Here is a 52,842-nt window from a genome sequence, read left to right on the forward strand (position 1 = left end):
CCAGCGCTAGCATGGGAAACTGTTCGCGATGTCTTCGCACACCTGTTCGCGATGTCCCCAGTCCATACACCCCCTTGCGGGGGAGATCAGCAGCTCCGCCCTCGGCGCCGTTCCTCGAACGCTTCCATGAAGCCCAAGCCCCTTGCGGTGTAGACATCCGGCAGGGCAATGGTAGCGAAACGCCACGCAAGCCGAGCCAATCATGCCCACCCTCCACCTCGTCGAAGCCTCGATCGCCGATCTGCGCCGCGCGCTGGAGGAGGGCACCGTCACCAGCGTCGAACTGGTAGGGGCCTATCTCAGGCGCATTGCGTATTTCGACCGCCACGGCATCGCGCTCAACGCGGTCCCCATCCTCAACCCAAAGATGTTCGAGGAGGCGGAAGCTTCGGACCGCCGCCGTCGCGAGGGCAAAACGCTCGGGCGGCTCGACGGCATCCCCTACACCGCCAAGGACAGCTACAAGGCCAAGGGCCTGACGGTCGCCGCCGGCTCGCCGGCCTTCGAGTATCTCGTCGCCTCCGAGGACGCCTTCACCATCGCCCGGCTGCGCGCCGCCGGCGCGGTGCTGATCGGCCTCACCAACATGCCGCCGATGGCCAATGGCGGCATGCAGCGCGGCGTCTATGGCCGCGCCGAGAGCCCGTACAACAAGGACTTTCTCACCGCCGCCTTCGCTTCCGGCTCGTCCAACGGCTCGGGCACGGCGACGGCCGCCAGCTTCGCGGCTTTCGGGCTCGGCGAAGAAACCTGGTCGTCCGGCCGGGCGCCGGCTTCCAACAACGCGCTGGTCGCCTACACGCCCTCGCGCGGCGTGATCTCGGCGCGCGGCAACTGGCCTTTGGTGCCGACCATGGATGTGGTGGTGCCGCACACGCGGACCGTTCCCGACCTCTTGGAACTGCTCGACGTCATCGTCGCCGACGATGCCGAGACGCGCGGCGATTTCTGGCGCGTGCAGCCCTGGGTTCATATCCCGAAAACATCGGCGCTGCGGCAGGCGAGCTACGCCGCGCTCCCGCTGCAAGGTGCGCTCAAGGGCAAGCGCCTCGGCGTGCCGAAACTATATATCGGCAAGGATGAAGGCGCCGACCGCCCGATCGAGACGCGCGCCTCTGTGCTGGAGCTCTGGCGTCAGGCGGCGCGCGATCTCGAAGCGCTCGGCGCCGAAGTGGTCGAGGTCGATTTCCCCGTCGTCTCCAACTACGAGCGTGACCGGCCGGGCGCTCGCTCCATGGTCGACCGTGGCCTTGTGCCGCCGGAATTCGCCGAGCGCGAGATCTGGGACCTGTCCATCTGGTCCTGGGATGATTTCCTGCGCGCTAATGCCGATCCCGCGATCCCCGATCTTGCTTCGGTCGACGGCGCAAAGATCTTTCCGCAGCCGCCGGGCACCTTGCGCGACCGTTATGGCGAGGCCGATTTCGATCTGGCGCAATATGTCGAGCGGGCGAAGCGGGGCGTGGCGCCGCTCGCGGGCATTCCCACCATCGAGGCCGGACTGAAAGGCCTGGAGGCAACGCGCCGTATCGATTTCGAGGACTGGCTCGATGCCAACCGCCTCGACGCCGTGGTGCTGCCGGCGGTCGCCGACGTCGGTCCGGCCGATGCCGATGTCGACGAAGCCTCGGCCAAACTCGCCTGGCGCGACGGCACCTGGGTCGCCAACGGCAATCTGGTCTGGCGCCATCTCGGCATTCCGACGGTGACGGTGCCGATGGGAACGATGGCCGATATCGGCATGCCGGTCGGCCTCACCTTCGCCGGCAAGGCCTACGACGACGTGGCGTTGCTGACCATCGCCGGCGACTATGAGCGCGCCACCAGGCGCCGCACCGTTCCGCCGCGCACGCCGGCGCTGGCCGGCGATGTGCTCGAGGGCAGGGGCGTGGCGGCCGGCGATGCGCCGCTCACGCTGGCGCTGACCGCATGGACGACGCGCTCCGGCGACACCGACGAGATCGCGATCGTGCTGGACGTCGGCGCGGACGAGCCGGCCGCGATCAAGATTCACGTTAATGGCGAGCCTGTCGTCATGCGGGCGGAGGGCAACCGCCAGACCGGTCGGGTGGTCGTGCCGGCATCGACGCATCAGGGCTTCCACAGCGTCTGGCGCGGCGCCTATGGCTCGATCGTCACGGCCATCGCGCGCCTGCCCGACGGGCACTGTAAGGGAACCTTCACGATCACTGGCGGGATCGGGTGACAGGCCACCACCGATCTGGCAGAGTGACCTTAAGAGGCCGGGCTGGTCCGTTGTGTTTACTGCTCGGAGGGGGATTTGTACGCTGGCGGCTCAGTGCGATTGCATGCCGGAGTTCGGTTCAGGCTGATCCGCATCGTCGTGGCATTGGCGGGGCTTGCCCTGGTGCTCGACGGCTGCGCCAATCCCAAGGTCATCGAAAGCGCAGTGCCCCAGGCTGCCGCGCCGAAAGCCGCAACACCGAAGCCTGCCAAAGTGGCGGTCGCCTCGCCGGCCGCCTCACCAGCGGTGGCGCCCGTTGTCGCGTCCCGGTCGTCCTGCACCGACCGGTGGAAATCCCACGGGCATACCACCCAGCCGGAGGCGCAGGCGTTCGCAAAAAGCTGCCTCGCGGGGCAGGGCGCGGTGGCAAAAATGGTCGACCAGAAGACCGTGACGCGCAAGCTGGCCTACCTGATCGATGCCGAAAAGCCGCTGAGCGGTCTCGAACCTTCAGACATAGGGGTTTTCTGCCCCGGCTATCTGCGCCAGGGTCGCGGCGGCCGCGCCGTGTTCTGGCGTACGCTGCTTGCCGACCTGGTCAGCGCGGAATCCGTCAACAGCAGCTCTGCCGCCTATTGGGAAGAGGACCAGGACCAGTATTCGATCGGCCTGCTGCAATTGTCGCTGTCGGACGAGCAGAGATATCACTGCGGCTTCAAGTCGGAGGTCGACATCACCGATCCCGACCGTAACCTCGCCTGCGGCGTCAAGATCGTGACGATGCTGGTCGGCGCCGACGGCGCGCTCGGCGGCGGCGAGGGCACCGAGATGAAGGGCATCGGCGCCTACTGGCAGAATTTGCGCCGGCCTTCGGAAGTGCGCGGCAAGCTGATCGCCGCCACCCGCGCGATCCCGCAATGCGTGGCCGATCCGAGGAATGCTTAGGCGGATAGCAGGACGATTGGCGGCACAGACCGGCGCGGCGCGTTATCTCCCCCCTTGGGGGAGAGAAAGCATTTTCCTGCATTTGCGAGCGGGCTTGTCCCCGAGCAAGTGCTTGGAAAATGCCAGAGAGGGGATTTCGTAGGGCGCTGACGCTGCTGTTCGTAGAGCGCTAACTTTCCTCGCCGGCGCTTTTCCCCTCTCTTGCGATTTCTAACACTTAGCTTCGCTAGGATGTTGAAATCGCTTTCTCCCCCACCAGGGGGGAGATGGAGCGGCGCTACTCCAGCCAGTCCACCACTAGCGCCATGACACCGAACACCGCGCCTGCGGCGCACACCGCGTTCCAGCCGCCCCAGGCCCAGGCAATGCCGGCAAGCAGCGAGCCGATTGCGCCGCCGATGAAGAAGATGCCGACGAACAGCCCGTTGATGCGGCCGCGCGCCTTGGGCTGCAAAAGATTGACGGCACGGCGGCCCAGCGTCTGGTCGCCGACGACGCCGATGTCGAGCAGCACCGCGCTTGCCCCCATCAGCACCAAAGGCAGCCATGCGCCACCGGCCTCGATGGCCCCGGCAAAGGCGGCGAGCCCGAGCGCCGCGATCAACATGAAATGGCAGGCAATCGTCGCCGGCCGCGTCCAGCCGTGGTCGCCGGCGCGACCGAACAGCGGCGTCACCGCCGCGCCGCCGGCGCCGACCAGCGCGAACAGCGCGATGCCCTTCTGACTGAGATAGAAAGGTGGAGCGGCAAGCCGCAGCGCCACCGCCGTCCAGAACACGCTGAAGCCCGCCATCACAAGGGCGGCCGTCAGGGCGCGCCGCCGCAACACCGGCTCCTGGCGCAGGAGCTTGAGCAGCGAGGCGATGAGCCCCGCATAGGTCGCATTCGCCAGCGGCCGGCGCTTCGGCATGGTGAAGCCGAGCAGGATGGCAAGCAGCGCCAGCGTCGCGGCGACGATGCCATAGAAGGCGCGCCAGCCGAAGGCGTCGGCGACGAGACTGGCCAGCGGCCGTGACAAAAGGATGCCGATCATCAGACCGCTCATCACATCGCCGATGACGCGCCCGTCCTGTCCGGGCGGCGCCATCGAGGCCGCGACCGGCACCAGCACCTGTATGCAGGAGGACGCAGCGCCCAGCACGAACAGCACGAAGAGCAGCGAAGCCGCGGATGGCGCGACGGAAGCGACCGCCGCTGCCAGCACCGCCGCGAGGAGCATGCGCAGCACCAGAACGCGGTTCTCGACCAGATCGGCGAGCGGCACCAGGAAGAACAGCCCGGCGGCATAGCCAAGCAGCGCCGCCATCGAGACGAGCCCGACCTCGGATGCCGCCGCGCCCAGCGACGGACCGATCAACCCAACCAACGTCTGCGGCGCGAAGATGTTGGTGATGATGATGCCGACCGAACCGGCAAACAAGACCGTCTGCGCCCGGGTGATGGTTTGAGCGCCGGTCTCGGCAGGTGGCGGGACGAAAGCCGTCGCGACGAGTTCAGCGTTGTCGGATCCGGCCATGATGAGTCCTCGCGATATGCATATCTCATAAGGACTTTATTCCAAGTCGGCATAATGCTACAATTGAAACGATCTGATAATGATTATGCGAGTTGCGCATGAAGATCCATGACCTTGAAGCCTTCGTCGCCGTCGTCGAGACCGGCTCCATCGTCGGCGCTTCGACCAGGCTCAACCTCACCCAGCCCGGCGTGACGCGCCGGGTGCAGAACCTCGAGGAGCAACTGGCGACGCCTTTGCTCGACCGCCAGTCGAAGCCGCTCAAACCCACTGCATCGGGTCGCGAGGCCTATGAGCATGGCCGCCGCGTGCTGCGCTCGCTGGAGGATCTGAAGGCTGGTGTGTCGCCGGACGGCGAGGTGAGGGGCGAGTTCCGCCTCGGCATCATGCCATATCTGTCGACCAGCGCGCTGTCCGAGCCGCTCGACAGTCTTCGCGGGGCCTTCCCGCAACTGACGCTGAAGATCACTTCCAGCCTGTCGCCGCGCCTGATGGAGCAGGTGCTGCGCAGCGAGATCGACGCGATCGCGGTCTGCCTCGCCGAGGGCGTCGCGCCGCCGCCCGAACTCGTCGGCGACGATCTCGGCGTGCAGGCGGTGCTTCTTGTCGCCTCGCCTGGGCTCGGCGTGCCGAAGCCGGCCGAGCTCAACGATCTCGCGCGCTATCCCTGGGTGCTCAACGAAACCGGCTGCGGCTTCCGCGCCTTCATCCGCCATCGTTTCGAAGTGGCGCGGCTGCCCTTCCATGTCGGCGTCGAGGCGCAGGGCGCGGATCTGAGAATGTCGCTGGTGGCGCGCGGCCACGGCATCGGCGTCGTCACGCCGGGCGCGCTGTCGGGCAGCCAATGGCGCGACGCCGTCGAGGTGGTCGATTGCCCCGGATTCAAGCCCCAGGTGCGCTGCTGGCTGCTCCACCGCCCGCCGGCCGGCAGGCTGGCGCGACCCATCGCGGTCTTCCGCGACGCGCTGGCGGAAGCGCTGAAGGGCCCGATGCCGCTGATGTCGTAGAGCGCGCGGCGCTGGAACTGCGATCTCCCCCCTCGTGGGGGAGATGGCCGGCAGGCCAGAGGGGGCGCTGTCCCGCCCGCGCCTCAAATCAACCTACCGACTGCTCGGAACATTGTTGGCTCGGGCCAACTTGGGAGGCCGCGTTCCTTCGCGCCTCCTCTGCCCTGCCGGGCATCTCCCCCACGAGGGGGAAGATCACGCTCGTCCCCGTTCTTGACCCATCCCCCACCGACGCTATCTTCGCGCCATGCCAGATACCACCCCCTCCATCGCTGCGCCGCTCATCGTCATCGACCTGCAGACCGGCATGTTCGATGGTCGTTTCGATCCGCCGATCCATGACGCCGACGCCATCGCCGAGCGCACGCGCGCGCTGATCGCCTGGGCGCGGCGCACGGGCCGCAAGGTGGCCTTCATCCGCCATGACGGGCCGGAGGGCGACCCGCTGGCGCCGGGCGCTTCCGGCTGGCCGGTATGGCCGCTGCTCGGCCAGGCCGCCGACGAACCGACCTTCGGCAAAAGCGTCGGCAACGCGTTCTCCAACCCCGACCTCGCCGAATGGGTGGCAGGGCAGGGCGCGCGGGACGTCGTGCTCATCGGCGCCCAGACCGATTTCTGCGTCGCCGCTACCGTGAAGGGAGCCTTCGCCGAGGGGCTTGGGGTCACCGTGGTCTCCGACGCGCATTCGACGCTGGATTCACTGAAGGAGAAGGCGCCCGACATCATCGCCCGCCACAACGAGGCCTTCGCGGGGCAGGGCGTATGGATGGCGACCACGGCAGAGCTGGTTGGGGGGTGAGCGCATTCTTCCTTCTCCCCCTGTGGGAGAAGGTGGATCGGCGCGCAGCGCCGAGACGGATGAGGGGTGTTCCAGCGGAGTGAGACGCTGGTTTTCCCTAGAGCACCCCTCATCCGTCGCCTTCGGCGACACCTTTTCCCACAAGGGGAGAAGGGAAGAACCCCAACCCCAGGAGCCCATCTTGCCCACCCCCACTCTTCCCGCCGAAGGCGGCTGTCGCTGCGGCCGCGTGCGCCTGAAGATTTCGGCAAAGCCGCTGCTCACCATGGCCTGCCACTGCACCGGCTGCCAGTCGATGTCGTCGAGCGCCTATTCGCTGAGCGCGGCGATCCCCTCGGAAGGCTTCGAGGTGACCAAGGGCGAGCCGGTGGTGGGCGGCTTGCATGGCGCGTCGAAGCACTATTTCTGCGGCTACTGCATGACCTGGATGTTCACGCGACCGGAAGGGATCGACTGGTTCGTCAATCTGCGCCCCACCATGCTCGACGACCATGCCTGGTTCGCCCCCTTCATCGAGACCTGGACCAGTGAGAAGTTGCCCTGGGCGGCGCGTCGGCCGTCCACAGCTACGAAGCGCTGCCGTCCTTCGAGGAATATGAGCCGCTGGTCGCGGAATACGCCGGCACGCAAGGCTGACTGAGAGCTGGTCAAAAGCGAGGCCGGTCAAAAAAAAGCGACCTAGGGCAAGGTCGCCACTGCCATTTCCGTTCATGGTCGACGCGGCCGTTGGGGGCGCATTGTTGGGGATGTGCTTGGGCGTCCGCGTCGACCACGGCGGCCTCATACCGCAGACTGCACCATGGCACATTTGCCGCTCGCTGAAACTTCCGCGAAAACGGTATATGGGCGACTCTTTCCTTCTCCCCTTGTGGAAGCAAGTGGCCGAGCGAAGCTCGGACGGATGAGGGTGCTCCAGCTTGGCGGCCACGTTTACGATATCCTTGCAAGCGATAAGATCACCGGCGCCTCATTCCTTCCAACACCCCTCATCCGTCTCGGCGCTGCGCGCCGATCCACCTTCTCCCACAAGGGAGAGGGTAACGGCGAAACACTTTCTCCCTCGATCCGCATTGACCTCGTCCGCCCGACCGGCGACGACTGAGGCTTTCCTTTTCAATGGATTGCATCGTGGACCAGACTCATTTTCTCAATGCCAGGCTCGCCGATGGCATGGTCGCCGACCTCGCCGTCGCCGGCGGCCGTTTCAGCGCCATCGTGCCTGCAGCCAATGCGGCGGCGCCGCCGGCCGGCGCCATCGACCTTGAGGGCCAACTCGTGCTGCCGGCTTTCGTCGAGGGTCATATCCATCTCGACACCTCCTTCTATGGCGATGCCTGGCGCCCGCACATTCCCTGCACCAATGGGTTTGACGTGCGCGAGCGGGTCGCCTTCCAGATGCGCAACCTCGAGCAGGCCGCACCGATGGAAGAGCGCGCGAAAAACCAGCTCGAGCTCTGCGTCGGCAATGGCAGCCTTACCATGCGCAGCCATGTCATGGTCGACGCCGCGGTCGGGCTGAAGCATGTCGAGACGATCCTTGGCGTGCGGGAGAAATACCGCGACCTGATCGACATCCAGCTCGTCGCCTTCCCGCAGAGCGGCATCCTGTCCTCGCCAGGCACCGCGGAGCTGCTCGACGAGGCGCTCAAGCTCGGCTGCGACCTGATCGGCGGGCTCGACCCGGCAAGCTTCGATCGCGACGTGAAAGGCCATCTCGATGTCGTCTTCGGCCTTGCCGGAAAGCACGGCGCCGGCGTCGACATCCACCTGCATGACCGCGGCACGCTTGGCCTGTTCGAGATCGAGGAAATAGTCGCCCGGACCGCGGCACTGGGCATGCAGGGAAAAGTCGCCGTCAGCCACGCCTACGGGCTGGGCGACATCTCCGCCGATGCGCTGGCAGGGGCCGGCGAGCGGATCGCCGCCGCCGGCGTCGCGATCATGACCAACGCGCCCGGCGATCATCCTTTCCCGCCGGTGGCGGCGCTGCGCAAGGGGGGCGTCACGGTCTTCGCCGGCTCCGACAACATCCGCGATTCCTGGTGGCCCTATGGCGATGGCGACATGCTCAACCGCGCCAACATGATCGGCTACCGCTCCGGCTTCTACGAGGACTGGGAATTGGAAGCCGCCTGCGACGTGGTGAGCCATGCCGGCGCCAAGGCGCTCGGGCTCGAGGGCTACGGCATCGCCGTCGGCGCCAAGGCGGATTTCGTTGCGCTGAAGGCAGAGCATGTCCCGGAGGCGGTGGTGGCGGTGCCGAAGGAGCGCACCGTATATCGAGCGGGCAGGGAAGTGGCGCGAGGCGGGAAGGTGGCGGTGTAGGACGTCGCGTCCTGGACGGCGGGCCTTCGCTTGACAACGTCTATTCGGATGTCGCACGTTTCCGCGCAGGTTGGGGACTTGCCATGAAGAAAGAATACTCAAAGCCGACGCTCGTCCGCAAAGGGCGGCTTTCCGAGCAGACCGCAAGGCCAAGCAATTCGGATGCGCAGGCGCCGGAGTAAGCGCTCCTCACTCCAGGGAAGTGAGTCAACGTATCAGGCAATAGGCGCAAGCGGTTGACATTGCAGGCCATGCAGGCTCCCGCCCGGCGCGCAGGGTGCATGCCCGATCCCGTAAATTAATTTGCATGCATATGTTTCAAGCCGCTCCGGCTTCGTGAAGCATTTCACCGTTCGCGCGCAATCCAACGGTTACAGACGCATCGCAAAAGCGGCACCGGGAAGAGGCGGCATCGGTTTTCCGCCGCTGATCTATGGGGGTTTTCATGTTCAAAAGTCTTAACCGAATCCGCGCCGCCTTCGCGCAGGCCAGCAAGCGCCGCCGCACGACGCGTGAGCTGAACGAACTGCCGGTGGAGGTCCAAAAGGACATTGGCTGGCCCGAACAGTCGAACCACCTCGACGAGATACGGTTGCCGTTCTGATCGCGGCCGCCTGCGGGGCCTGGCAGACGGATAGGGGTGTTGCTATCCCAGCCACCACCATAAACCGCCGACCGCCAGCGCGACCAGGACCGCAACGCCGGCAAGCATCAGATAGGATCCCATGATCATCTCGTTGATGATCTTCTTGATGCTGGCGCGGTCGTTGAGATTGGGGAAGGGCTCGTTGGGCAGCGCGACCCCGAGGAAATCGCAGAGCGGCGCCCAGCCGTCGCTGACCTTGAACACCAAAAGCTTCTCCGGCGGCACCGCCGCCTTCACCTCGTCGATATACGAATTGTAGCGCGCCACCGCTTTGTCCCGGTCGTTCATCACGCCCTTCAGCGTTCGGCCCCAGATCAGCTTGCGTGACATCTCGCCGAACTTGCGGCCGAAAGGTGTGAGCCATTCCAGCACTTTGAATTGCCAGACATTCTCGGTGAAGTAGATCGTGTCGATTGTGCTGTCATACCAGGCTTCGCCTCCGCGCGGATGCAGCGTCAACAGCACTTTGGCGTCGGGATAAGCGGCCATCAGCTCACGCCACACGCAGCAGCCCGGATTGTCGACGGTTGCCCGGTAGTTGGAAAAGACCTGGTTCCAGTCGTGCTGGCTGCCCGGCGAGCTGTTCGCCACCTTGCGCCAGAAGTCGAGGTGGCCCTTGTTGGCCTTGTTGATGATGACTTCCTGCATGTGGTAGCTCGGAAAGCCCAGCCGGTTCAGCGCGGCGAAAGTCGACCACGTGCCGGTGCGGCCGAAACCGGCCCCGATGACTTCGAGTGTCATGCGCGTCCCCCTTGGTCCGGATTGATTTTCTCTCGGCTTCCGGCTCTTTGGTCGTGATCGTGCGCCCGGCCGGCCGATCGCGCAATGGCTTTCCATTAGCGTTCGCGCAAATTTGTGGGCCAAATGTCGCCTCGACGATGCGCCATGACCGTTTTGTGTATTCACGCGAAAGGCGCAGCCTGATAATAGGTCAACCAAGCTGACCTAATAAGCACTGCGGGAGGTGCGCCTTGACCCTGTTGAACCTTCTGGCCTCGCGCTCCTCGCGCATGAAGGCTTCCGAAATCCGCGAGCTGTTGAAGCTGCTCGACCAGCCCGACATCATCTCCTTCGCTGGCGGCATTCCCGACCCGTCGCTGTTTCCGGCCGAAGCCATCGCCGATGCTTACCAGGCCGTGCTGGGCGGCAAGGAGGCGGGCGCGGCCCTGCAATACCAGGTCAGCGAAGGGTTCCTGCCGCTGCGCAAATGGCTGGCCGCCTATATGGGCAAGCTCGGCGTTCAATGCGACGAGGGCAACATCTTCATCACCTCGGGCTCGCAGCAGGCGCTCGACTATCTCGGCAAGCTGTTCCTGTCGCCTGGCGACACGGCCTTGGTCACCTGGCCGACCTATCTCGGCGCGCTGCAGGCCTTCAACGCCTATGAGCCGCGTTACGACCGGCTGAACACCGCCGGCGGCAACATGACGCCGGAGGCTTATCGCGCCGCGGCCGCCGCCCCCTCTGCTTTTTCGAAAGGGGGCGGCAAGGTGAAGTTCGCCTATCTGGTGCCGGATTTCGCCAATCCGACCGGCAACACGCTGGATACCAGGCAGCGCGAGGCGGTGCTCGACCTCGCCGGCGAGCTCGACATCGCCGTCATCGAGGATGCCGCCTACCGCGCGCTGCGCTATGACGGCGAGGGCGAACCGCCGATCCTTGCGCTCGACTGCGCCCGCTCCGGCGGCATCGATCATGCGCGCACGCTCTTTTGCGGCTCGTTTTCGAAGATACTGTCGCCCGGCATGCGCGTCGGCTGGGTCTGCGCGCCGCGCCATGTGGTGGAAAAGCTGGTCCTGATGAAGCAGGCCTCCGACCTGCACAGCCCCTCGATCAACCAGATGGTCATGCACCGCGTCGCCGAGACCATCTTCGATGCCCAGGTGGACAAGCTGATCGGCGCCTACCGCAAGCGCCGCGACGCGCTGCTTTCCGCGTTGGAAGCCAACATGCCCGACGGCATCACCTGGAGCCGCCCGGACGGCGGCATGTTCGTCTGGCTGACGCTGCCGGAAGGCGCTGACGCCACCGAGCTCTTGGCGCGCTCGGTCAAGGAGGCGCGCGTCGCCTTCGTGCCGGGAAACGCCTTCCATGCCGACGGCACCGGCCGCAACACGCTGCGCATGTCGTTCACGCTTGCCGACGACCGCGCGGTGAACGAAGGCGTGCCGAGACTGGCGAAGCTGCTGCAGGGGTAAGCCGGCTATCACCTCATTCTCGCGCAAGCGTGATTGGTAGTGCGCAGCCGTGATTGTCCGCGCGGCCGATTCCTCGGCTAGTGTCGCGACCGATCCAACACCCCCGGATCGACCCGGCCGTGGGGTCCCACCTCCATGGTCCGAACGAAAGAGCCCCGACGGCCTCCACCGGCGGGGCTTTTTCATTGTCCCGGCAGGCGGCCGCGCTAGCTTGCCCTTTTTCGGACCGCTTTTCGGCTACGCTGCGTCATTCAGGGAGGATCAGATGACCTTGCGCCTCGGCTTCACCATGCTTGCCCTTGTCGCCTTCGCCGGTCAGGCGGCGGCCTTCGAGATCTCCAGCCCGTCGGTATCGAACGGCAAATGGAATGCGAAATATCTCGGCGACAAAGCCGGCTGCGGCGGGCAGAGCGTCTCGATCGCGCTTGCCTGGAAGGATCCGCCCGCCGGCACCAAGAGTTACGCGTTGACCATGTTCGACACCGATGCCAATGGCGGCAAGGGCTTCTGGCACTGGTTGGCCTGGAACATCCCGGCGAGCGCCAAGGGTCTGCGCGAGGGCGCCGGCGCGCAGGGCGGCAAGCGCATGCCCAAGGGATCGGAACTGGGCAAGGGCGGCGTCGGACGCGCCGGCTATTTCGGCCCATGTCCGCCGCCCGGCAGCGGCCAGCATCACTATGTCTTCACGCTCTATGCGCTGGGCGAAAAGACGCTGCGCATGCCGGCCAATCCGCTGCCGGACATGGTCTCGGTCGCCGCCAAGAGCTCCGCGCTGGGCGTGGCGACGGTGACGTATACCTTTGGGAGGTAGCGGGAGCTGGCGACAGCCAATCGCCCGCACTAGGAGGGAGATTATCCTTTACTCCGCCGCCTCCAGCTTATCCTGCGTCTTCGTCTCGAAGTCGCTGGCGTCATGGCGCTCGCGCAGCTGGAAGGCCGGATCGCCGGACATGCGGTTGACCATGCGGCCGCGGCTTACCGCCGGCCTGGCGTCGATCGCGTCGGCCCAGCGCTGCACGTTCTTGTATTCATGCACCGAGAGGAACTGCGCGGCGTCGTTGTAGCTGCGGCCTTTGGCCAGCCCGCCATACCAGGGCCACACCGCCATGTCGGCGATGGTGTAGTCCGGGCCGGCAAGATATTCGCTCTCGGCCAGCCGGCGGTCGAGCACGTCCATCTGCCGCTTGGTCTCCATTGCGAAGCGATCGATCGCATATTCGATCTTGTGCGGCGCATAGGCGTAGAAATGGCCGAAGCCGCCACCGAGATAGGGCGCCGAGCCCATCTGCCAGAACAGCCACGAGAAGGTTTCCGCGCGCGCCGCGCGCTCGGTCGGCAGGAATGCGCCGAATTTTTCGGCGAGATAGGTGAGGATCGAGCCGGATTCGAACACGCGCACCGGTTTGGGCTCGCTGCGGTCCATCAGCGCCGGGATCTTCGAGTTGGGGTTGACCCCGACGAAGCCGGAACCGAACTGGTCGCCGTCGCCGATCTTGATCAGCCAGGCGTCGTATTCCGCGCCCTTGTGGCCGAGCGCCAGAAGCTCCTCCAGCATGATCGTAACCTTCTGGCCGTTGGGCGTGGCCAGCGAATAGAGCTGCAGCGGGTGCTTGCCGACCGGCAGTTCCTTCTCATGCGTGGGGCCCGCGATCGGCCGGTTGATCGAGGCGAAGGCGCCTCCGTTAGGCTTGTTCCAGGTCCAGACTTTCGGCGGGGTGTATTCGTCCATGTTGGCGGCCCTGTGTTTCGTAAGCGGCGGGAAGTCCGCCACGGATGCCGCTAGACTTAGGTGCGGTTCCGCGCGCGTCAAAGAAAAAAGTTCAATCTTCGTTGAACTAGCGCTTGTGCCAAGCCGGCAAGGGGGAATCCGCCCTTGCGCCGCGCTCCTTCGGCCATACTTATAGGCTAAGACCTCGCAATCCAGGATGGATCGATGACCATCGAGAAAATTTCGCGCTCCGTCGTTGCCGTGCGCGCCACGGTGCCGGACGACGCTTTCACCGCCAATGCGCTGGGCACGCGCCGCGAAGGCAGCGGCGTGGTGATCCGCGACAATGGCCTTGTGCTCACCATCGGCTATCTCATCACCGAGGCCGAGGAAGTGTGGCTGACCGACCAGGACGGCCGCGTAGTCGCCGCGCACGCGCTTGCCTATGACCAGGAAACCGGCTTCGGCCTTGTTCAGGCGCTGTCGCCGCTCAACCTTCCGGCTGTGCAGTTCGGCAATGCCAGGAAGACCAATATCGGCGATGCCGTGACGCTCGCCGACGGCATCGGCCAGCAGGTCGACGCTCACATCGTTACCAAGCAGGAATTCGCCGGCTACTGGGAGTATCTGATCGATGAGGCGATCTTCATTGCGCCCGCGCATCCGTCCTGGGGCGGTGCCGCGCTGTTCGACCCCGACGGCAAGCTGCTCGGCGTCGGCTCGCTGCGCCTGCAGATGAGCCGTGCCGGCGAGGTGGCCGACATCAACATGGTCGTGCCCATCGATCTCCTGACCCCGATCCTCGACGATCTCATCAAGCGCGGCCAGGCGGCCAAGGCGCCGCGTCCGTGGCTCGGCGCCTTCTCGGCCGAGTCGAACGGCATGGTAGTGGTGATGAGCGTGGCCGAAGGCGGCCCGGCCGCCCAGGCGGGCCTGCGCCAGGGCGATATCATCTCCGACGTGCGCGACGGCGAAGTCGACGGTCTGGCCGATTTCTACAGAAAACTCTGGCAGAACCCGGCCGGCGCGGAAATTCCGCTGCGCGTCGTGCGCGACGGCCGCGAGACCTGGCTGCGCGTCAAATCCGCCGACCGCAATTCCTTCCTGAAGAAACCGCAACTGCAGTAGGCTTGAAGCGCCGATGCATCCCCGGCTGCTGAAGACATTCCTCGCGGTCGCGCGTACCCGCAACGTCACGCGCGCGGCGCGGGAGGTCAATCTCGCCCAGTCGAGCGTCAGCGACCAGATCCAGGCGCTGGAGACCGAGCTTGGCGCCAGCCTCTTCACGCGCTCGCGGCAGGGGCTCACCCTGACGCCGGCGGGCGAGGCGCTGAAACCCTATGCCGAGGACTTGCTGGCGCTTGCCGACGACGCCCGCGCCGCCATCGATACCACCAGCGCCGAGGCGGCCGGCAGCCTGTCGATCGGCGCGCTGGAGACGATCGCCGCGGCAAGGCTGGCGCCATGGCTTGCTGGTTTCCGAGCCGATCATTCCGATAACGACATCAAACTGAAGATAGCCGGAAGTGGCGAGTTGCTGCGCAGGCTCGGCGACGGCGAGATCGACGTCGCTTTCTGCTTCGAGCGATCCGATGCTGGTGAGCAGGACCCGCGCCTTGCCAGGCGCGTGGTTGCGGTCGAGCCGCTGGCGCTGATCGCACCTCCGGGCGACAACCGGGCGGATGTCGATCTGGCGGCGCTGGCCGAAAAGCATTTCGTCGCCACCGAGACTGGCTGCGTCTACCGCGCCATGGTCGACAAGGCGTTTGCCGAGGCAGGTCTCGGTAAGCCAAGGCTGGCCGCCGAAGCCGGCAGCATCGACGCCATAGCCAGCCTGGTGGCGGCCGGCGCCGGCTTTGGCCTGGTGCCGCGGCTGGCGGTCGCCGCTGCGATCGCTCGCGGCGAGGTCGCCGAGCTTGCCTGGCCCGGCCCGGTCCGCTCGGCCGACATCGTGATGGTCTGGCGCCGCCGCCGGGTCCAGCCGCCGGCGCTGAAGGCGTTGCTGGCCGCTCTAGGGGAGGGCTTCGTCCCGGTCACACCAGGCGGTGCCCGCCCTCGACGTGCAGCGTCTCTCCCGTCGTAAAGCCATTGCCGATCAGGAAGCGGATTGCGTCGGCGATGTCCTCGGGCCTTCCGACCCGCCCCGCGGGCAACCGCTCCGCCATGGCGGACAGCGTCTGCGCCTTCCTGTCACCGGCGACGAGCTCCCATATCGGCGTGTCGACCCAGCCGGGCGACACGGCGTTGACTCGGATCGGCGCGAGCTCCACGGCCAGCGCTCTCACCAGTCCTTCCAGCGCTGCGTTGACGGCCGCGACTACCGAGCCGCGCGGCGCTGGCCGATAGGCCGCGATGCCGGAGACGAAGGTGAGCGAGCCGGTCGGCGGCAGTTTCGGCGCGCCATGCTTGGCGAGCAGCAGCGGCCCGTAGAGTTTGCTTTCGACCACCCGCTGCGCGGCCGAAAGCTCGATCTCCGGCAACAGCCGGTACGCGCCTTCGATCGCGGCGGCGGTGCTGACGATATGGTCGAGCGGCCCGATACGCTGAAACAACGCTGCGACCTCATGCTCGCGGCTGATATCGACCACGGCAGTTTCGAGCGTGTCCCGGTGGCCGAGTTCTTTCTGCGCAGCGCCCAGCTTCGCTTGCCCGCGCCCGGCGATGACGACGCCGGCGCCTTCCTCGAGGCATCGCCTGGCGAGCGCCAGCCCCATGCCCGAGCTGCCGCCGACGATCAGGATTCTCTGCTTGTCCATGTCCATGCCTTTCCCTTGCATGGACGCTGATGTGGCAGACCGGTGCGCGAAGCTGAAACGGAAGAAACCGATAGTGGTATCGGAAGGTCCGATGACGAGGCAGGCGGTGGCCGACATTCGGCGCAAGCCTTGGCACAACCGGTCGCGGGACCTGGCTGCCCGTCAAATCCGCTGGGCGCATTCCTTCCCCGAAGAAGCACGGCCGCGCCAGCCTTGACTTGGGCGCCGCCCGATCCAGATGCTCAGTACGGGCTCCGAGTTCATGCTTTGCGCGCACTCCTGATCGTCGACGTATTCCAGGCTGACGAATGCCCGCCGAAAGGAGACATCTGTGAACAACAAGTCGCTTATCATGCTGGCCACGTCGCTGGTTTCCGGCCTCCTATTCTCGTTCGGCGCAACGCCCATGGCGGCGGCGCAAAGTGCCGCAACCAACATAGTGGTCGGCGCCGACACGACCTTCCCGCCATTCGAGACCGAGACGAATGGCGAGGTCACGGGCTTCGATATCGACATGATCAAGGCGATCGCCAAGGCCGAGGACATGACGGTCAGCCTGAAAACGCTGCCGTTCAACGGCATCATCCCAAGCCTGCAGGCCGGCTCGATCGATGCCGCGGTTGCCGGGATAACCATCAAGACCAGCCGCATGCAGAACGTCGATTTCAGCGACGCCTACTATAAATCCGGCCTGTCGGTGCTGGTGAAGAAGGACTCCGGCATCAAGGGCTTCGACGACCTCAAGGGCCACGTGGTCGCCACCAAGAAGGCAACCTCGTCCGTCGACTATCTGACCAGCCACGGCTTCGCGGCGGACTATGTGAAGCAGTTCCAGAGCATCGATGCCGCCTACCAGGCGCTCGAGACCGGCGGCGCGGACGCGGTCATCTTCGACAATCCCGTCAACGTCAACTTCAAGGCCGGCCACGACAACGTCGAGACCGTCGGCCCGCTGCTGACCGGCGAATATTACGGCATCGCCATCAGCAAGCAGAAGCCGGAGCTGGTCGAGAAGATCAATGCCGGCCTCGCCAAGATCAAGCAGAACGGCGAATACCAGAAGCTTTTCGAGAAATATTTTGGAGGCGACACCAGCGGCGTCGTCAATGAGGTGCAGAAACCGGCCTCCGTTGCGATTTCGGGCTGAGGACCGTTCGGATCGACCGAACGGCGGATTCCCTCAGCCTTCCCGGCCTGTCCGGCCGGAGAGTGCGCATGGCGCGCGAGCCATGCGTTCCTCCGCCGAGGCAGGCGGGAAATAGCATTCCAAGGCACGGTCCATGGGCTCCATCTGGCAAAACCTACCCGTCATCCTCGATGGCCTGCGGCTTACCATCCAGTATTCGATCGTCGCCATCCTCCTGATGGTGGTCATCGGCCTGTTCGCGGCGCTGATGCGCCTGTCGACAGTCGCGCCGCTGCGCTGGATCGCTACCGGCTATGTCGAGATTTTCCGATCCACCCCGCTGTTGGTGCAGCTCTTCTTCATCGTGCTCGGCCTGCCGGCGATCCTGCCCGTCAACCAGTGGTTCGGGCAGCTTACCTATCCGATCCTCGCCGCCGCCTTCACGCTCAGCCTGAACGAAGGCGCCTATGTCACCGAGATCATTCGCGCCGGCATACTCGGCGTCGACCGGGGCCAGAAGGAGGCGGCGCAGTCGATCGCCATGAACGGCTTTCAGACGATGCGCTATATCGTCCTGCCCCAGGCGTTCAAGCGGATGATCCCGCCGCTGGTCAACCAGGCGGCCCAGACGATCAAGGACACCTCGCTGCTGGCGCCGGTCGGCATCGCCGAACTGGTCTACAAGGGCGAGATCGTGATCGCCGAGACCTTCGCGTCCTTCGCCATCTGGGGGCTGATCGCCGCCCTCTACTTCGTCCTCATCTTCTCGCTGTCGAAGTTCTCGTCCTACCTGGAGAGGAGGCTTCAAGTTGATAAACGTTAAGGACCTTCACAAGTCCTTCGGCCACAACGAGATCCTCAAGGGGATAACCACCCATGTGGAGGAAAAGGAGGTCGTCGTCGTCATCGGCCCGTCGGGAAGCGGCAAAAGCACGTTCCTGCGCTGCCTGAACGGCTTGGAGGCGGCAACCAGCGGCGAGATCGAAATCGCCGGCATGATGCTGACCGACCCGAAGACGAACATCCACCAGCTGCGTCAGCATGTCGGCATGGTGTTTCAGCAGTTCAATCTGTTCAAGCACCTGACCATTCTGGAGAATGTCACAATCGGGCCGCGCAAGGTCAAGAAGATCCCGACCGAGGAGGCCAACAGGGTCGCGCGCGAATTGCTGGCCAAGGTCGGCCTCGTCGGCAAGGAAGCGAATTATCCGGACGAGCTGTCCGGCGGCCAGCAGCAGCGCGTGGCAATCGCGCGCTCGCTGGCGATGGGACCGAATGTCATGCTCTTCGACGAGCCGACCTCCGCGCTCGATCCCGAAATGGTGGGCGAGGTGCTTCAGGTCATGAAGACCCTCGCCGTTGAGGGTATGACGATGGTCGTCGTCACCCATGAGATGGGTTTTGCCCGGGAGGTCGGGCACCGTGTGATCTTCATGGATGACGGCATGATCGTGGAAGAGGGAGCGCCGAAGGCGCTTTTCTCGAATCCGCAAAGGGACCGCACGAAGAGCTTTCTGGCGAAGATTTTGTAGCGTCAGATTCGCCGGATTCCCCTCCATCGGCCTTAGCGCCAGTTCCTGCTGACGGAAACTGGCACTAGACGAGGCTACATGGGCCGCGGAATCGGCGAGACTGCCTTCCGACCAGCAATACGGCAGAGGTGATGATGGCCCCGATCAAGGTCGATCCGGACAAGGTGCGCGAATTTCCCGATGCGGAGAGCTTCTATGCCTGGCTTGCCGACAACCACGCTGGTGAAAGCGAGGTCTGGATCAAGGTCCACAAGATCGGGTCGGGGCTGGCATCGATCACGCCGAAGGAGGCGATCGACGTCGCGCTTTGCTTCGGCTGGATCGACGCGGTGCGCAAGTCGCTCGACGAGAAGAGTTTCCTGCAGCGCTACACGCCGCGTGGCAGGAAAAGCATCTGGAGCAAGATCAACATCGACAATGTCGCGCGCCTGATCGAGGAGGGCCGCATGACCAGCCACGGCTTGCGCGAGGTCGAGGCTGCAAAGGCCGACGGCCGCTGGGAGCGGGCCTATGGCGGGTCGAAGGAGATGACCATACCGCCCGACCTGCAGGCCGCGATCGATGCCGAGCCGAAGGCGAAAGCGACGGCAGAAACCCTCAACGCCCAGAACCGCTTCTCGCTCGCCTTCCGCGTCCACAACATGAAGACCGAAGCCGGGCGCAAGAAGAAGATCGCCGATCTCGTGGCAATGCTGGCGCGTGGCGAAATGATCTATCCGCAGAAGAAGAAACCGTAGACGCGAACAAAAACGCCGCCCGGAAGGGAGGGCGGCGTTTTCGGGAAGCGATGATCCTGGACCCTTTGCAAGCGGTCCGGGATCATCCGGTCATGAAGTTCGAAACGCGTCGGGCCTTATGCGGCCTTCTTCGCAACATGCTTCTTCACATGGTGCTTCTTCACGTGATGCTTCTTGGCATGATGCTTCGAGTGCTTCTTCACGTGATGATGCTTGCGGGCATGATGACGGTGATGCTTGCGATGATGCTTCTTGTGCTCGACCTTGGCGGCGGGCTTGGCCGTCTCGGTGGTCGCGGCCGGAGCAGTCGTCGTGGTGGTCGTGGTCGCGGTCGCGGCGGCGTTGGCTTCGGTGGTGCCCAGCGCCGGCACCGCGAAAGCGAGCGCGACGGCAAGGCCGAGTGCGGAAAGAATGGTCTTTTTCATAATCGGCATTCCTTGGTTAAGAACAATGTCCTGTGTCGCGCGCCGCAAATCATCGGCTGCTCCGGTGCCGCTTATGACAGGCGCTCTTTTCGCGAGTTTTTCCCGACTGTTGAATCTTGTTTCTGGACTGTGTCCGGCGCGTCCTCGCCCTCTTGCCTTGGGCAAAGTGACCGCATGGCGACCCGCGAGGGTGCGCTTGCGGATGCGATAGCACTTCCTCGACGCTGGCGAATATCGCCGGGGTTCAGAATTGACCGCCACTCATGAACTGCACCGCATAATGAATGCGAACTCCTCACTCTAATCAATCGGTGCGATCGATGCGATCTTGCCGTCGACACGAACAACCGAAGGAGCGGAAGCAATGACCGGCCACACAGATCATTCCGGCCAGGTGGCGCTGGTCACCGGCGGCAACCGGGGCATCGGCCTGGAAACGGCACTCCAGCTCGCGGAACTCGGCTTCACCGTGCTGATCGGCGTGCGCGATCTTGCCAAGGGCGAGGCGGCGGCGAAGCGACTTGGCGGCAAGGTCGAAGCCATCGCGCTGGATGTCGCCGCGCCCGGGGCGGCCGCGCGCGCCGCGGCCGAGGTCGAGCGCCGCTTCGGCCGGCTCGACATTTTGGTCAACAACGCCGCAATCCATTACGACCCTTCGGCGCGCGCGCTCAAGCCCGACTGGACGGTGATCCGCGAGGCCTTCGAGACCAATGTCTTCGGCGCCTGGCGCGTCGCTGCCGCCTTCGCGCCGCTGCTCGGTGCCTCCGGCCATGGCCGGCTGGTCAATGTCTCGTCGGAAGGCGGCTCGCTCGCTTCGATGGGCGCCGGCGCCCCGGCCTATTCGACCAGCAAGGCGACGCTCAACGCGCTGACCCGTATCATGGCCGCGGAGCTGCGCGGCGCGGGCGTGCTGGTCAACTCGATCTGCCCCGGCTGGGTCGCCACCGACATGGGCGGTCCCGGCGGCAGGCCGGTCGCGCAAGGGGCGGCCGGTATAGTCTGGGCCGCGACCTTGCCCGACGACGGCCCGACCGGCGGCTTCTTCCGCGACGGCAAGCGGCTGCCGTGGTGAGCGGGCGTCGATGAGATGGATATTTCCCAATTTGGGTAAGTCCCCCTTGTTCCCAGGTTGGGAAATATCTATATGGGTGCATGCAAATTGTCAGCAGGAAAGCGCTCGTCACCTTCTGGACGAAGCACCCGCAATCCAGAATGCCGCTGACGGCCTGGTTCAATGCATCGAGCAAGGCCGATTGGAAGGGACCGGCTGACATCAAGGAACAGTTCGGCGCAAACGTCGATTTCGTAGTTGATAACCGAGTGGTGTTCGACATTGCGGGCAATAAGTACCGGCTGATTGTGCATGTCAGCTACACGTTCAAGAGGGTGCTCATCAAATTCGTCGGCACCCACGCCGAGTACGACAAGATAGACGCGGAGCAGGTGTGATGGACAACATCCGACCCATTAAGACCGAAGCCGATTACGATTGGGCGATTGCGGAGATCACTCGCTATTTTGACAAGGAGCCGGTTCCCGGCACGCCTGACGCCGATCGTTTCGATGTTCTTGCTGAACTCATCGAAGCATATGAGGCAAAACACTACCCTATCGCGGAAACCGACCCAGTGGACGCGATCACTGCTCATATGGAGATGGCCAATCTCAGCAGGCACGCGCTGGTAAAGCTGCTCGGGTCGGCGTCGCGTGCATCTGAGATTCTAGCCCGCAAGCGAGCGCTGACGATGGACATGGCTTTCAAGCTCAATCGTGAATGGCATATCCCCGCGGAGGTCCTGATCGTCCCTTATCACTTGGCCGACCAGGGCTACAAAAAGGATAAAAAAGCCGCCGCGCGCGCTTGATGGTCCGGGGGGCGTCTCATAGGCGCGTGACCGCCTCTTGATCGTCTCTGGCAACGGGTCGCCCCATTCATCTGCCATGCTACGAAAATAGCATTCTCGGCCTGTGAAAGGTGATGCTAGGCTCGCGCCCGTGCACCCAAGGCACGCCGCGGCCCAATCCGCAAACAGGAGGGCCGCAAAACAGGAGGGCCCGCGAGAGGAGGAGCGGCAGGGCGGGATCGAGGCTCCAATCCAAAATCCGAAGGAACTGTTGAACCATCGCGAGGCCGCCGCGTTTCCCGTGGTTGGCCACAAGGGAGGAACCACCAGTGAAAGCATCCTATCTCGTCTCGGCCGCGCTCCTTGCGGCATCCGCAATGCCGGCGGCGGCCGGCGAAATTTCCGACGGCAAGGTCAAGATCGGCATCCTGAACGACCAGTCGGGTGTCTACGCCGATTTCGGCGGCAAGTGGTCGGTCGAGGCCGCCAAGATGGCGGTCGAGGATTTCGGCGGCAAGGTACAGGGCGCGCCGATCGAGATCGTCAGCGCCGACCATCAGAACAAGGCCGACATCGCCTCCAACATCGCGCGCCAGTGGTACGACACCGAGCAGGTCGACGCGATCATGGAGCTCACGACGTCTTCTGTTGCGCTCGCCGTCCAGGGCATCTCGAAAGAAAAGAAGAAGATCGACATCGTCACCGGCGCTGCTTCCACCGACCTCACCGGCAAGCAGTGCTCACCCTACGGCTTCCACTGGGCCTATGACACCCATTCGCAGGCTGTCGGCACCGGCGGCGAGCTGGTCAAGCAGGGCGGCGACAGCTGGTATTTCATCACCGTCGACTACGCCTTCGGCTATTCGCTGAAGGACCAGACCGCCAAGCTCGTCGAATCCAGCGGCGGCAAGGTGCTGGGCGAGGTTCGCTATCCGCTCGGCTCCACCGACTATTCCTCCTTCCTGCTCCAGGCGCAGTCCTCCGGCGCCAAGATCGTCGGGCTTGCCAATGCCGGCCTCGACACTTCCAATTCGATCAAGCAGGCGGCGGAATTCGGCATCGTCGCCGGCGGCCAGCGTCTGGCGGCACTTCTCTTCACGCTCGCCGAAGTGCATGGGCTCGGCCTCCAGGCGGCGCAGGGCGTGGTGCTGACCGAAGGCTTTTACTGGGACCGCGACGACAAGAGCCGCGAATTCGCCCAACGCTTCTTCAAGCGCACCAACCGCATGCCGAACATGATCCAGGCCGGCACCTACTCGGCGGTGACGCAGTATCTGAAGGCCATCGACAAGGCCGGCACGGACGAGACCGAGGCCGTGGCCAAGGAGCTGCATGAAATGCCCGTCAACGACGTCTTCACCGCCAATGGCAAGGTGCAGGCCGATGGCTCGATGGTGCACGACATGTATCTCTACCAGGTCAAGAAGCCGGAAGAGTCGAAGAAGGACTGGGACTACTACACCTACCTGGCGACCATTCCGGGCGACAAGGCCTTCATGAAGGCCGAAGACAGCGGCTGCCCGCTCGCTACCAAGTGACGCTCGACACCGCCACCGCTGTCCGGCCGGGCAGCACGGATCAGATGCCGCGGGTGGTGCTTGCCGCCCGCGGCCTCAGGCGCGACTTCGCCGGCTTCGTCGCGGTGAAGGATGTCGACCTCGACATCCATCACGCAAAAATCCATGCGCTGATCGGCCCGAACGGCGCCGGCAAGACCACGATCTTCAACCTGTTGACCAAATTCCTGCAGCCGACCAGCGGCAGGATCGAATTGCTCGGCACCGACATCACCCGCGCGCCGCCGGCAAGAGTGGCGCGTATGGGCCTCGTCCGCTCGTTCCAGATATCAGCGATCTTTCCGCATCTCACCGTGCTCGACAATGTGCGGGTCGCGCTGCAGCGCCCAAGCGGGCTGGGCTACCAGTTCTGGCGCTCGCTCTCCGCGCTCGACCAGCTCACGCCAAGGGCGCGCGAGCTGCTTGCCATCGTCGGGCTGGATGACGCGGCGCATCGCCTGGCCGGCGATCTCTCCTATGGCAGGAAGCGCGTGCTGGAGATCGCCACCACGCTGGCTCTCGATCCGAAAGTGCTTCTGCTCGACGAGCCGATGGCCGGCATGGGGCATGAGGATGTCGGCATGATCTCCGGCATCATCCGCTCGCTCGCAAAAGACCGTGCCGTGCTGATGGTCGAGCACAATCTCACCGTGGTCGCCGACCTCTGCGACTGGATCACCGTCATGCAGCGCGGCCAAGTGCTGGCGGCCGGCGACTATGCCACCGTCAGCCAGGACGAGCGCGTGCGCGTCGCTTATATGGGCACCGAGCATGGGGGGACCGAGCATGAGTGAGCCGCTGCTTGCCCTGCGCGACCTCCACGCCTGGTATGGCGAAGGCCATGCGCTGCACGGCGTCGACCTCGATGTATATCGCGGCGAGACGGTGACGCTGCTCGGCCGCAACGGCGTCGGCAAGACGACGACGCTGCGCGCCATCATGGGGCTGATCCGCAAGCGGACGGGAAGCGTCACCTTCAACGGCAAGGAGCTGATTGGCCTGCCGCTGCACCGCGTCGCCCATCGGGGCATCGGCTTCGTGCCGGAGGAGCGCGGCATCTTCGCCACGCTGACCGTCGACGAGAACCTTATCCTGCCGCCGGTCGTGGCCAAGGGCGGCATGAGCGTGGAAGAAATCTTCGAGCTCTTTCCCAATTTGAAAGAGCGCCGCAACAGCCAGGGCACGAAACTGTCGGGCGGCGAGCAGCAGATGCTGGCGATCGCGCGGATCTTAAGGACCGGCGTCGAGATGCTGCTGCTCGACGAGCCGACGGAGGGCCTAGCGCCGGTCATCGTCCAGCGCATCGGCGAGCTGCTGGCGACGCTGAAGAAGCGCGGCATGACCATCCTGCTGGTGGAACAGAACTTCCGCTTCGCCGCCCGCATCGCCGACCGCTTCTACCTGATGGACCACGGCAAGGTGGTGGAAGGTTTTGCCGTCGGCCAACTGACCGCGCATACCGACAAGCTGCACGAGGTGCTGGGGGTATGAGCGCGCCATGTTGACGGTCTTCGGCATCCCCATCCAGGCGCTTCTCGGCCAGCTCCTTGTCGGCCTGATCAACGGCTCCTTCTACGCCATGCTCAGCCTCGGCCTCGCTGTTATCTTCGGCCTGCTGCGCATCATCAATTTCGCCCATGGCGCGCTCTATATGCTGGGTGCCTTCATCGGCTATCTGCTGCTGATGCATTTGGGCATCGGCTACTGGCCGGCGCTGGTCCTTGTGCCGCTTATCGTCGGCCTGTTCGGCATGGCGGTCGAGCGCCTTGCTTTGTCGCGGCTCTACCGCCTCGACCCGCTTTACGGCCTGCTCTTCACCTTCGGCCTCGCCTTGGTGATCGAAGGCGTGTTCCGCTATTATTACGGCGTCTCGGGCAATCCCTATGCCGTGCCGACGCTGCTCGCCGGCGGAACCAATCTCGGCTTCATGTTCCTGCCCAACTACCGCGGCTGGGTGGTGGTGGCTTCGCTCATTGTCTGCATCGGCACCTGGCTGCTGATCGAAAAGACGAGGCTCGGCTCCTATCTGCGCGCGGCCACCGAGAACCCGCAACTGGTGCAGGCCTTCGGCGTCAACGTGCCGCTGCTGCTCACGCTCACCTACGGGCTGGGCGCGGCGCTTGCCGGGCTCGCCGGCATTCTCGCCGCTCCGGTCTACCAGGTCAGCCCGCTGATGGGTTCGGACCTGATCATCGTCGTCTTCGCCGTCGTCGTGGTCGGCGGCATGGGATCGATCCTCGGCGCCATCGTCACCGGCTACATGCTCGGCCTCGCGGAGGGCCTGACCAAGGTTTTCTATCCCGAGGCTTCGAACCTCGTCGTCTTCGTCATCATGGTGATCGTGCTGCTCTTGCGCCCGGCCGGCCTGTTCGGAAGGGATGCCTGAGATGAGCGAGGCAACCCTTCACCAGGAACGCGCCGCCGCCTCGCTCAGGCTGGAACGTGCGCTGATAGCGCTGGGCATCGTGGCGCTGATCGCCGCGCCCTTCTTCATCTATCCGATCTTCGTCATGAAGATGCTGTGCTTCGCGCTCTTCGCCTGCGCCTTCAACCTCCTGCTCGGCTACACCGGCCTGCTCTCCTTCGGCCATGCGGCCTTCTTCGGCGGCGCGGCCTATTTCTGCGCCTACGCCGTGAAGGCCTGGGGCTGGCCGCCGGAGGCAGCCATCCTGCTCGGCACCGCGGGTGCGGCGCTGATGGGCCTGGTCATGGGCTTCCTGGCCATCCGCCGGCAGGGCATCTATTTCTCGATGATCACCCTTGCGCTGGCGCAGATGTTCTATTTCTTCTGCGTCCAGGCGCCCTTCACCGAGGGCGAGGACGGCATCCAGGGCGTTGCGCGCGGAACGCTTTTTGGAATCGTCGATTTGAACGCGCCGATGACCATGTATTTCTTCGTGCTCGCCGTCTTCCTCATCGGCATCTTCGCCGTCTGGCGCATCGTCAACTCGCCCTTCGGCATGATCCTGCGCTCAATAAGGGAGAACGAGAACCGCGCCATTTCGCTGGGCTATTCCGTCGGCCGCTACAAGCTCGCCGCCTTCGTCATGTCGGCAGCCCTTGCCGGCTTCGCCGGCGCCACCAAGGCGATCGTCTTCCAGTTCGCGACCCTCACCGACGTCACCTGGCAGATGTCGGGCGAGGTGATCCTGATGACGCTGCTCGGCGGCATCGGCACCATGGTCGGCCCGGTGGCGGGCGCGGGCCTTGTCGTCGGCCTGGAGAATACGCTTGCGACCTCCGGCTTTCCCGTGACGATCGCCACGGGGCTCATCTTCATGGTCTGCGTGCTGATCTTCAGGCGCGGGATTGTAGGGGAGGTGTATGCGCGGTGGCTGGGGCGCAAGGGCTGAGCGAGCTGATTGGCGAAGACGGCGCCATAGCTAATCTCCCCCCTTGTGGGGAAGATGTCCGGCAGGACAGAGGGGGCGCTGTCCGCCGACGTTGCCAAGCTTGGATTCTTGTTTCCTACTTCGTGGAGTCCAGCGACCTTCATTCTCGGGAGCCGTGATCCTTCGCGCCCCCCTCTGGCCTGCCGGCCATCTCCCCCACGAGGGGGGAGATTGGCAGCTTCCGCGCCGCGCCTTCCTGTCACTCCACCGGCACCTCCAGCCCCATCTTCACCCGGTCCATCGCCACGAACGTCCGGAACCTTTTGACGTTGTTGTTTGCGAAGAACAGCCGCCGGGTCAGCGCTTCGTAGTCGGCCATCGTCGCCACGGTGACGACGAGGATGAAATCGGCCTCGCCGGTGACATAGTAGCATTGCTGCACCTCGGGCACTTCGGCAAAGCCGCGCTTGGCGGCGTCGATCAACTCGGCCCGCTCGCTCTCCACCTCGACCTCGACGAAGATCGTGATCGGGTGGCCGACCCTGGCCGGGTCGACCAGCGCGACATTGGCGCGGATGACGCCCGTTTCCTCCATGCGCTTGATGCGCCGCTGCACGGCCGGCGCCGAGAGGTTGACCTTCTCGCCGATGGCTCGCTGCGGCGTGGTGTTGTCCTTCTGCAGGATGGCGAGGATGGCGCGGTCGAAGGCGTCGAGTTCGGACGAAAAGGGCATGGCAGCGTTCCAGACGAAACAAACTTGCATTTCAAGCGCCAAAACAGAGCGCCTTTCTCGCTTCGTTTGCAATAAATTTCAGTGCATCGAAGACGCAGAAAGGCCGCCCCATGTTCCTGCTCAACCGCCACCCCGATCATCGCCGACCGCTGACCGAGGAAGACGCAGCTATGCTTGGGCTCGCCGGCGCCGGGGAGGCCGAGCGCTTCCTTGCCGCGCGCGACAACCATGCCGAGACGCCGCTGCACGCCTTGCCGGCGCTGGCGGGCGAACTCGGCATCGGCTCAGCTTACGTCAAGGACGAGGGCAAGCGCCTCGGCCTCGGCAGCTTCAAGGCGCTCGGCGGCGCCTATGCCGTCATGCATCTGGTGTTGGAGGAGGCCGGCAGGCGGCTCGGCCGCGCCGTCGATGTTGAGGAACTGCACAAACCGGAGGTGAGGGCGATCGCCGCGCAAATGACCTTCGCCTGCGCCACCGACGGCAATCATGGACGCTCGGTGGCGCAGGGCGCCGGGCTTGTCGGCGCGCGCTCCGTCATCTTCGTCCATTCGGGCGTCAGCAACGAACGCGTGGCGGCCATCGCCCGCCTCGGCGCCGAGATGGTGCGCGTTGCCGGCGACTACGACCAGTCGGTCAGGGAAGCCGCCCGCGTCGCCGCCGAGCGCGGCTGGACCGTCGTCTCCGACACGTCCTGGCCGGGCTATGAGCGCATTCCGGGACTGGTGATGCAGGGCTATACCGTGATCGTGCGCGAAGCGCTGAAACGCTTGCCTGAGCCGCCCACCCATGTCTTCCTGCAGGCTGGCGTCGGCGGCTTCGCCGCGGCGGTGGCCGGCCATCTCGCCATCATGCTTGGCGAGGATCGTCCAAAGGCAATCGTGGTCGAGCCGGCGCGGGCGGCATGCGTCTACGCCACCGCCAAGGCGGGGCGTCCAGTCGCGATCGCGCACAGCAAGCCCACGGTGATGGCGATGCTCGAATGCTATGAGCCGTCTTTGGTCGCCTGGCGCGTCCTGTCGCGGATCGGCGATGCTTTCATGACGGTCGAGGAAGAGGATGCGATCTCGGTGATGAACCGCCTGGCGCGCCCCAAGGCGAACGATCCGGCGATCGTCTCCGGCGAGAGTGGCGGGGCGGGGCTCGCCGGGCTGATCCGCGCTGCCGGCGACAGGAAGATACGGGCAGCACTCGGCCTCGACTCCAGCTCCCGCGTTCTGATCATCAATTCCGAGGGCGCGACAGATCCTGGCCGTTATGCCGAGCTGGTCGGCATGGCGCCGGACGAGGTCGCAAACGCAAGGCTGCCGGCATGAGCAATCTGACGATCAACACCGACCGGCTTCTGGGTCGCATCCAGGAACTCGGCGGCATCGGCCGCGACGCGCAGGGACGGCTGGTCCGCGTCGCCGCCTCCGACATGGACAAGCTCGGTCGCCACCGCCTCGTCGGCTGGCTGGAAGAGGCAGGGCTTGAGGTCGCCGTCGACCGCATCGGCAACATTTTCGGGATATGGAAGGATGGCGCCAACGAAAGCCAGGCGCCGCTCATGCTCGGCTCCCACATCGACACGGTGATCGACGCCGGCATCTATGACGGCTGCTATGGCGTGCTTGCCGGCCTCGAAGCGATCGAGAGCCTGAAGGAGGCCGGCTTCGCGCCGGCGCGCCCGCTTGTCGTTGCCGCTTTCACCAATGAGGAGGGCGTGCGCTTCTCGCCCGACATGATGGGCTCGCTGGTCTTTGCCGGCGGCCGCGACCTCGGGGAAGCGCTGGCCTCGGTCGGCACCGACGGCACGGTGCTGGGCAAGGAGCTTGAGCGCATCGGCTATGCCGGCAACCACGAGCCCGGCTTCCTCAGGCCGCATGCCTATGTCGAATTGCATGTCGAGCAGGGGCCGGTGCTCGAGCGCGAGGGCATCGCCATCGGCGCGGTCGAAAACCTGCAGGGCATTTCGTGGCAGCGCATCACCATCGACGGCGAGGCCAACCATGCCGGCACCACGCCCATGTCGATGCGCCGCGATGCCGGCGTCGCCGCCGCGCGGGTGATCGGCTTTCTCGCGGACCGGGCCAGCGCGTCGTCGACGCGCACGGTCGCGACCGTCGGCACCATCGCTTTCGAGCCCAACGCCATCAACGTCATCCCGTCGCGGGCGACCTTCACAATCGACCTGCGCGACCCGGCTGAAACGCACCTTCGCGAGGAGGAAACCGCGCTCGCCGCTTTCCTCGACCAGCTTGCCGCGAGCGCCGGTGTCACCATCCATGCCGAAAGCCTGGCGCGGTTCGAGCCGGTGACCTTCGATGCCCGTATCGTCTCGCTGATCGAGGACGGCGCCAACGCCGCCGGCCTTTCGTGCCGGCGCATGACCTCGGGCGCCGGACACGACGCGCAGATGATCGCGCGCATCGCGCCGTCGGCGATGATCTTCGTGCCGAGCCGGGGCGGCATCAGCCACAACCCCACCGAGTTCACCGCTCCCCACGAGCTGGTTGCCGGCGCCAACGTCCTGCTAGGCGTCGCCGCCAGGCTGGCTGCCGACTGATCGCGGGAGGAACCAGACTAGGCATGCCGCGGCGGCGAAATACCACCAAAAATAGTCATGTTGGCTGTATCGGGTCATCCTGAAGCGAACGTCCGGCGACATCCAATCGAAACAAACTTCAATCACTTAGCCAATTAAAGCGTCCAGAATCGCGCCCGAATCGCGCCCCGCCGACAGAGTTCAGTGCCTCGCAGGAAGACTAGCATGCTGCTTCTCAACCAACGCCCAGAACACAACCAGCCTTTGGTTGCCGCCGATGCCGAGTCGCTCGGGATCGCGGGAGGCGCGCGGGCCGAGCGTTACCTCAAGGCGCGCGACGATCATGCCGAAACGCCGCTGCACGCCTTGCCGGCGCTGGCCGATCACCTCGGCGTCGCGGCACTTCATGTCAAGGATGAAGGCCAGCGTCTCGGCCTTGGCAGCTTCAAGGCGTTGGGCGGCGCCTATGCCGTTATGCGGCTGGTGCTGGAGGAGGCCGGCAAGTGGCTCGGGCGCGATGTCGACATCAGCGAGATAAACGACGCCAGGGTGCGCGAGATTGCGTCGAGCATGATCTTCGTCTGCGCCACCGACGGCAACCATGGCCGCTCCGTGGCGCAGGGCGCCAGCCTCGTCGGCGCGCGCTCGGTGATCTTCGTCCATGCCGGCGTAAGCCGCGAGCGTGTCGCGGCCATCGCCCGCTTCGGCGCCGAGATCGTCGAGGTCGAAGGCGGTTATGACCATGCGGTGCGCGAAGTCGCCCGCGTCGGTGCCGAGCGCGGCTGGAAGATCGTCTCCAACACGTCCTGGCTGGGCTATGAGCGCGTCCCCGGACTGGTCATGCAGGGCTACACGGTGATCGTGCGCGAGACGTTGCGGCGCATGGCCGAGCCGCCCACGCATGTCTTCCTGCAGGCCGGCGTCGGCGGCTTCGCGGCCGCGGTCGCCGGCCATCTGGCTGTCATGCTTGGCTCCAGGCGGCCGAAGGCCGTGGTAGTCGAGCCGCGGCGCTCGGCTTGCGTCTACGCCTCGGTTGAGGCCGGACGTCCGGCAACGATCGCAAATCAGCAGCCGACCGTGATGACGATGCTCGAATGCGCCGAGCCGTCCTTGGTCGCCTGGCGCGTGCTGGCGCGCGTCGGCGACGCCTTCATGACGGTGGAAGAGGAGGACGCGGTCGCGGTGATGAAGCGGCTGGCGCTGCCGCTGGGCAACGATCCGGCCATCGTCTCCGGCGAGAGCGGCGGGGCAGGCCTCGCCGGGCTGGTCCGCGCCGCTGGCGACAGGCATAAGCGCACGGCGCTCGGCCTCGATACGCATTCGCGCGTGCTCGTCATCAACTCGGAGGGCGCGACCGACCATGGCCGCTTTGCCGAGCTGGTCGGGATGGCGCCGGAAGAGGTGTTCCTGCAGACTGCGTGAGAGCAATTCCAGGAAAAGTGCCGAGCGGTTGGGCTCGGCGACTTCGCCGTAGCCTTCCGTCCGGAATTGCGTCGAGAAAAGGAGCTTGAGGGCGACGATGGCTGAACTCGACCAACAGGCACTGCATAGCGAGATGACGGCGTGGCGGCGCGATCTCCACGCCCATCCCGAGTTCGGCTTCGAGGAAAAACGCACCGCCGTCTTTGTGGCGGATAAGCTCCGCGCGTTCGGGCTTGAGGTGGCCGAAGGCGTCGGCGGCACAGGCGTCGTCGGCACGCTGACCCGCGGCAGCGGCAACCGCGCCATCGCGCTGCGCGCCGACATGGATGCGCTGCGCATCGCCGAACAGGGCACGCAAGCCTGGCGCTCGCAAACACCCGGCACCATGCATGCCTGTGGCCATGACGGCCACACCTCGATGCTGCTCGGCGCGGCAAAGCTGCTTGCCGGCGAAGGCGGCTTCGACGGCACGGTGCGCTTCATCTTCCAGCCGGCCGAGGAATGGGGCAGGGGCGCGCTGGCCATGCTGGACGACGGCCTGCTTGAGCGCTTCCCTTTCGAGGAGATATTCGGGCTGCACAACATGCCTGGCCTGCCCATCGGCCATTTCGAGACCCGCAGCGGCCCGGTCATGTCGGCCGAGGACAATTTCGAGATCGTGCTCAAAGGCCTCGGCGGCCACGCGGCGCGGCCGCATGCGGGTCAGGAGGCGCTGGTCGCCGCCTGCGCGCTGGTCGTCAACCTGCAGACCATCGTCTCGCGCCGCCTGAGCCCCGCCGATATCGGCGTCGTCTCCGTGACGGAATTGATCACCGACGGCACCCGCAACGCGCTGCCGGGCATGGCGCGCATCCTCGGCGACTGCCGCAGTTTCCGGCCAGAGGTAAGCGCCGCGATCGAGAAAGAAATGCGCCGCATCGCCGAGGGCACGGCCCAGGCCTATAACGTCGCGGCTGACGTCGCTTACACCCGCGAGTTCGTGCCTTTGATCAACGACGCGGCGCTGGTGGGCGAGGCACTTGCGGCGGCCCGTACGGTGCTGGCCGACGATGCTGTCCGCGTCGCGGCCGAGCCCATGACCGCCTCGGAGGATTTCGCCCGCTTCCTGACCCACATGCCCGGGTGTTTCGTCTTCATGGGCAATGGCGGCACCGCGCCGCTGCACAACCCGGCCTATGATTTCAACGACGAGGGTCTGCTGCACGGCGCGCGTTTCCATGCGGCGCTGGTGAGGAGAAGGCTGGGCGGTTAGCAATCTCCCCCCTTGTGGGGGAGATGCCCGGCAGGGCAGAGGGGGGCGCTGTCCCGCCAGCGTTTCAGGCTGTCGCAGTCGAACAGCTTGCCAGCAGCCTTGATCGAAATTCGGGCAACGCCGCGATCCTTCGCGCCCCCCTCTGGCCTGCCGGCCATGTCCCCCAAAAGGGGGGAGATTGGCTGAACCGCCCCCGGTAACTCTTTCTTCTCTGCTTTCATGCAGTATTGCCGGGACAGGACGGCAAGAACAAAGAATGGCGGACGACAATAAACGCAACGGCAAGTTCTGGGCGCTGGCGCTTGACCGCGCTCATCTCGGCCTATGGGACTGGAATCTGTCGACGGGCGATTGCTACTATTCGCCGACCTGGTCGAAGATGCTGGGCTATGAAGCTGGCGAACTCGCCAACACGCCCGATCTCTGGCTGAAGCTCACCCATCCCGACGATCGCCAGCGCGCGCAGGACAGCGGCGACCGGCATATTGCGGGCATCGTCGATTCCATCGAGACCGAGCTGCGCCTGCGCCACAAGGACGGCCATTGGATCTGGGTGCTCGACCGCGGCGGCATTGTCGAGCGCGACGCCGACGGCAAGCCGCTCAGGCTGATGGGCGTGCAGACCGACATCACCCGGCAGAAAGAGGCCGAGGCGGCGCTGGAGCAGGTCAATGTCCGCTTCCGGCTGGCGCTTGCCGCCAGCGGCACCGGCATCTGGCACCACGATATCGGCACCAGGAAAAGCTATTGGGATGCGCGCACGCGCGAGATCTTCGGCCTGGTTGCCGATACCGATGAGGTGACGGCCGACCTCTGGCACACCTACCTTCATCCCGACGACAAGGAAGCCACCGAGCGAGCGCATCAGATCGCGCCCGGCTCGAACAGCGTCGTCGCCTCGCAATACCGGATCGTCCTGCGTGATGGCCAGGTTCGCCATGTCGAATCGCTGGTGCGCTTCATTGCCGGTGTCGGCTCGGCCGGCCAGATTCTGGGCACGGTTCGCGACATCACCGAGGAGAAGACGCGCGCCGAGGAGCTTGCCTTCGCCGCGCGTCACGACGCGCTGACCGGGCTGCTCAACCGTTCGGCCTTCGACCGGCTGCTTGCCGAGAACATCGCCATGGCCGGGCGCCTCCCGCTTGCCGTGTTCTATGTCGACCTCGACTACTTCAAGGCGCTCAACGACTATGCCGGCCATGCCGCCGGCGACCTGGCGCTGAAGAGCGTCGCGGCGGGCATCCTCGCCAGCCTGCCGGCGTCCGCGCATGCGGCGCGCCTCGGCGGCGACGAATTCGCGCTGCTGGTGCCGAACTGCAATGACGCCTGCGCCGAGCACCTTGCCCGCGCCGTGCTTGCCGCCGTGCGCGACGCCGATCTCGGCCCGGCCGTCACCTCGCGCAGGCTTGCCGCCAGCATCGGCATCGCCTTCGTGCGCGACCGGAACATGAGCGTGGCCGACGCGCTCGCCTGCGCCGACGATGCCTGCTACGCCGCCAAGGCCGGCGGCCGGGACCGCTTCGCGGTGTTTTCGCCGGAGACGACGTCGGGCGCCGGCGGCCTCAACGCCGCGCGGCTGGCGGCCGACCTGGTCGATGCGATGGAGGACGGACGGCTTAAGCTGTTCGGCCAGGAGATCCACCGGCTCGGCCAGCCATGGGAAGACAGCCGCCACGTCGAGGTGCTGGCCAGGCTCGAGGCCCGCACCGGCAAGATGATCCCGCCCGGCGATTTCGTGCCGGTCGCCGAACGCTTCGGCCTTGCCGCCCGGCTCGACCGCTGGATCATCCGCACCGCGCTGGCGCGCCACGGCGAGGCGATGCGCGCGGGCGCCATCGCGCTCGACTTCAATTTATCGGCGCAGACGCTTTCCGATCCGCAGCTCTGGGATTTCGTCGACGAGGCTATCGCCGACAGCGGCGCGCCGGCGTCGGCCATCGGCTTCGAGATCACCGAGACCGCCGCCGTCACCAATTTCGATGCCGCGGCGGAGTTCGTGCGCAAGGCCAGGCAACGCCGCTGCCGCGTCAGCCTCGACGATTTCGGCGCCGGCATGAGCTCGTTCGAATATCTCAGGCGCTTCCCCGTCGACGCCATCAAGATCGACGGTTCGTTCGTCGAGCACATTGCCGAAAGCCGCTTCGACCGTGAGATCGTTTCGGCGATCACCGGCATCGCGCGCTCGATGGGCGCCGCGGTGGTGGCCGAAAAGGTCGAGGAGAAAAACGCGCTGGAGATTCTCATGGGCATGGGCGTCGCCTATGGCCAGGGCTATTTCCTGCACCGGCCCGAACCGCTGGAAGCGATCGTGGCAAGGGCGACGGGCGGTGCGCTGGGGATACGGGCTGGTTGATACGGCCAAGCTCCCATGCGGAGGAAATGCCCCAAGCAGAGGCGGGTGCTGCCTTGCCGGCGCGGCCCGGGATTTGCGCCAAACAAAGCGATAGAGCGGGTTCACCATCTTCGTTAAATGATGAACGGTTGCTCTGTCGAATTCTTAGGACAATTTGACTACTTCCTGCGAACCGTTCCGCTCGGGACATGATGTCTTGGGTCGACCGTCCGGCGTCCGGTCCATGATGGACAGGCGCCTGCGAGACCGGCGATGTCTTCAACGCTCAACAGCACCGCGCTTGTCATCCCGCAACAGCAACGCCTGCCGCCGATCCCCAGACCCGCGGCGAGCATCGGCATTGTCTCCAGCCCCGCGGCGTCACCGCTGACAAAGGTCGGGTCCACGATCTCGGCATCCATGTTGAGCGTCGACAGCCTCAACATCACGGCCATCAAGGTGCGGCTGATGGAGCGCGCGGGCAAGGAGTTCGGCGTCGACCAGACGGACTACGAGTCCGTGTCCTCCTACGGGTCGGCGATCAAGGACGCCGTCGAAGCGTTGAAACGGCAATCTCCGTCGGCGATTGCCGAGATCGAGAGACAGCTTGGCCTGGACCAGCTTGGCGTGCCTCTCGATACGCTCGTCGATGCGATGGTCGATCCGCGAGGCCGCGACAACGACAGGCTGGATGCCGCGTTGAAGCAGCATGCTGGCGGGCAGGGAGAAGACGAGGCCGCGTCGATTCAGCCTGACGAGCTCGGGCTCTACGGCGGCTGAGGTCAGCTTTAGCCCATCAGCCACCGCAACGCTCCAGCCGAAGCCACCCCGACCACCACCGTCGGCAGCATCGACAGCCTCGTCGCGGCAAGCACGGTTATGGCCAGCGCGGCGAGGTCGGCCGGGTTCTTCGAGACGAAATCCGGCGCGATCACCGAGATCAGCACGCAGCCGGGCGCCGCCTCCATCACCGCCATGGCGCGCGGGCTGAGCGTGCGGTTCCTCAGCACCACATAGCCGCCGATGCGGGTCAGGTACGTCACGCCGGCCATCGCCAGGATGGCGAGCACGGTCATCGGATCGATCATCTCTCACCTGCCAGGAACCACGCGGCCACCAGGCCGGACAGCGCGCCGGCCGCCACATACCAGGCGCCGGGCACGACGAGATAGACGAGCGCTGCCACCACCAGGCTGACCAGCCAGGGCCGGGCCGCGGCAAAGCCCTTCCACATGCCGCGAAGCAGCACCAGGAAGACGGCCGGGAAGGCCATTGCAAAGCCGTATGTCTCGACGTCGCCAAGCACCGGCCCGAGTGCCGCGCCACAAGTCGTGAACGCCACCCAGGCGAGGTAGAAGGGCAAGCCGGCGCCCAGATAGAAAGGCAGGCTGAAGGCCGGCCGCAGGCCGGAGGCGGCGCGGCGCTGCGCATCGGCCAGGCCCACGGCCCAGCTCTCGTCGCACATCAGGAACAGCGCCGGAAACACCTGTCGCTTCGGCAAATGTCTGATGAACGGCGCAAGTGCCGCGCCCATCAGGAAATGCCGGCTGTTGACCAGGAAGGTGATGGCGGCGATCAGCAGGATATGCGGCGGCGAGGTCCAGAGCTGGATGGCCGCGAATTCCGAGCCGCCGGCGAAGTTGAGCCCGGTCATCAGCGGCACCTCGACGACGCCGAGGCCTTTCTGCGAGGCCTGCGCGCCAAGCACCAGCGCATAGGGGATGATGCCGAGCAGCACCGGCGTCGAGGCGGCGAGCCCACGCCGGAACTCGGCGCCGCGGCCATTGCCGGTTTGCTCCCCGGCGAGGGCGATCTCGGAAATGCTCATGACTTTGCCTTCGGCTGGCCTCGCGGTCGCCGTTCTCCCGGTCGGTTGTCGGTTATCGGTTCCCGGACCATAGCCGAAACGCCCGGAAATCGGGTTGCGAAGATACGCCGTTTCTGCAAATATTTGGCAGTAGATGGCGCGTTTTGATAGAAGGTTGGAATCTGACACCATGAAGCTGGATGAGATCGACAGGCGCATCCTGCGCGCCTTGCAGCGCGACGGGCGCATGGCCAACAACGATCTAGCCAGGGAGGTGGGCCTTTCGCCGTCGCCCTGCCTGCGCCGCGTCAAGCTCTTGGAGGAGGCCGGCGTCATCGATCGCTATGTCGCGGTTCTCAATCCGGCCAAGATCGGCCGCGGCCAGACCTTCTTCACCCGCATCTGGCTGAAGCAGCAGGACGAGGACACGATCGAGCATTTCGCCGCCGAGGTGGCGAAGTTCCCGGAGGTGATGGAGTGCTATCTGATGCTGGGCGACTGCGACGCCATGGTGCGGATCGTCGCCGCCGGCATCGACGACTACCGCCGCTTCCAGTCGGAGCATCTGAGCCGCATCAGGGGCGTGCAGAACGTCAAGACGGACGTGCCCAGCCAGACGATCAAGCAGACGTCCGAGATGCCGCTGTAGGACATTCGCCTTCTCCCCTTGTGGGGTGAGAAGTGGTCCGCGTTAGCGGACGAAAGCCAATTGCTTGGCTTTCGAGCTTCGAACGCCCTGAGCCTGCGAAGGGCCGGGCGGTGGCCGCGAAGCGGCCGGATGAGGGGTGCTCCAGGGAAAGCAGGCGTTTCACTCCGCTGGAACACCCCTCATCCGTCTCGGCGCTGCGCGCCGATCCACCTTCTCCCACAAGGGGAGAAGGGGAAACTGTCAATGATGCGCGCGCTCCGCGTTCCGTTTGCGCGTCGCAGCCGCTTTCTTGGCCGACGCCGAACGCGCGGCCGTGGTGCGCTCTCCGGACGCGTTTCCGCCCATCCTGCCGCCCTTGTGCGCCGCGGGATTGCCGGTGTGCTTGCCGCGGCCCGAGCCGCCTTCCTTCTTGCCGCCGGCGTCGTCCTTGTTGACGGTCGCCCAGGCCCGCCGCTCGGCTTCCTGTTCGGACACGCCGCGCTTCTCGTAGCCTTCGGCGATGTGGTCGGCCTTGCGTTCCTGCTTGCCGGTGTATTTCGATTTGTCGCCACGTGGCATTTGCTCGCTCCTTGTCGCGCTGAGTGTATTCGGCCTCAGGAACCCTTCTTCTTAGCGACGTCGCCGAGGTCGGACCGTTCCGGATCCTTGTTGTTCTCGCCGGCCGCGTCGCGGTTCCTGTCGGGATCGTCCTTCGGCCTCAGATAACCGCGTGGGCGGTTGCCCTTCGGGCCCTCCCAGCGCGGCCATTGCTCGGTTGTGCCGGCCCGTCCCGGACGTGGTTCGTTGCTCATGGTCTGCCTCGCTTTCGATTTGTAGGGAGGGTCAGCCCTCCGCCTTCATGGTCCGTGCGATCTCGAGCAGCTTGGCGCGGTCGTGTCCGTGCTCGTGGATCAATTCGCGCGCCTGCTTCGGCGACAGATCGGTGTTCTCCGCCAGGAAGCGCACGTCGGGATCGTCGCCGCCCTTGGTGGGCAGCTTGCTCGTCCGAGGCGCGTGGGCGGCGCCGGGGCGATGCGGGATGTTATCGTTAGCCTGGGGCATTGCAGGCCTCCTTCGGTTTCAGCTTGCCGACTGCCTGCGGCGTGCTTTCTTCTTGCGGCGCAGCACCTCGTCTGTGCCGACGGTCTCCTTCGAACCGCCGGTGATCGCGGTCGAGACCACGGCTGGCGGATCGCTTGCCGGAAAGGAGTCCTCGAGGCCGGACTGCAACTGCTCTTCCAGCGTGTCCGGGTTCTCCGAACGGCCTTCTGCTCGCCGACCATCGATCTCTTCCAGATCGTGCTTGGCGTCGGGATGCTCCCGCACGTTGCGCAGCGTCGACACGACGAGCTCGACCGCGAATTCCTTCATCGCCTCGCCATGCGCAGCGGCAACGTCCGTCTCCTCGATGAGGCGCACCAGCGTTTGTTCGAGCTTGTCCAATTCGCGCATGCCTTGGCAAAGCGCCAGTTTCTGCGCCAGCGAATGGATCAGCAACGGACCGAAGGTCGAATAGGCCTGCATGCGGGTCTCATCGACGCGTTCGGGATGAAGTGTACGCAAGGACATTGGTGCCTCCGTTGAACATCCTGCGGCGACGGCTTCGCTTGAGGCGGCCGAGCCCTTAGGGGAACTGGAGGACGAGGAAGAGGTTCCATCCCCGGCTGGAAGTCGCGGGACAGGAAAATGGCGTCCGCGTTTTTGCGGACGCCATTTTTGAACTCAGCGCTGACCGCCCTTGCGACCAGCCTCGGAGGCGCGTTGGCGGTCTTCGGCGAAGTTGCCGCTGCCGCCTCGATGCTGACCCATGTTGCGGTCCTCGGCCTGCTGCTGACCGCTGCCGCGATGCTGGTCTTCGCGGTTCTTGTGGCTCTGCTGGCCGGCCTTGACGTGCTGTTCGTGGGTTCCGCCTTGATTGGGCATGTCAAATTCTCCGTTGGTTCGGATTTTTCTTGAGGGTGAATTCAAGGATGCGTCCAACATCCCTGAGTAAGGGGAACAGGCGCCGGCAATCGATGTTCCGGCCGAAACATTTCGTGACTGGGTCGGACTGAAGTCCGATCCGGCCAGCGCATTGGGCTGGCTTGTGCAACCAAATCTCTTTTTGCGAATTGGTGAGCGGCCGACGAGAAAGCCCCCTCCATCGCCGGCTATCATGGTGCCCGCCGGTCAGCCCCGCGCAATTCCGGCGGGCACCGATATCGATAAACAAGAAGGCCGCGCAGTCGGCTTCGGAGCGAGACGACGTTTTGACCTATATCTCTGCAAAACCCGCCCGGCAGGATGCCGAAAGCCTGCCTGCCAACGACAACCAGCGTAGCACCCCTGCCGACCTTTCCTTCCTCGATGTCATCAACGACGAGGACGAGGTCGCCGACATTGCCAGGCGCGCGGAGCGTCTCGGCCATGCCACGCTCATTGCGATGGCGATCGGCCTGACGGCCCTGCCGCTGCTCTGCCTGATGCTGATGTGAGCCAAGCCGACCGGCCACTTGGCCGGCCGGCGCCATCTGCCGGAAAGGAGTGTCTCTATCTTCCGGAAAAGAAGGCGTCGAGCGTGGCCGCCGTTTCGATCGGCGACTCCTCCGGAAAGAAGTGACCGCCGGGCATCGCCCCGCCGCTGGCATCGTCGGCCCAGTTCCGCCATATGCCCAGCGGTCCGTCTTCGTCCCGATACCATTCGGCCAGCGCCCCATGCTCGCTCCACAGCGCCAGCACGGGGCAGGATATGCGCCGGCCGGCCTCCCGGTCCGCATGGTCGTGCACACGGTCGAGCGAAGCCGCCGCGCGATACTCTTCGCAGATGGCGTGGATATGCGCCGGATCGCGCAGTGCTTCCACATAAGCCCGCCGCACACCGGGCGGGAACGCATCGGCTGCGGATCCCCAGCCGGAAAGCGCATTGTCGACGATTGCTTCGGCTGCTGCCGCCAGTATCGTCTCCGGCAGCGGCTCGGGCTGCGCCAGCAGCGACCATGGCCAAAAGCTTAGCGCCAGCCTGGCATCTGCCCGGTCCCAGACCTCCGCGGTAGGGACGATGTCGAGCACCGCGAGCTTCTCGACGCGGTCGGGATGATCGAGCGCCAGCCGGTAGGCGACGCGCCCGCCGCGATCATGGCCGGCGACCAGGAAACGTTTGAAGCCGAGTTCTTCCATCAGCACGACCATGTCGGCAGCCATGGCGCGCTTGCCGTAGGGCGCGTGGTCGGCGGCCGATGGCGCGCAGGAGCTTTGCCCATAACCGCGCAGATCGGCACAGACGACGGTGAAATCCCGCGCCAAGCTGGGCGCCACGTCGCGCCACATCGCATGCGTCTCGGGAAAGCCGTGCAGCAGGAGCAGGCCGGGCCCGCTGCCGCCATGGCGGGCGAAGATACGCGCCTCGCCGGTGTCGATTTCCAATGTGTCAAAATCGGCGAACATGCTTGCCTCCGGCGAGATGCGACGCTGAGGACCAACGGTCTCAGTTCCGGGTCGAGTCCAGCGTCAGCGACGCCTCGAATATCTGCTCTTTCGCGGTACGCAGCTTCACGGTGATCTTCAACTGTTCGGTCCCGGGCGCCTCGTAGCGGGCAATGTCCTGCAGGATGCGCAACGCTTCAAGACGGGCGCGCTCGCGGTTGGCAAAAAGCTGCCCCTGGTCGTCAACCTGGCCATGCTTGGTGTTATAGAGGTCAAAATAAAAGCGTTCCATCGATGAAGCACTCCAGGCGTTTGGCAAGTTCAATCCCTGGCCGCGATCATGGTTCCAAGCGATTGATCCTGAGGGGAAATCCCCAGCGTGCCGGCGCTTGCCGCGCGGCCGCCTGCAACCGGCCCAGCCCTGCAGCGTTAGCTGTTGCGCATGGAGAACCGCGGATGCTGGAATCGCTCTACCTCAACCTCGGCCAGCATGACGCCCTGTCGGAAGAAGAAAAGGCGCTGCTCGCCGGCGCCATGTCGCTCGAAGGATACGTCGCCGCGGGCGAGGATATCGTCACGGAAGGTACGCGGCCGATCTACAGCACGCTGATCCTCGACGGGCTTGCCGCCCGCTACAAGGTGCTGGAGGATGGCGGACGCCAGTTCACCTCGCTGCAGGTCGCCGGCAATTTCGTCGACCTGCACGCCTTCCTGCTTAAGACGATGGATCATGGCATCGTCGCGCTGTCGCCTTGCCACGTGCTGGCCGCCGAGCACGGCAAGCTGAAGACGATCACCGAGCAGGCGCCGCACCTCACCCGGCTGTTGTGGCTCGACACGCTGGTCGATGGCGCCATTCACCGCGAATGGATCGTGGCCATGGGCCGGCGTTCCAAGACCTCCCACCTCGCGCATCTGATTTGCGAGCTGTTCGTCAGGCTGCGGGCGGTGAAAAAGACCCGCGAGATGAGCTTCCATCTGCCGCTGTCGCAAGCCGAGCTCGCCGACGTGCTCGGCCTCTCCGTCGTCCATATGAACCGGGTCATCGGCACGCTTCGCCGCATGAACGTGGTCAACTGGACGAACCATATGATCACGATCCTCGACTGGGAGCGGCTGGTTGCGATCGCCGAATTCGATCCAACCTATCTCAGCATGACGCGCGAGCCGAGATAGGCATCTAGCTGCGCGGGGTCTTGGAGCGCGACCACAGCTCGTCCAGCATGGTAAGCGCGGCACTCGGCCGAGCAGGCCGCAGCAGGCCTTGCTGCGCGGCGACCTTCTTGAAGGCGGCAAAGGCGATGGCCGGACGGCAGGTGCCGGCGATCGCGTCGTCCACCAGCCGGGCCGCTTCGAGATAGGCTGGCGCCTCCTTGTTCTTCCATGCGCCTCCGAGCGCCTTCTTGGCCTCGGCGACGGTGGTGACCACCATCGTGCCGCCGCTGACGAAGCGTATGGTGAGGGGCAGGAAACGGCTCATCGGTCTTCACAATCCGAGCCATGCGCGCCTGCGCCAGGCAAGACCGACAAACGGCGCGGCCGTGATCACGGCGGCGGCGAGGATAAAAAGCGGGCTGTTCGTACGCATGGATTGCATGTTTCGCCGTAAAAATTGCGGATGGCCGTAAACGATGACTCCGCCAGTCGGTTGCATCCGGCCGGCTGGTCCGAGGCTTCAAACCTGAGACTACATATTGCTCGCGGGCCGGGCCGGCGGCGCCGGGCGGTGCGGCGGACGTAGGCGCGGCCGGAGCGGCACCTCGGCCAGCGAAGCTCGGATCACCCTGACGGGGACTGGCGGCGCTGCGGCGCGCCTGCGCAGCATTGCGGCCGAGAGACTGCCGATGAGAGTTCGAAAGTCCATGGGACTTCTCCTGAAGAGTCCCCCCAACGACGAAGCGTTAGCACCACGGCCGGGCGGCCGCATTTAACTTTGATATATGCCCAAGCGTCCCGGCGCAGCGCGGCGAACCGGGGCCAACCTTTTCCCTTGGCATGCGTTGTCCTGTGAAAGGAGACCACGATGCCGACCAGCAGCCGAACGAAAACCGCCACGGCCAAGAAATCGGCCACCGGCAAGAAGACAGACACGGCGGAGACCGCGCGCAGACAGCGCGGCGTCCAGCGCAAGGTCGATGCAATGGACCGCAGCAAGCCGAAGCCGAAAGCCCCGGGCGCCATGCAGGCCGGCGCGCGCAGATACCCCACGCCGCCTTTCCCCAGGCAGCATTATCCCAAGCCCGGCGAGGAATGGGCGCTCGAGCCGGCGCCGCTTTACGACGCGCCGTTCTGGCAAGGGTCGGGCAAGCTCAAGGACAAGGTCGCGCTGGTCACCGGCGGCGATTCCGGCATCGGCCGCGCGGTGGCTGTGCTGTTCGCACGCGAGGGCGCCAATGTCGCCATCGTCTATCTCGGCGAGGACCGCGATGCCAAGGCGACGAAGCAAGCGATCGAGGCGGAGGGCAGGCGCTGCATCACCTTGCGCGGCGACGTCGCCAAACGCGCCTTCTGCCGCAAGGCGGTGGGTGAGACGGTCAAGGCCTTCGGCAAACTGGACGTGCTGGTCAACAACGCGGCCTTCCAGGTCCACTCGGCCGACTTCGCCGATCTCACCGAAGCGCATTTCGACACCACGCTGAAGACCAATCTCTACGGATATTTCCACATGGCGCAGGAAGCTGTGCCGCACATGAAACCGGGTTCGGCGATCGTCAACACCGGTTCGGTCACCGGCATCGAGGGTTCGAAGGAACTAATCGACTACTCGATGACCAAGGGGGGCATTCACGCCTTCACCCGCGCGCTTTCCGGCAACCTGATCTCAAAGGGCATCCGCGTCAACGCAGTGGCGCCCGGACCGGTCTGGACGCCGCTCAATCCCTCCGAGAAGGAAGCGGACGACGTCTCGCAGTTCGGCGCCAGGACGCCGATGAAGCGGCCCGCCCAGCCGGAGGAGATCGCGCCGGCCTATGTGTTCCTCGCCTCGCCGCAATGCTCCAGCTACATCACCGGCGAGATCCTGCCGATCATTGGGGGTTACTGACCATCAGGAGGATCCCATGAAGAAAGCACTTTTCATTGCAGCCCTGACGCTGATCCCGGTGATGCCTGCAGCGGCGCAGACCGCCGCCCAGCCGAAGGATCAACTGACGCAGGACTGCCAGGTCAAGCCCGACGCCAACGATCAGGCGCAAAAACAGAAGCAGCAAGCCGATACGGATGAGCTGTCGAAGCAACTCGGCAATTGCGGCGGCGTCCTCAAGCCGCCGCCGACCGGCGACCAGAACGCGACGACACCACCGCCGACCGGCAATGACATGCCCGTGATCAAGCCGGGCGAAGTGCCGCCTCAGACGGGTCAATGAGACCCGTCTTCAACAACAAGGGTTCAATGCTTGCGCTTCTCGCCTTCGGTCACCTTGACGGCCGGCAAGTTGTGGGCCTCACGTATCATCTGCAATGCCTCCTCACGCGTGAGGCCGCACTTGCGGGCAAAATAGGCCGCTTCGAGGATATCGGCGTCGGAAGCTGCCGAAACACTGGAAGCCGACCGTCTGTGCTTCTTCTTGGCCATCGGTTCACCGCGCCATGAATCACTTAGTCAGCTAAATATAAATCCATTGTTTCTGATTGCAAATACGCGGCCGTTTTTAGCGATCCGGCGTCGGCGGCCGCGCCCATCGAGGAACCATTGTGCAGGCATAGGATTGTGATTTGCGGGCCGCGTCAGCCGGACCTGGCGGCAAGAAGAACAGGGCTGGTTTTCCGGCTCCCGCCCTGGCCAACGAGAAGGCTGTTGAGGCGACGATGCCGGGCTGGGTTCGTGAAGGCTGGGAGCTCTTGCGGGAGAGTGTCGCCGGCTACATCGCCGACAATGCGCTGAGCCACGGAGCGGCGATCGCTTTCTACGCCACGACCTCGCTGGCGCCGATCCTCCTGATCATCGTGGCGATTGCCGGCTTAGTCATCGGCAATGACGCCGCGCAATTGGCGCTCTCGGCCGAGATATCGGGCGTGATGGGGCCGCAAAGCGCCGACCTTCTGAAGGCCACTGTCGAGAGCGCCGCGCAGCGCTGGTCGAGCACGCTGGCCACGCTCATCGGACTGGTCACGCTTTTCGTCACCGCGTCGGGCGTCTTCGGCGAGATGCAGCAGTCGCTCAACGAAATCTGGAAGGTGAAGTCCAATGGCGTGTCGCTGTCGCGCCTCGTGCGGGCGAGGGCGGCGAGCCTCGGTCTCGTCGCGGCGCTTGGCTTCCTTCTGCTGGTATCGCTGGCGGCAAGCACGGCGATCTCGGCGCTGGGCGAATTGATCAACCGGCGCCTGCCGTTCGGTGCCGTGATCGTCAGCGGCGTCAATACGATCGTCTCCTTCGTGCTGATCGCGCTGCTCTTCGCCGCGATCTACAAGGTCCTGCCGGACCGAACGCTCAAATGGCGCGATGTCGGCATCGGCGCGCTGGTCACCGCGCTTCTCTTCACCATCGGCAAGTCGCTGATCGGCTGGTATATCGGCACCAGCGCCATCGCCACCTCCTACGGTGCTGCCGGCGCGCTGATGGTCGTGCTGGTATGGGTCTATTACTCGGCGCAGATTTTCCTCTTCGGCGCCGAGATCACGCGCGCCTATTCGGTGCGCCGCGGCAGCCGGCGCGACCTCGCGCCGGTCATGGCGGCCGCGAACGACCGGGCCGCGCCGCGCCAACCGAAGAAGTAGCCAAACCCGAGACGACGATGCCGGCCAACGCTGGTGCAAGTGTCGGCGCGGCGGAGCCGCGGGCATCCGGTGGCGAGATCATCCTATGGATGGTTCTTGGCGGCATGATCACTCTGCTTGTCACGCGGGTCTTGCGCCGCGGAGGCTGATCCGGCCCCGTCGCCGGGCTCGGGGAGCCTACCGCCGTTCTTCCTGCCGTTTCTCGATTTCGTAGGACAGCCAGCGGCAGAACATGCCGATAACCGAGGTAGCGGCTCCGCCGAGCAGACAAGCAATCAGCAACGGACTTTTCGAGGCACTGTCCCAACTGACGATCGCCAGCAGCGCCACGCTCACCGTGGAAATCAGATATCCTGTACCCTTGAGAAGATGAAGCGACGATCTGGTCATGTTGGCCCGCCTTTCAATGAACAGACAACCCTGATCGAGGTTCCATTTAGCCGTCGAACAGGCCTGAAATCGTCCGGCTCTAGGGGCGGTTGGGTGTAGTCCGCCCGTTGGCCCGCCGCCGGTTCTCGATAGTGCGGCGGGCTTTGGACCTCGGTCCTCAGTCCAATCGAATTTGCTCGTAGCTGACTTTTTTTGGGTGTATCGTTTTTCAAGTCGTCCGTAGCTGGCGGGGAGCAAAGCGGATGTTTGGAACCGGGCATCATGTTTTCGCCTCAGACCGGGAGGCAGGCATGATGAGATACGGAATAGCCGAGCCCGCCGACCTGGCAATTCTGACGGATGCGCTCAATGCTTTCTGCGCGAAGCATCGCATTGCCGGCGAGGCCGAGCGCGAACAGGTTGCGCTCAAAATCATGTGCCTTTTCAGGCGGGGCATCATTGACCCTGACCAGCTATCGGCGGAACTTGAAAGAGGTTGGGCTGGCATCAACCGACGTGCCGGGTAGCCGGCCAAGCGAGCCATGCAACCTCACGCCGACGAGGCGGATTCTTGCATACAATGCGAGTGGGCCAGCATGGAAACCGGGAAGGGGCAGGCTGGCCCGGCCGCGCACACAACTCGCATGGGACTGAAGTCGCACGCGCCGCCGCTTTGGTCCAAGCAGTGAAACCTTGGCTCGCCGTTGGTGGTTGTGGAACGGTTTGACGGATATTTGAGCCCTTCATCGTTAGCTGTTTGAAAGCCCACCATTTCCTGCGGTTGGTGGGCGTTCATTCGAGGCCAACGATCCGGTTCCAAGGGGCGGGACCGGACGCTGGACGGCATATATAGGCGGCCGAATGGTTTGGCATAAAGCGACGGTCGCTGCTCGCGGTCCCGCTAGCTCTCGGCGCGTGCATGGAGGCGCTTTGCTGCAAGGTACATTAATGCCGACGCAGCACGGTTGCGGTCCCACCCGGCGGCTTCCGCCTGTGCCAGCAGGCCATCGAGAGAGTCAGCCAGCGCCTCCTGGCAATCGCTGTCGTAGCGGGCGGTGTTGACCTCGTGGACGGGTTTTCTAATGGCTGGTTCCGCCATCGAAGGTTCCTCATGAATTATCCAGACAGATAGGTTTGGTGCGAGGCGCCCCCGGCAGTGGCCGCGGGCGCCCCGATCGTCATCGGTGATCCGACGGCTGGGCTTGTCCGATGGCGGGCGGGATTGCTCCGTCCTCGACAAGGATATCCTTCTTGCGCGCGAATGCGGCGAAAACGCCTCGCGCGGTTTCCGCGTCGACGTCGCCGACCAAAGCCGCCTTGCAAGCACGGATAGCCGCTTTCTGCTCCGGGCTATTGCCGCACCAGTCCATCGCGAACTGATAGGCATCGACGACGGTGTTCAGCTGCCGGGGAAAGCCCAGGCCGACCCAAACGCGAAGGGGTTTTTCGAAGGGTTTGGAAAGCATCGCGAACTCCCCGCGACACTGTCAAGCAGTCAGTCCGCCGCCGCGGCCGCCTTTGCCGGTGATCCATGGCAAGGGGACACTCACGTCCTCGAGAATTTTGACCGACTTTGCGAAACCGCAAAAGGCATCTCTGGCGGCAGTCAGCGGATAGCCGCTGTCGAATGCCCGCTGGCAGGCACGAAGGGCCGTTTCAAATATGGTTCCGCGCCTGTTCCTGGGCCACGCGTAGAGAAATTCCAGGGCATCTTCCAGGCACGCGATTTCCTGGATGAGGCTGTTTTCGGTCTTCACGAAAATAGGGCTGTCGAACATCCGATCGTTCATAACGTCCTCCAATCGAACGAACAATTGAGTTTAGACGAAGGCTTAGGACCGACAGCGGCCAAGCCCAGCGGCGATATGGGTTTGTGGATTTTGACCGTCAAGAGCTTCCCGGGTCGCTACAAGAACCGGCGCGTCAATTCTGTTATCCGCAACGGCTTCATCGGTCCTGCAACTCGGCATGATCGTTGGGTGGCGTGGGTAACGGCGGTCGCCATTCGATTGAACGTGGGTCCAACAAGCAGAGCCCCGGCAATCTGCCGGGGCTCGCTGGAAGCTGGACCAAGGGAAGGCTGCGGCCGTGCGCGGATCGTTGCTATGCGGCTTCAGCCGCGACGTTGACCGCGGATTCGGCAAGCTGAGTGAGCGCAGCGTCCGTTTCCTTTTCTTCGTTCAGCGTCTTGTCGAGCAAGGTGACGGCTTCCGTCAGGCCGAGTTCCTGCGCCCAGGTCCTGAGCGTGCCGTAGCGCGAGATCTCGTAATGCTCGACGGCTTGGGCGGCAGCCAGCAGGCCGGCGTCGAGCGAGGGCGAGCCCTTGTACGCGTCCATGATCTCGGCACCTTCCTCGGTGATGCCCATAATGGCGGCGCAAGTCTTGCCCACCGGTTTCTTGTCGATCACCTCGAAGATTTCCTTGAGACGCGCGACATGTTCTTCGGTCTGGTCGCGATGTTTTTCGAACGCGGTCTTCAGTGCGTCATCCTGTGCCGCCTTGGCCATCTTCGGCAGCGTGGCGAGAATCTTCTTCTCGGCGAAATAGATGTCCTTCAGCGTGTCGTGGAAAAGTTCGTTCAGGCCCTTGTTCGAGGCTGCCTTCGTCGTCGCCATATCTGCATCTCCTGGTGAGGTTGGGATCATCACCAACACGGCCTGGCTGAACTTGTTCCCCTCTATAGAAACCACTGCGCCACGAGGCCCACCGACGAGGCTGCCATTGTCAACGTCGATAGCCAGCCAAGCGCCCGCAGCCAGCCTTGCAAAGGGAACTCCCCCATCACGTCCTTGCGGCCGGCCATCAGCATCATGACGATCATCACGGGAACGGCGCATATGCCGTTAATGATAGCGCTCCAGTAAAGCGCCTTGATCGGGTCGATCGGGGTAAGCATGATCCCGGTGCCAAGAGCGGTCGCGGCGGCGAGCGTCGCGTAGAACGCCACGGCTTCCTTCGGCTTGCGCTGCAGCCCGACCGGCCAGTGCAGCGCTTCGCCGACGGCGAAAGCCGCTGACCCAGCCAGCACCGGTACAGCCAGAAGCCCGGTGCCGATAATTCCCATCGAGAAAATAATGAAGGCGAATTTTCCGGCCGCCGGCTCCAGCGCCTTTGCCGCGTCGGTGGACGAAGCAATGTCTGTCACCCCTGCCTTGTGGAGGGTGGCGGCCGTGGTGAAGATAATCGCGATGGCGATCAGATTCGAAAAGGCCATTCCAACCAGCGTATCGGCGCGTATCCGCCGGAAGGCTCTGGGGGCCTGCCACGGCGCCCACCTCAGCGGCTCGGCGGTTGGCTTGATCTCTTCCTCTTCAACCTCCTGAGAGGCTTGCCAGAAGAACAGATAAGGCGAGATCGTCGTGCCGAGGATCGCTAGCAGCGTGGTGAAGAAGGCGCCGCTCCATTCGATGTGCGGAATGAACAGCCCTTTGGCCGCGTCCGCCCAAGGCACATTCGCGGCGAACATCGCGGCAACATAGGCGAACAGGCTCAAGGTGGTCCATTTGAGGACTTTCACATAGCGGGTGTAGTCGAGGAAGACGATCGCGCCGATACAGACGGCCGCGAAAGCGATCACATAGAGCGGGCTCGGCCCGCCAACGAGCAGCTTCAATGCATCTGCCATGGCGCTGAGATCGGCGCCGATATTGATGACGTTGGCGAGGAACAGCAGCATGACGACCGCGTAAAGCAGCGAGGCCGGATAGTGCCGGCTGAGGTTGCCGGAAATACCTTCGCCTGTGGTGCGCCCCGTACGGGCGGCGATCTCCTGGATCGCGGCCATCAGCGGGAAGGTGAACAGCATGACCCAGCCGATGTTGAAGCCGAGCTGGGCGCCGGCCTGGCTGTAAGTTCCGATACCGGACGGATCGTCGTCGGACGCGCCGGTAATGAAGCCTGGCCCGATCGTGCGGAGGAACCGCTGGAACGGGCCCTTTGCCAGCGTGTTGCTTTGTTCTCCCTCGACCTGGGAACCGACCTCGGTCATTGCCGGCCTTTCCAGGTTCGCTCAAGCAGGAAAGAAGCGGCCGTCTGGGCGACGGGCTGCGCAAGAGGCTGAGTGAGGCTGTTCTGCATAAAATGAGCACCGGCTAATGAAGGTGTGAGGTAACCGGCGGACATGACGTCGGTTCCACCGGGACCGCCACCTTGGCATCGCGGCCACACGGTCATCATCAATATTTGTTTGGCCAGCCCGCATTTGCGTCGGCGCCATCTAGCTTCTGCGGCCCACGACCCCTTGAACGCGAACCAGGCGAAGCAGCGTCGGCGGCTTGTCGGTCAGTTCGACGACCCGGATCCATTTCGCGGCGTTGCCGCGCAGCGTGGCCTCGACCCCGAGCGCCTTTCGGGCAGCCTCGACCGGCGCCATCGCCTCGACGGCGTGGCTTGCAAGGACGGTCTCGTCGTCCAATTCCTCGACGCGATAGGCCGTCATTGCGCCGGGTCCCCGCAGCCATGCGAGTTTGAGCGACAACGCGAGGCGTTGAAAGTACATTTGATATGAGGGGCAGCTAATTCGTCACGAATTGCAACGAGTAGGTCGCAACATCGCTGCAGGCACAGGCCCGGCCGCTCTTCAGTACAGCAAGTGTTTGGCGCTCGCCCAGTGCGGGCGGGCGTTCAGCAACTTTTCCCGACAGCGCTCAGTTATTGCCGGCGAGCTCCCTGGTCGCCTTGCAGAATTCATCGTGGGACTTCGCGATGGTCTCGTCTGCGCAGTCTTTCTTCATGGACGCGCGATCCTCTTCGGTAAGCGCCATCCAGGCTTTCTTGAACTCATCGCCCGACCTCATGGTTTTCATGCCGGCATCGGTGAAGAAGGGCGACATTTTCTGGGGATCGTCCAGCGCGGAGGTTCCGGTGCTCGCGCCGGCAAATGCCGAGCATGTCATGACCGAAATCGTGAACGCACTCATCAAGATCACTTTGGTTTTCATGGTACTCGTCTCCCTGCCTAATTTAGAAAATCTGCATCGAGATAGCGTTCTTGACGCGAAATAGTTCCAGCAAGGAGACGAAAAACAAGGAAGGCAATCGAGTATATTCCCATCGCCTGCTTGGCGCAGGCCCGGGCAGATTGTTCTCAGTTTTCACCGATGACGAAGAAGACGGTGAGGATTTGATCCGTAAGTTTCCGGCTAACGCGGCTCGCGCGTAATCGAGAGATAGGTCGGGTCAAAACAGGCGCGTCAGAGAGGCATGGGGTTGTTGGTCAAAGCGCGCTAACATTTGATAACTCGGCGCTTTTTCCCCGGCGAAATGCCGACGAACGCATCGCGGCCGGCGTCGCCGGATCGCCAGGGGCCTTCCCGTTCCCGATGTCATGCCTTTCTGGAAGCGACGCGAGGTGGCGCGCCAGGAGCGTCGCGAAGGCAAACCGAATCCGGATAATCCGATCCGTCGGCGCCGTCGAACCTTTTGCGCCGGCCAGGGGGATGCATGTCGGCTTCATTGGTTCCCGAACATCGCGTGGCGGCGGACTTCATCGCCGCGCCCTATCGTGCCGGGTGCGACGAGGCCGGGCTCGAGACGATCGAGAAAGCGGCCGACCGGGTGCTCGAGGAAACCGGCATCCGCTTCCTCGACGATCCGCAAACCCTCGACATGCTGAAGCAGGCGGGCGGCGTGGGGAGCGGCGATGTGGTGCGCCTGGATGGGGCTGAGCTGCGCCGCATCGTGCGCCGGCATGCGCCAGGAAGGTTCCTGCTGCGCGGCAGGAATCCGGCGCGGGACACGCCGGTCGGCGAAGGCGCGGCGCCTGTCCTCGCGCCGATCTATGGCGCGCCCAATGTCGTGCTCGACAATGGAACGAGAGTGGCCGGCAGCCGGCGGATCTATGGCGAGCTCGTCGCCGCCGCGCATACCGCGCCGGGGCTCACCAACACCGGGCAGATGATCTGCGTCATGGAGGACGTCTCCGAGGACCGGCGACCGCTGGAGATGCTGCTTGCGCATCTCACCCATTCCGACAAGCCGTTCATGGGCAGCATGGCTTCGCCGGCGGCCGCCGAGGCGGTGATCGACCTGACCGCAGTCGCGATCGGCCGGCCGGCGCTCCCCGGCGAATGCAATCTTGTCCACCTCATCAACGCCACGCCGCCGCTCACCTATTGGCCGAACCCGTTGAAGTGCCTGCGTGCGATCGCGCTGAAGGGCGAGGCGAGCATGGTCTCGTCCTATATGATGATGGGCGCGACGGCGCCCGTCACCGTGGCCGGCGCGCTGATCCAGGGCTACGCCGAGGTGCTGGCCGGGCTGGCGTTGGCGCAGCTCTGGCGCCCGGGCGCGCCGGTGGTGATGGGCATCCTCGCCTATCCGTTCGACATGCGCCGGATGCAGCCCAACTTCGGCGACCCGGCTTCGCAACTCGTCCAGTTCTACGCCGCGGAGCTGGGCAGGCGGCTCGGCGTGCCGGTGCGGGGCGACGGCGCCGTCACCTCGGCCAAGGTCGACGATGCGCAATCCGGCGCGGAAGGGGGCAGGGTGCTTTCGGCCGCGATGTCCTCGGGCGCCCATTTCATCCTGCACGCCGCCGGCTGGCTGGAGCAGGGCCGCACGGTGTCGCTCGAAAAATTCCGCCGCGACGCCGCGGCGCTGGCGGAACTCCGCCTTGGCCGGACGGCAGAACCGCCCGCGCCGCTTGAGCGAGGAATCGAGACGGAGCTACGCGACCGTATCGAGCGCCCCTGAACGGCCAAAGGAAAGCGCGAGGCAACGCCTTTCGTTTCGGGGGAAGGCTAACGGCTCGGGGGAAGGCTAACGGCAACGCCATCGCGAGGTTCCTGCCGAAAAGCCTTCTGCGTCGAGATCCCGCGCTGAGCCCAACGACATGGCCGAAGGAGGCTTCATCTGGCCGTCACAATGAACCGGCAAATTAGCAAGCGCTGAACCAGGCTCCTCCGGTCAGCATGTTCCCAAGACCTCTCTTGCCCGGCTCCTGGTCCGGGCTTCTTTTTAGGCGCCGCCTCGAACGGGTGCCGCAGATGGCCTGGCCGTTCTTAAAAATCCGCGAGCAG

The 52,842-nt window shown here is 64.7% G+C and carries 60 protein-coding genes and 2 pseudogenes; 37 read left to right on the forward strand and 25 right to left on the reverse strand.

Going from position 1 to position 52,842, the window contains the following annotated elements:
* Window positions 1–202 precede the first annotated feature (202 nt).
* Together FJ956_RS25885 and FJ956_RS25890 are read left to right on the forward strand one after the other, a co-directional pair.
* Window positions 203–2,206, forward strand: coding sequence for an amidase (locus tag FJ956_RS25885; protein WP_140681630.1), 2,004 nt, complete (start codon window positions 203–205; stop codon window positions 2,204–2,206).
* 93 nt (window positions 2,207–2,299) lie between these two features.
* Window positions 2,300–3,130, forward strand: coding sequence for a hypothetical protein (locus tag FJ956_RS25890; RefSeq protein WP_140681632.1), 831 nt, complete (start codon window positions 2,300–2,302; stop codon window positions 3,128–3,130).
* 277 nt (window positions 3,131–3,407) lie between these two features.
* On the opposite strand, the gene FJ956_RS25895 is transcribed toward FJ956_RS25890, so the two are convergent.
* Window positions 3,408–4,646, reverse strand: a complete 1,239-nt coding sequence (locus FJ956_RS25895; protein WP_140681634.1) for an MFS transporter — start codon at window positions 4,644–4,646, stop codon at window positions 3,408–3,410.
* Window positions 4,647–4,744: 98 nt separating this feature from the next.
* Between FJ956_RS25895 and FJ956_RS25900 the strand changes: the two genes are divergently transcribed.
* The 5 genes and pseudogenes from FJ956_RS25900 (at window position 4,745) to FJ956_RS30650 (ending at window position 9,381) form a co-directional block, all read left to right on the forward strand.
* On the forward strand, window positions 4,745–5,653 hold the full coding sequence (locus tag FJ956_RS25900; RefSeq protein ID WP_140681636.1) for a LysR family transcriptional regulator: 909 nt from the start codon (window positions 4,745–4,747) through the stop codon (window positions 5,651–5,653).
* Window positions 5,654–5,900: 247 nt separating this feature from the next.
* The gene (locus FJ956_RS25905) at window positions 5,901–6,452 is read left to right on the forward strand and encodes an isochorismatase family protein (RefSeq protein ID WP_140681638.1); all 552 of its coding nucleotides are present in this window, start codon (window positions 5,901–5,903) and stop codon (window positions 6,450–6,452) included.
* Between the two features lie 181 nt (window positions 6,453–6,633).
* Window positions 6,634–7,088, forward strand: a pseudogene (locus tag FJ956_RS25915) (GFA family protein).
* A gap of 480 nt (window positions 7,089–7,568) precedes the next feature.
* Window positions 7,569–8,777: an amidohydrolase family protein gene (locus FJ956_RS25920; RefSeq protein WP_140681642.1), complete on the forward strand. Its 1,209-nt coding sequence runs from the start codon at window positions 7,569–7,571 to the stop codon at window positions 8,775–8,777.
* A gap of 445 nt (window positions 8,778–9,222) precedes the next feature.
* Window positions 9,223–9,381: a hypothetical protein gene (locus tag FJ956_RS30650; RefSeq protein ID WP_181170317.1), complete on the forward strand. Its 159-nt coding sequence runs from the start codon at window positions 9,223–9,225 to the stop codon at window positions 9,379–9,381.
* A gap of 42 nt (window positions 9,382–9,423) precedes the next feature.
* On the opposite strand, the gene FJ956_RS25925 is transcribed toward FJ956_RS30650, so the two are convergent.
* Window positions 9,424–10,164 carry a sulfotransferase family protein gene (locus FJ956_RS25925; protein ID WP_140681644.1) on the reverse strand — a complete coding sequence of 247 codons (741 nt, stop codon included), beginning with the start codon at window positions 10,162–10,164 and terminating at the stop codon, window positions 9,424–9,426.
* 269 nt (window positions 10,165–10,433) lie between these two features.
* Here FJ956_RS25925 and FJ956_RS25930 point away from each other — a divergent pair, with 269 nt between their 5' ends.
* Window positions 10,434–11,621, forward strand: a complete 1,188-nt coding sequence (locus FJ956_RS25930) for a PLP-dependent aminotransferase family protein (protein ID WP_181170322.1) — start codon at window positions 10,434–10,436, stop codon at window positions 11,619–11,621.
* A gap of 265 nt (window positions 11,622–11,886) precedes the next feature.
* Window positions 11,887–12,432 (forward strand): YbhB/YbcL family Raf kinase inhibitor-like protein, encoded by a 546-nt coding sequence (locus FJ956_RS25935; protein ID WP_140681648.1) that lies wholly within the window; start codon window positions 11,887–11,889, stop codon window positions 12,430–12,432.
* 48 nt (window positions 12,433–12,480) lie between these two features.
* Here FJ956_RS25935 and yghU read toward each other — a convergent pair whose 3' ends face one another.
* Window positions 12,481–13,350 carry a glutathione-dependent disulfide-bond oxidoreductase gene (gene yghU / locus FJ956_RS25940; RefSeq protein ID WP_140681650.1) on the reverse strand — a complete coding sequence of 290 codons (870 nt, stop codon included), beginning with the start codon at window positions 13,348–13,350 and terminating at the stop codon, window positions 12,481–12,483.
* 204 nt (window positions 13,351–13,554) lie between these two features.
* Between yghU and FJ956_RS25945 the strand changes: the two genes are divergently transcribed.
* Both FJ956_RS25945 and FJ956_RS25950 read left to right on the forward strand, forming a co-directional pair.
* Complete coding sequence (locus FJ956_RS25945) at window positions 13,555–14,457, forward strand: S1C family serine protease (RefSeq protein WP_140681652.1); 903 nt, start codon at window positions 13,555–13,557, stop codon at window positions 14,455–14,457.
* Window positions 14,458–14,470: 13 nt separating this feature from the next.
* On the forward strand, window positions 14,471–15,412 hold the full coding sequence (locus FJ956_RS25950) for a LysR family transcriptional regulator (RefSeq protein WP_140681654.1): 942 nt from the start codon (window positions 14,471–14,473) through the stop codon (window positions 15,410–15,412).
* Here FJ956_RS25950 and FJ956_RS25955 read toward each other — a convergent pair.
* Window positions 15,363–16,091: an SDR family oxidoreductase gene (locus FJ956_RS25955; RefSeq protein WP_140681656.1), complete on the reverse strand. Its 729-nt coding sequence runs from the start codon at window positions 16,089–16,091 to the stop codon at window positions 15,363–15,365. The two genes, FJ956_RS25950 and FJ956_RS25955, sit on opposite strands and share 50 nt — an antisense overlap.
* Window positions 16,092–16,416: 325 nt before the next feature.
* Here FJ956_RS25955 and FJ956_RS25960 point away from each other — a divergent pair, with 325 nt between their 5' ends.
* From FJ956_RS25960 to FJ956_RS25975, 4 genes are all read left to right on the forward strand, one after another.
* A complete protein-coding gene (locus FJ956_RS25960; RefSeq protein WP_198541030.1) occupies window positions 16,417–17,232 on the forward strand; it encodes a transporter substrate-binding domain-containing protein in 816 nt (271 codons plus the stop codon).
* A gap of 133 nt (window positions 17,233–17,365) precedes the next feature.
* The gene (locus FJ956_RS25965; protein ID WP_140681658.1) at window positions 17,366–18,034 is read left to right on the forward strand and encodes an amino acid ABC transporter permease; all 669 of its coding nucleotides are present in this window, start codon (window positions 17,366–17,368) and stop codon (window positions 18,032–18,034) included.
* Window positions 18,021–18,743, forward strand: coding sequence for an amino acid ABC transporter ATP-binding protein (locus tag FJ956_RS25970; RefSeq protein ID WP_140681660.1), 723 nt, complete (start codon window positions 18,021–18,023; stop codon window positions 18,741–18,743). Before FJ956_RS25965 ends, FJ956_RS25970 begins: the two co-directional genes overlap by 14 nt.
* 134 nt (window positions 18,744–18,877) lie before the next feature.
* The gene (locus FJ956_RS25975; RefSeq protein ID WP_140681762.1) at window positions 18,878–19,480 is read left to right on the forward strand and encodes a YdeI/OmpD-associated family protein; all 603 of its coding nucleotides are present in this window, start codon (window positions 18,878–18,880) and stop codon (window positions 19,478–19,480) included.
* A gap of 116 nt (window positions 19,481–19,596) precedes the next feature.
* Here FJ956_RS25975 and FJ956_RS25980 read toward each other — a convergent pair whose 3' ends face one another.
* Window positions 19,597–19,905, reverse strand: a complete 309-nt coding sequence (locus tag FJ956_RS25980; RefSeq protein WP_140681663.1) for a hypothetical protein — start codon at window positions 19,903–19,905, stop codon at window positions 19,597–19,599.
* A gap of 364 nt (window positions 19,906–20,269) precedes the next feature.
* Between FJ956_RS25980 and FJ956_RS25985 the strand changes: the two genes are divergently transcribed.
* From FJ956_RS25985 to FJ956_RS26020, 8 genes are all read left to right on the forward strand, one after another.
* Window positions 20,270–20,977, forward strand: coding sequence for an SDR family NAD(P)-dependent oxidoreductase (locus FJ956_RS25985; protein WP_140681665.1), 708 nt, complete (start codon window positions 20,270–20,272; stop codon window positions 20,975–20,977).
* Window positions 20,978–21,057: 80 nt separating this feature from the next.
* Window positions 21,058–21,354 carry a type II toxin-antitoxin system HigB family toxin gene (locus FJ956_RS25990; RefSeq protein ID WP_140681667.1) on the forward strand — a complete coding sequence of 99 codons (297 nt, stop codon included), beginning with the start codon at window positions 21,058–21,060 and terminating at the stop codon, window positions 21,352–21,354.
* Entirely contained in the window at window positions 21,354–21,770 is a 417-nt protein-coding gene (locus FJ956_RS25995) for an XRE family transcriptional regulator (protein ID WP_140681669.1), read from the forward strand. Before FJ956_RS25990 ends, FJ956_RS25995 begins: the two co-directional genes overlap by 1 nt.
* Window positions 21,771–22,078: 308 nt before the next feature.
* Entirely contained in the window at window positions 22,079–23,287 is a 1,209-nt protein-coding gene (locus FJ956_RS26000; protein WP_140681671.1) for an ABC transporter substrate-binding protein, read from the forward strand.
* A gap of 44 nt (window positions 23,288–23,331) precedes the next feature.
* Window positions 23,332–24,099: an ABC transporter ATP-binding protein gene (locus tag FJ956_RS26005; protein WP_140681764.1), complete on the forward strand. Its 768-nt coding sequence runs from the start codon at window positions 23,332–23,334 to the stop codon at window positions 24,097–24,099.
* Window positions 24,092–24,796, forward strand: coding sequence for an ABC transporter ATP-binding protein (locus FJ956_RS26010; protein WP_140681673.1), 705 nt, complete (start codon window positions 24,092–24,094; stop codon window positions 24,794–24,796). The genes FJ956_RS26005 and FJ956_RS26010 overlap by 8 nt, the downstream gene beginning before the upstream one ends.
* 7 nt (window positions 24,797–24,803) lie before the next feature.
* A complete protein-coding gene (locus FJ956_RS26015) occupies window positions 24,804–25,691 on the forward strand; it encodes a branched-chain amino acid ABC transporter permease (RefSeq protein WP_140681675.1) in 888 nt (295 codons plus the stop codon).
* 1 nt (window position 25,692) lies between these two features.
* The gene (locus FJ956_RS26020) at window positions 25,693–26,658 is read left to right on the forward strand and encodes a branched-chain amino acid ABC transporter permease (RefSeq protein WP_140681677.1); all 966 of its coding nucleotides are present in this window, start codon (window positions 25,693–25,695) and stop codon (window positions 26,656–26,658) included.
* Window positions 26,659–26,896: 238 nt separating this feature from the next.
* On the opposite strand, the gene FJ956_RS26030 is transcribed toward FJ956_RS26020, so the two are convergent.
* Window positions 26,897–27,370 (reverse strand): Lrp/AsnC family transcriptional regulator, encoded by a 474-nt coding sequence (locus FJ956_RS26030; protein ID WP_140681679.1) that lies wholly within the window; start codon window positions 27,368–27,370, stop codon window positions 26,897–26,899.
* A gap of 110 nt (window positions 27,371–27,480) precedes the next feature.
* On the opposite strand from FJ956_RS26030, the gene FJ956_RS26035 reads away from it, so the two are divergent.
* The 6 genes from FJ956_RS26035 to FJ956_RS26060 all read left to right on the forward strand — a co-directional run bounded on the left by FJ956_RS26035 (window position 27,481) and on the right by FJ956_RS26060 (window position 35,680).
* Window positions 27,481–28,683, forward strand: coding sequence for a diaminopropionate ammonia-lyase (locus FJ956_RS26035; protein ID WP_140681681.1), 1,203 nt, complete (start codon window positions 27,481–27,483; stop codon window positions 28,681–28,683).
* On the forward strand, window positions 28,680–29,915 hold the full coding sequence (locus FJ956_RS26040; RefSeq protein ID WP_140681683.1) for a Zn-dependent hydrolase: 1,236 nt from the start codon (window positions 28,680–28,682) through the stop codon (window positions 29,913–29,915). Before FJ956_RS26035 ends, FJ956_RS26040 begins: the two co-directional genes overlap by 4 nt.
* Before the next feature lie 204 nt (window positions 29,916–30,119).
* Window positions 30,120–31,316 carry a diaminopropionate ammonia-lyase gene (locus FJ956_RS26045; protein ID WP_140681685.1) on the forward strand — a complete coding sequence of 399 codons (1,197 nt, stop codon included), beginning with the start codon at window positions 30,120–30,122 and terminating at the stop codon, window positions 31,314–31,316.
* A gap of 97 nt (window positions 31,317–31,413) precedes the next feature.
* Window positions 31,414–32,568, forward strand: coding sequence for a M20 aminoacylase family protein (locus FJ956_RS26050; protein WP_140681687.1), 1,155 nt, complete (start codon window positions 31,414–31,416; stop codon window positions 32,566–32,568).
* 256 nt (window positions 32,569–32,824) lie between these two features.
* Window positions 32,825–34,921: an EAL domain-containing protein gene (locus FJ956_RS26055; protein ID WP_140781998.1), complete on the forward strand. Its 2,097-nt coding sequence runs from the start codon at window positions 32,825–32,827 to the stop codon at window positions 34,919–34,921.
* Window positions 34,922–35,173: 252 nt separating this feature from the next.
* Window positions 35,174–35,680, forward strand: a complete 507-nt coding sequence (locus tag FJ956_RS26060; protein ID WP_140681691.1) for a hypothetical protein — start codon at window positions 35,174–35,176, stop codon at window positions 35,678–35,680.
* Between the two features lie 8 nt (window positions 35,681–35,688).
* Here the strand turns inward: FJ956_RS26060 and FJ956_RS26065 are convergent, their stop codons facing one another.
* Together FJ956_RS26065 and FJ956_RS26070 are read right to left on the reverse strand one after the other, a co-directional pair.
* A complete protein-coding gene (locus FJ956_RS26065; RefSeq protein ID WP_140681693.1) occupies window positions 35,689–35,988 on the reverse strand; it encodes an AzlD family protein in 300 nt (99 codons plus the stop codon).
* The gene (locus FJ956_RS26070) at window positions 35,985–36,728 is read right to left on the reverse strand and encodes an AzlC family ABC transporter permease (protein WP_140681695.1); all 744 of its coding nucleotides are present in this window, start codon (window positions 36,726–36,728) and stop codon (window positions 35,985–35,987) included. Before FJ956_RS26070 ends, FJ956_RS26065 begins: the two co-directional genes overlap by 4 nt.
* Before the next feature lie 169 nt (window positions 36,729–36,897).
* On the opposite strand from FJ956_RS26070, the gene FJ956_RS26075 reads away from it, so the two are divergent.
* Window positions 36,898–37,356 (forward strand): Lrp/AsnC family transcriptional regulator, encoded by a 459-nt coding sequence (locus FJ956_RS26075; RefSeq protein WP_140681697.1) that lies wholly within the window; start codon window positions 36,898–36,900, stop codon window positions 37,354–37,356.
* A gap of 240 nt (window positions 37,357–37,596) precedes the next feature.
* On the opposite strand, the gene FJ956_RS26080 is transcribed toward FJ956_RS26075, so the two are convergent.
* The 5 genes and pseudogenes from FJ956_RS26080 to FJ956_RS26100 form a co-directional block, all read right to left on the reverse strand.
* Window positions 37,597–37,914 carry a plasmid stabilization protein gene (locus FJ956_RS26080; RefSeq protein ID WP_140681699.1) on the reverse strand — a complete coding sequence of 106 codons (318 nt, stop codon included), beginning with the start codon at window positions 37,912–37,914 and terminating at the stop codon, window positions 37,597–37,599.
* Window positions 37,915–37,949: 35 nt separating this feature from the next.
* Window positions 37,950–38,147 carry a hypothetical protein gene (locus FJ956_RS26085; protein WP_140681701.1) on the reverse strand — a complete coding sequence of 66 codons (198 nt, stop codon included), beginning with the start codon at window positions 38,145–38,147 and terminating at the stop codon, window positions 37,950–37,952.
* 31 nt (window positions 38,148–38,178) lie between these two features.
* Window positions 38,179–38,397, reverse strand: a complete 219-nt coding sequence (locus tag FJ956_RS26090; RefSeq protein WP_140681703.1) for a hypothetical protein — start codon at window positions 38,395–38,397, stop codon at window positions 38,179–38,181.
* A gap of 18 nt (window positions 38,398–38,415) precedes the next feature.
* The gene (locus tag FJ956_RS26095) at window positions 38,416–38,904 is read right to left on the reverse strand and encodes a hypothetical protein (protein ID WP_140681705.1); all 489 of its coding nucleotides are present in this window, start codon (window positions 38,902–38,904) and stop codon (window positions 38,416–38,418) included.
* A gap of 159 nt (window positions 38,905–39,063) precedes the next feature.
* A pseudogene (locus tag FJ956_RS26100) lies at window positions 39,064–39,144 on the reverse strand (KGG domain-containing protein); the annotation flags it as partial.
* A 440-nt stretch (window positions 39,145–39,584) separates the two neighbouring features.
* Here FJ956_RS26100 and FJ956_RS26105 point away from each other — a divergent pair.
* Window positions 39,585–39,809 (forward strand): hypothetical protein, encoded by a 225-nt coding sequence (locus tag FJ956_RS26105; protein ID WP_140681707.1) that lies wholly within the window; start codon window positions 39,585–39,587, stop codon window positions 39,807–39,809.
* 55 nt (window positions 39,810–39,864) lie between these two features.
* Here FJ956_RS26105 and FJ956_RS26110 read toward each other — a convergent pair whose 3' ends face one another.
* Window positions 39,865–40,758, reverse strand: a complete 894-nt coding sequence (locus FJ956_RS26110) for an alpha/beta hydrolase (RefSeq protein ID WP_140681709.1) — start codon at window positions 40,756–40,758, stop codon at window positions 39,865–39,867.
* A gap of 40 nt (window positions 40,759–40,798) precedes the next feature.
* Window positions 40,799–41,029 carry a hypothetical protein gene (locus tag FJ956_RS26115; RefSeq protein WP_140681711.1) on the reverse strand — a complete coding sequence of 77 codons (231 nt, stop codon included), beginning with the start codon at window positions 41,027–41,029 and terminating at the stop codon, window positions 40,799–40,801.
* A 164-nt stretch (window positions 41,030–41,193) separates the two neighbouring features.
* Between FJ956_RS26115 and FJ956_RS26120 the strand changes: the two genes are divergently transcribed.
* On the forward strand, window positions 41,194–41,913 hold the full coding sequence (locus tag FJ956_RS26120) for a Crp/Fnr family transcriptional regulator (protein WP_140681713.1): 720 nt from the start codon (window positions 41,194–41,196) through the stop codon (window positions 41,911–41,913).
* A gap of 4 nt (window positions 41,914–41,917) precedes the next feature.
* Here FJ956_RS26120 and FJ956_RS26125 read toward each other — a convergent pair whose 3' ends face one another.
* Window positions 41,918–42,217: a DUF982 domain-containing protein gene (locus FJ956_RS26125; protein WP_140681715.1), complete on the reverse strand. Its 300-nt coding sequence runs from the start codon at window positions 42,215–42,217 to the stop codon at window positions 41,918–41,920.
* A 543-nt stretch (window positions 42,218–42,760) separates the two neighbouring features.
* Here FJ956_RS26125 and FJ956_RS26130 point away from each other — a divergent pair.
* Together FJ956_RS26130 and FJ956_RS26135 are read left to right on the forward strand one after the other, a co-directional pair.
* Window positions 42,761–43,780: an SDR family oxidoreductase gene (locus FJ956_RS26130; protein WP_140681717.1), complete on the forward strand. Its 1,020-nt coding sequence runs from the start codon at window positions 42,761–42,763 to the stop codon at window positions 43,778–43,780.
* 16 nt (window positions 43,781–43,796) lie between these two features.
* On the forward strand, window positions 43,797–44,102 hold the full coding sequence (locus FJ956_RS26135; protein WP_140681719.1) for a hypothetical protein: 306 nt from the start codon (window positions 43,797–43,799) through the stop codon (window positions 44,100–44,102).
* 23 nt (window positions 44,103–44,125) lie between these two features.
* Here FJ956_RS26135 and FJ956_RS26140 read toward each other — a convergent pair whose 3' ends face one another.
* Window positions 44,126–44,311: a hypothetical protein gene (locus FJ956_RS26140; protein WP_140681721.1), complete on the reverse strand. Its 186-nt coding sequence runs from the start codon at window positions 44,309–44,311 to the stop codon at window positions 44,126–44,128.
* Between the two features lie 140 nt (window positions 44,312–44,451).
* On the opposite strand from FJ956_RS26140, the gene FJ956_RS26145 reads away from it, so the two are divergent.
* Window positions 44,452–45,453 carry a YihY/virulence factor BrkB family protein gene (locus tag FJ956_RS26145; protein WP_348641101.1) on the forward strand — a complete coding sequence of 334 codons (1,002 nt, stop codon included), beginning with the start codon at window positions 44,452–44,454 and terminating at the stop codon, window positions 45,451–45,453.
* 177 nt (window positions 45,454–45,630) lie between these two features.
* On the opposite strand, the gene FJ956_RS26150 is transcribed toward FJ956_RS26145, so the two are convergent.
* Window positions 45,631–45,843: a hypothetical protein gene (locus tag FJ956_RS26150; RefSeq protein WP_140681722.1), complete on the reverse strand. Its 213-nt coding sequence runs from the start codon at window positions 45,841–45,843 to the stop codon at window positions 45,631–45,633.
* Window positions 45,844–46,133: 290 nt separating this feature from the next.
* On the opposite strand from FJ956_RS26150, the gene FJ956_RS26155 reads away from it, so the two are divergent.
* On the forward strand, window positions 46,134–46,349 hold the full coding sequence (locus FJ956_RS26155; protein WP_140681724.1) for a hypothetical protein: 216 nt from the start codon (window positions 46,134–46,136) through the stop codon (window positions 46,347–46,349).
* A gap of 374 nt (window positions 46,350–46,723) precedes the next feature.
* Here FJ956_RS26155 and FJ956_RS26160 read toward each other — a convergent pair whose 3' ends face one another.
* The 7 genes from FJ956_RS26160 to FJ956_RS26190 form a co-directional block, all read right to left on the reverse strand.
* Window positions 46,724–46,921 (reverse strand): hypothetical protein, encoded by a 198-nt coding sequence (locus FJ956_RS26160; protein WP_140681726.1) that lies wholly within the window; start codon window positions 46,919–46,921, stop codon window positions 46,724–46,726.
* A gap of 79 nt (window positions 46,922–47,000) precedes the next feature.
* The gene (locus tag FJ956_RS26165; RefSeq protein WP_140681728.1) at window positions 47,001–47,288 is read right to left on the reverse strand and encodes a DUF982 domain-containing protein; all 288 of its coding nucleotides are present in this window, start codon (window positions 47,286–47,288) and stop codon (window positions 47,001–47,003) included.
* Window positions 47,289–47,309: 21 nt separating this feature from the next.
* Window positions 47,310–47,612: a DUF982 domain-containing protein gene (locus FJ956_RS26170; RefSeq protein ID WP_140681730.1), complete on the reverse strand. Its 303-nt coding sequence runs from the start codon at window positions 47,610–47,612 to the stop codon at window positions 47,310–47,312.
* A gap of 313 nt (window positions 47,613–47,925) precedes the next feature.
* The gene (locus tag FJ956_RS26175) at window positions 47,926–48,438 is read right to left on the reverse strand and encodes a ferritin-like domain-containing protein (protein WP_140681732.1); all 513 of its coding nucleotides are present in this window, start codon (window positions 48,436–48,438) and stop codon (window positions 47,926–47,928) included.
* Window positions 48,439–48,500: 62 nt separating this feature from the next.
* Window positions 48,501–49,811 (reverse strand): Nramp family divalent metal transporter, encoded by a 1,311-nt coding sequence (locus FJ956_RS26180; protein WP_140681734.1) that lies wholly within the window; start codon window positions 49,809–49,811, stop codon window positions 48,501–48,503.
* Window positions 49,812–50,039: 228 nt separating this feature from the next.
* Window positions 50,040–50,261, reverse strand: coding sequence for a hypothetical protein (locus tag FJ956_RS26185; protein WP_140681737.1), 222 nt, complete (start codon window positions 50,259–50,261; stop codon window positions 50,040–50,042).
* A gap of 208 nt (window positions 50,262–50,469) precedes the next feature.
* A complete protein-coding gene (locus FJ956_RS26190; RefSeq protein WP_140681739.1) occupies window positions 50,470–50,763 on the reverse strand; it encodes a hypothetical protein in 294 nt (97 codons plus the stop codon).
* 502 nt (window positions 50,764–51,265) lie between these two features.
* Between FJ956_RS26190 and FJ956_RS26195 the strand changes: the two genes are divergently transcribed.
* Complete coding sequence (locus FJ956_RS26195; RefSeq protein WP_140681741.1) at window positions 51,266–52,516, forward strand: trimethylamine methyltransferase family protein; 1,251 nt, start codon at window positions 51,266–51,268, stop codon at window positions 52,514–52,516.
* The last annotated feature ends 326 nt before the right edge of the window (window positions 52,517–52,842 follow it).

This window comes from Mesorhizobium sp. B2-4-3, from assembly GCF_006442815.1.
In the GTDB taxonomy this organism is placed as follows: Bacteria; Pseudomonadota; Alphaproteobacteria; order Rhizobiales; family Rhizobiaceae; genus Mesorhizobium.

Coding starts and splice junctions, on each gene's coding strand:
- FJ956_RS25885 (WP_140681630.1), top strand. CDS start 203: ATGCCCACCCTCCACCTCGTCGAAGCCTCGATCGCCGATCTGCGCCGC.
- FJ956_RS25895 (WP_140681634.1), bottom strand. CDS start 4,646: ATGGCCGGATCCGACAACGCTGAACTCGTCGCGACGGCTTTCGTCCCG.
- FJ956_RS25900 (WP_140681636.1), top strand. CDS start 4,745: ATGAAGATCCATGACCTTGAAGCCTTCGTCGCCGTCGTCGAGACCGGC.
- FJ956_RS25905 (WP_140681638.1), top strand. CDS start 5,901: ATGCCAGATACCACCCCCTCCATCGCTGCGCCGCTCATCGTCATCGAC.
- FJ956_RS25920 (WP_140681642.1), top strand. CDS start 7,569: ATGGATTGCATCGTGGACCAGACTCATTTTCTCAATGCCAGGCTCGCC.
- FJ956_RS30650 (WP_181170317.1), top strand. CDS start 9,223: ATGTTCAAAAGTCTTAACCGAATCCGCGCCGCCTTCGCGCAGGCCAGC.
- FJ956_RS25925 (WP_140681644.1), bottom strand. CDS start 10,164: ATGACACTCGAAGTCATCGGGGCCGGTTTCGGCCGCACCGGCACGTGG.
- FJ956_RS25930 (WP_181170322.1), top strand. CDS start 10,434: ATGAAGGCTTCCGAAATCCGCGAGCTGTTGAAGCTGCTCGACCAGCCC.
- FJ956_RS25935 (WP_140681648.1), top strand. CDS start 11,887: ATGACCTTGCGCCTCGGCTTCACCATGCTTGCCCTTGTCGCCTTCGCC.
- yghU (WP_140681650.1), bottom strand. CDS start 13,350: ATGGACGAATACACCCCGCCGAAAGTCTGGACCTGGAACAAGCCTAAC.
- FJ956_RS25945 (WP_140681652.1), top strand. CDS start 13,555: ATGACCATCGAGAAAATTTCGCGCTCCGTCGTTGCCGTGCGCGCCACG.
- FJ956_RS25950 (WP_140681654.1), top strand. CDS start 14,471: ATGCATCCCCGGCTGCTGAAGACATTCCTCGCGGTCGCGCGTACCCGC.
- FJ956_RS25955 (WP_140681656.1), bottom strand. CDS start 16,091: ATGGACATGGACAAGCAGAGAATCCTGATCGTCGGCGGCAGCTCGGGC.
- FJ956_RS25965 (WP_140681658.1), top strand. CDS start 17,366: ATGGGCTCCATCTGGCAAAACCTACCCGTCATCCTCGATGGCCTGCGG.
- FJ956_RS25975 (WP_140681762.1), top strand. CDS start 18,878: ATGGCCCCGATCAAGGTCGATCCGGACAAGGTGCGCGAATTTCCCGAT.
- FJ956_RS25980 (WP_140681663.1), bottom strand. CDS start 19,905: ATGAAAAAGACCATTCTTTCCGCACTCGGCCTTGCCGTCGCGCTCGCT.
- FJ956_RS25985 (WP_140681665.1), top strand. CDS start 20,270: ATGACCGGCCACACAGATCATTCCGGCCAGGTGGCGCTGGTCACCGGC.
- FJ956_RS25990 (WP_140681667.1), top strand. CDS start 21,058: ATGCAAATTGTCAGCAGGAAAGCGCTCGTCACCTTCTGGACGAAGCAC.
- FJ956_RS25995 (WP_140681669.1), top strand. CDS start 21,354: ATGGACAACATCCGACCCATTAAGACCGAAGCCGATTACGATTGGGCG.
- FJ956_RS26005 (WP_140681764.1), top strand. CDS start 23,332: ATGCCGCGGGTGGTGCTTGCCGCCCGCGGCCTCAGGCGCGACTTCGCC.
- FJ956_RS26010 (WP_140681673.1), top strand. CDS start 24,092: ATGAGTGAGCCGCTGCTTGCCCTGCGCGACCTCCACGCCTGGTATGGC.
- FJ956_RS26015 (WP_140681675.1), top strand. CDS start 24,804: ATGTTGACGGTCTTCGGCATCCCCATCCAGGCGCTTCTCGGCCAGCTC.
- FJ956_RS26020 (WP_140681677.1), top strand. CDS start 25,693: ATGAGCGAGGCAACCCTTCACCAGGAACGCGCCGCCGCCTCGCTCAGG.
- FJ956_RS26030 (WP_140681679.1), bottom strand. CDS start 27,370: ATGCCCTTTTCGTCCGAACTCGACGCCTTCGACCGCGCCATCCTCGCC.
- FJ956_RS26035 (WP_140681681.1), top strand. CDS start 27,481: ATGTTCCTGCTCAACCGCCACCCCGATCATCGCCGACCGCTGACCGAG.
- FJ956_RS26040 (WP_140681683.1), top strand. CDS start 28,680: ATGAGCAATCTGACGATCAACACCGACCGGCTTCTGGGTCGCATCCAG.
- FJ956_RS26045 (WP_140681685.1), top strand. CDS start 30,120: ATGCTGCTTCTCAACCAACGCCCAGAACACAACCAGCCTTTGGTTGCC.
- FJ956_RS26050 (WP_140681687.1), top strand. CDS start 31,414: ATGGCTGAACTCGACCAACAGGCACTGCATAGCGAGATGACGGCGTGG.
- FJ956_RS26055 (WP_140781998.1), top strand. CDS start 32,825: ATGGCGGACGACAATAAACGCAACGGCAAGTTCTGGGCGCTGGCGCTT.
- FJ956_RS26060 (WP_140681691.1), top strand. CDS start 35,174: ATGTCTTCAACGCTCAACAGCACCGCGCTTGTCATCCCGCAACAGCAA.
- FJ956_RS26065 (WP_140681693.1), bottom strand. CDS start 35,988: ATGATCGATCCGATGACCGTGCTCGCCATCCTGGCGATGGCCGGCGTG.
- FJ956_RS26070 (WP_140681695.1), bottom strand. CDS start 36,728: ATGAGCATTTCCGAGATCGCCCTCGCCGGGGAGCAAACCGGCAATGGC.
- FJ956_RS26075 (WP_140681697.1), top strand. CDS start 36,898: ATGAAGCTGGATGAGATCGACAGGCGCATCCTGCGCGCCTTGCAGCGC.
- FJ956_RS26080 (WP_140681699.1), bottom strand. CDS start 37,914: ATGCCACGTGGCGACAAATCGAAATACACCGGCAAGCAGGAACGCAAG.
- FJ956_RS26085 (WP_140681701.1), bottom strand. CDS start 38,147: ATGAGCAACGAACCACGTCCGGGACGGGCCGGCACAACCGAGCAATGG.
- FJ956_RS26090 (WP_140681703.1), bottom strand. CDS start 38,397: ATGCCCCAGGCTAACGATAACATCCCGCATCGCCCCGGCGCCGCCCAC.
- FJ956_RS26095 (WP_140681705.1), bottom strand. CDS start 38,904: ATGTCCTTGCGTACACTTCATCCCGAACGCGTCGATGAGACCCGCATG.
- FJ956_RS26110 (WP_140681709.1), bottom strand. CDS start 40,758: ATGTTCGCCGATTTTGACACATTGGAAATCGACACCGGCGAGGCGCGT.
- FJ956_RS26115 (WP_140681711.1), bottom strand. CDS start 41,029: ATGGAACGCTTTTATTTTGACCTCTATAACACCAAGCATGGCCAGGTT.
- FJ956_RS26120 (WP_140681713.1), top strand. CDS start 41,194: ATGCTGGAATCGCTCTACCTCAACCTCGGCCAGCATGACGCCCTGTCG.
- FJ956_RS26125 (WP_140681715.1), bottom strand. CDS start 42,217: ATGAGCCGTTTCCTGCCCCTCACCATACGCTTCGTCAGCGGCGGCACG.
- FJ956_RS26130 (WP_140681717.1), top strand. CDS start 42,761: ATGCCGACCAGCAGCCGAACGAAAACCGCCACGGCCAAGAAATCGGCC.
- FJ956_RS26135 (WP_140681719.1), top strand. CDS start 43,797: ATGAAGAAAGCACTTTTCATTGCAGCCCTGACGCTGATCCCGGTGATG.
- FJ956_RS26140 (WP_140681721.1), bottom strand. CDS start 44,311: ATGGCCAAGAAGAAGCACAGACGGTCGGCTTCCAGTGTTTCGGCAGCT.
- FJ956_RS26150 (WP_140681722.1), bottom strand. CDS start 45,843: ATGACCAGATCGTCGCTTCATCTTCTCAAGGGTACAGGATATCTGATT.
- FJ956_RS26155 (WP_140681724.1), top strand. CDS start 46,134: ATGATGAGATACGGAATAGCCGAGCCCGCCGACCTGGCAATTCTGACG.
- FJ956_RS26160 (WP_140681726.1), bottom strand. CDS start 46,921: ATGGCGGAACCAGCCATTAGAAAACCCGTCCACGAGGTCAACACCGCC.
- FJ956_RS26165 (WP_140681728.1), bottom strand. CDS start 47,288: ATGCTTTCCAAACCCTTCGAAAAACCCCTTCGCGTTTGGGTCGGCCTG.
- FJ956_RS26170 (WP_140681730.1), bottom strand. CDS start 47,612: ATGAACGATCGGATGTTCGACAGCCCTATTTTCGTGAAGACCGAAAAC.
- FJ956_RS26175 (WP_140681732.1), bottom strand. CDS start 48,438: ATGGCGACGACGAAGGCAGCCTCGAACAAGGGCCTGAACGAACTTTTC.
- FJ956_RS26180 (WP_140681734.1), bottom strand. CDS start 49,811: ATGACCGAGGTCGGTTCCCAGGTCGAGGGAGAACAAAGCAACACGCTG.
- FJ956_RS26185 (WP_140681737.1), bottom strand. CDS start 50,261: ATGACGGCCTATCGCGTCGAGGAATTGGACGACGAGACCGTCCTTGCA.
- FJ956_RS26190 (WP_140681739.1), bottom strand. CDS start 50,763: ATGAAAACCAAAGTGATCTTGATGAGTGCGTTCACGATTTCGGTCATG.
- FJ956_RS26195 (WP_140681741.1), top strand. CDS start 51,266: ATGTCGGCTTCATTGGTTCCCGAACATCGCGTGGCGGCGGACTTCATC.